This window comes from Porcincola intestinalis (assembly GCF_009696445.1).
GTDB classification, from domain to species: Bacteria; Bacillota; Clostridia; order Lachnospirales; family Lachnospiraceae; genus Porcincola; species Porcincola intestinalis.
The window spans coordinates 1-57,671 of sequence record NZ_VULZ01000003.1; the positions used below are offsets into that span (position 1 = coordinate 1).

Consider the following 57,671-nt stretch of genomic DNA (forward strand, 5'->3'; position numbering starts at 1 on the left):
CTCTTCTGCCAGTAGCCGTTCAATGATCTTTACTTTTTCTATCGGATCAATTTTGCTTTTCCTAGACATAGAAATACCCCCAAGTAGGTTTTATATTTCATTGTCCTACTTGGGGGTAGCATATCACATATAGCGGTGCTCCGGTTTTTTATGGCATTTTCCTCTGCTTCCCGATTATGCTTTATTTCTGCGGTGTTTCATCCCTAACAGAATGAGTAATGCTGCCATGGATAACGCACTCAGTAGTCCATACAGCTCAAGCGCCGAGTTGTCCCCAGTCTTAGCCGATCCAGAACTGTTCGTGTTTGAACCGTTTGCCGCCGTACCTGCACCGCCGGACGTTTTTATACTGCTTTCCGTTGGATCTGTCTCGCTGGACGGCGTTGTAGTAGCTGTCTCTTTTTGTGTATTTGTCGGGTTTGTTTCGATGGTCGGTGTTGTGCCGGGCTGTACATTTTGCGTATTCGTCGGGTTTGTCTCGCTGGTTGACGTCGTATTACTCTTCACCTTGTGTGTATTTGTCAACGTTCCGCCATCTGCTACCATTTCTGCATCCGCCGTATACCCGCTCACACTGTCTTCCTTCACGCTGTAGGCAATCGCTGTGCCGCCAGCGTACTTCGGAAGACCGCTGTAGACGACTGTCCAGCTGTTGTCCCCGTTGTCCGTCACCGTCGGCTTGACATCCTTCACTTCCGTACTGCCGTTCATCAGATGAAGCTTTGATGCATAATCCGTTGTAGCCGGACGGAGCCCGTCCTGGTTATTATGATCCTCCCACTTCTTTTTGAAGGTGAGGTCTGTGTACTCATCCGTACGGGTGAGCGTAGCCGACACCGAAAGTTCATTCGTCTTGATCACAGCGCCAACCATGTTCTGGTAGCCCTTTCCGTCTGATGCGGAGCCGTTCTCCACTGGCTCATATACCTTCAGGTCCCCGTCCATCCACGGAACCTTTGCTGAAAGAGAAATCGTCGAACTCGATGCAGGGGAGGCGGAAACCAGTGAGAACTCTTCCCCGACCGTGACCTGTGTTCGGCCACTTTCTTCCGATACTCCGTCCGGAAGGGAGAGCGTAAACGGTGTAAGATATCCAGCCGGAGCCGACAGCTTCAGCGGGTCCGTGTGCCATTTCCCGTCCTCAGAACTATATCGGAAAGTGGTACCGCCCGACACAGTAAGGTCGCCAGAAGACGGCGCCTGCTTCAGAATCTTGTCATTTTCAGCGGTTTCCAGCAGCTTGGTAGTCAGAGCATCCTGCGCGACTTCCGTATTGTTCGGCACGCTGTTATTGAACATCAACGTCCAGATGGCGTTCGATGTGCTTTTGTACGCCTGTGATTCCGTGACATAGGAACCTCTGATATAAAGCTTTGAATATTCATCGATCGGCGAATCCGTGTTCACCATGCAGAACGCAGCTCTATAGAAGGGACGTGCTGTCAGCTGAGAATAAGGCACCCCAGAAGATGTGCTGCCGTTTGGATACAACTTCATTGACTCCTGAAAGAACTTCGCGAGAAGCGCCCTCTTTGACGCGTCATTGCGGTCAGCGTAGGTAAACGTATTGTTGCCAACGCTGTCCGGGAAGTCTGTGCGCAGATACGCCGGCGGATCCAGGAACTGGTTAAACTCACCTTCTGTCAGCGAGACAGCCTGACCTACGACCTGATAGAGTCCATAGCCATTGTACGGATATCCCGCGTAGAGAACATTCTCCACATTCTGAGCCAATGTTTCATTGTTCGGAATTTTGTTCGCCTTACAGAACTCCTCGATCGTGGTTTTCTTGTAATTCGGCACATTCGGAGTGTCCGGCGTCGAGTGCGGCCAATGAAGATCATTGTTCATGCAGAACAGAATGATCTTCGAATTGTCAGGCCCGGTCACTGAATGAATGGTGCCATCATAACCAATCTTCACTTCACTTTCTGCCTGTCTCCGGACCACAATCGCATGAATGGAGAATACATCCGATGTGATCGTTGCCGTTCCGGAATCGCTTTCCGCCGTCACTGTCTCACTTTCCGCGGTTTCATCCGACTCGCTGTCCAGATGCCAGGCACTGACCGTGTCCCCGGATTCAAGCTCCGGAAGCCCGATCTGAACCGCGATCTCCTTCTTCGGCTCGATCTGCTGTGTTCCGTCGTCAAGCCAGAAGTCGAAATCATAGGCGGCAACATCTTCTGCGGCCAGCTCAGGATCGTCCGCCGCCGTCCGAAGCGCATCCAGGATTTGATCCGGTTCGACTGCCTTCACGGTAACGTGGATTCCTTCCGGAAATGCTCCTTCCGGCGCGTCAATCTTTATGGAGGTTCCGTCATCTGCCACTGTTTCCAGCACCACAGCCGGATAGCTGCTCTCTGAAGAAGAAGTGCTGTCGTCTGCCTCGGAAGACGACTCATCCGTCCCGGATTCTGTCAAAGACTCGGTGTTCTTTCCTACGTTCCCAGACGCCTCTGTTCCTGGCTGGACGTTTTCCTCCGTGTTTTCCTTCGTGCTGTCCTCTGACGTATCCGTCACTGCCTGTACAGTTTCATCTGTGCTGTTCGTCGACGCATCAACTCCTGACTGTGTGTTTTCACCTGCACCGCTCGTCGATGCATCAGCTCCCGGCTGAACAGTTTCCTCTCCGCTGCTTCCTGTGCCACCTTCCTGACCTGAGGATGATCCAGCCTCCACGCCGGTTCCACCGTCTCACCGGGAGCAGAAGAACTGGCGTCAGACGCCTCCTGAACCGCTGGCGGCGTCATTTCCGCTGCCATCGCTCCCTGTGGTGCCAGGCTGAGCATCATCGCCATCGCCAGCGTCCATCCGGTCCAACATTTTCTCTTTTCAAACATACACTTTCTCCTCGTGGCGCCGGGTATTCCCGGCATTGCCCCTGAAGCCTGCGTGCTGTCCCACTTTCGTCCGGGAGCATGCAACATTCGGCCGGTGTTTTGTATCTTTATGTGTTTTAGACCGTATTATAGCGAAACTCAGAGGGTAAAACAATATTCAACCTTGCATCTGCAATTTTTATTTGTTGCTGAAAAAATATAAAATGCCGCTTACCAGTATTACATGATAAGCGGCATTCTGCGGATGTTCTGATATTCGGTGTTAATCCTTATCGTTTAATCGTGAAAACGACTGCTTTTCTTCTTTCCAAAATGAATCAAGCTTGTCACACATACACCGAAGGAGGCGATCATTGAAAGGAACCACAAGTAGAGATTGCTTGTGTCCCCTGTTGCGGGACTTTCGGGCATCTTGCTCTCTGTGACGACATTCTCCGGCTGATTCACCTTTTTGTGGGTAGTTGAGCGCTTCTTGACACTCGGTGTACTCGGTGTGTCCGGGGTGCTTGGCGTAGTCAGAGTGCTTACTGTATCCGAGGTACTTGACGTGCTCGGCGTGCTTGGCGCATTCGGGGTGTCCGGGGTGCTCGGCGTATCCGGGGTAGTTGGCGTATCCGGAGTGCTCGGTGTATCCGGGGTTTCCGGTTGATTCTTTGGCGTGGTTTCAGTAAACTGTGCGGTCAGCATTACATGATCGTCAGTTGCATTGACATCCTTACCGTCTGCATCCTGCATGGCACCCCATACGTAAGAGACATTGCCCTTGACGCGGTTATGCCCGACGTTGGCCTTCATGTAGCCGACTAACGTGCCGTCGATGGAGCCCTGCGTAGTGGTTGTCGTCTCCTTGTCGTTTTCTGTAGTCTTGCTGTTGCCCGTTGCAGAGTGGAACAGCACATCCTTGAGCACGAGGCTAATCTTCTTAGCTGAGGACGTGATGAGCTGCTTGAAATTGCCGAAGGTACTGGTGTCGTATGTGCTGCCGTATTCATCGTCGGTGTGGTTGAAGTTCTCCTTGACTCCATTCTCACCGTAAAGTACTTTGCTGGAGCCATCATAGGTCGTATTAAGCTCTTTCATGTGCGTCAGGTCGAGATCCATGAGAATTTTGACCTCATCCTTGGTGAATGTGGAGGTAGAGTAGTTGATCCGGAAAATCATCGGAGAACCATCAGCGGAAGACAGAATATAGTGCGCCTGGGCATCCTCCAAAGAGACAGGCACGTAGAACTCGCCGTTCAGGCCGTTTCCAAACTTGAAAGTCGAACGAAGACCTGTCTCTAAAAAATTCACATATACAGCCTTAGCTGCGTTTTCACCGCCATATGTATCACTCAACATACTTGCAGACTTTTCGATCGCCGTATGGATCGCCGATACGTCCAGGTCAGCCTTAACATCATGCTTCGAATCCTTCTCCACGTCGTGCGCAGCATCCTTGGCAGTGTCTCCCTCAATGGACATGTCTCCCTTCACGACGAGATCACCAGCCTTGACTTCTCCAAACTTGGTACCCTTAAAATCTTTAGACACATCACCAAGCGTCTTGACACTATTGGCATCTTCCGGTTTGATCGTGGCAGTACTGTCAGCGACAGGGAATTCCATCCCCCAGATGGTAGCATTAGCCTTATAAGAAATATCCGACCCCTGCTTGTCATCGTCTGAAACTTCTGTATTGACATTGTTCGGGGCAGTCGTTTTTGAATCTACTGCAGGTTCCTCAATACCATTTTGCGCTTCCTGCTGTGGAGCTTTCTGATCCTCCCCGGTATTATTCCCTGCCTCTTTTGACTGCTCACTGGAAAGCGTATCTTTTTCAGCAGGTTCAGAAGAATTACTGGCATCACTGGAATTACCGGAATTGCTGCTATCCACATCGGAGCTTGTTTTCGCACTTGATTCCGTATCGTTTGCGTCCGCATTTCCTGTGGAAAGATCTACCGCCTGCTGATTGGAAACGGGTTCACTTACAGGAGCTGTAGGTTGTTCACTGGAAGCAGGAGCTACAGGCTGCTCACTGGAAGCAGAAGCTGCAGGCTGTTCATTGGTAACAGGAGCTGCAGGCTGTTCCGCTGCCGCAGTGTCCACTTCAGCACTGATTTCGACTTGACTTGTCTCCGGTGCTGTTGTTTCTGCTGCCATCGCGATTGATGGGGCAGATAAGCTGGACGCAAGAATGACAGAGAGTGCTACTACCCCCCCCTTTTGCTTTTTTCTCATAAAAATCTCCCTTCCGCCGCCTTTAACAGGCGCCACAAAATAGTTTTCAAATACTAAAATGTATCCTTCATTTGAAATATTAATTATTATTAATTAATAGATTTGTCAAACGATTTTTATTTTATCATATGCTTATATTTCCTTCAAGTACTCTTCACTTTATTTATCCTTTTTATCCAACTTTACTGCACATAAAAAGACCGCTTATCCCGTATTGTGAACAGGATAAGCGGTCTTTCTATTCGATATGATGATGCGTATCAGGCTCTCAGATCAATATCAAGCATGAATTTCAGTTTTCTGAGGATCTTGTTCACCCAGCTGTCTACCATCTTGTCGGTCAGCTCCTCATCCGTCGGGCGGAAGGTGATCGTGAAAGCCATGCTCTTCTTGTCTGCCGCAATCTGCGCGCCTTCATAGACGTCGAACAGCTTCACATCCGCGATGTTCTTCACGGAGCCTTTGATGCAGTCCTCCACCTCGGCGCAGGTCACCTTCTTGTCCATGACGAGCGCAAGGTCACGCTTCTCATCCGGGAACTTCGAAAGCGGCGTAAACTTCGGTTTTCTTCCATAGTACTGCTCGAGCGACTGGAGATCCATTTCCAGGATGTAGGCCTTCTTCTGGAAGTTCAGCTCGCCGGCGACCTCGTAGCTGACGGTCCCGAGGTATCCGACCGTCTCCTCGCCAAGGCGGATGTCCGCGCACTGGTACGGATGAAGGAACGGCTTTTTGCCGGGCGCATAGTCAAAATGAAGCTGCAGGTTTTCCGCGACAACGTCTGCGATGCCCTTGATCGTGAAGAAGGACTCGCTGTCGCCCCAGACGCAGGCGCAGAGGGTGTCGCGCTCATCCGGATAATCTGCAAGCGGCAGGCTCTTCGGGATAAAGCGTTTTGCGACCTCGAATAGTCTCCCTTCTGTGTTTCCTGCCTTCTGGTTACGTGAGACGGCGCGCAGCATGGATGCCGCAAGCGTGGTCCGCATGATCGAGAGATCCTCGTTGATCGGATTCAGGATCGGGATCGCCTGCCGCCACGGATCATCCGCAGGCAGTCTCAGCAGATCGAGATCGGCCGGTGAGAAGAACGAGTAGTGCATCACCTCGTACATGCCCTCAGCGCAGAGTCTTCTCTTGAGGGAAAGCTCGGTCTTCTGCTTCACCGTCAGCCCGCCTGCCGTGACCTTTGCCGATGAAAGCAAGGTCGGCTTGATGTGGTCATAGCCGTACATCCGGATCATTTCCTCGGAAATGTCCGGGTAGTTCTCTATATCTGTACGGTATGCCGGAACCTGGAGCTTCAGGCTGTCACCGTCAATTTCCGGGGCAAAGTCGAGATTCTTCATGATCTGGAGAATCTCCTCATCTGGCACCCGGATGCCCAGGACGCCGTTCACCTTCTGGATGGAGACGGTCATCTCATGCGGTGTGACTGGATTGCCGGTATTGACATCCAGATGCGTGGATGATACCTTGCCGCAGCCAAGCTCCTCCACCAGATGGAGTGCCCTGTGCATCGCCATTTCCGTCGTATATTCATCGACGCCCTTCTCGTACTTCGCAGAAGCGTCCGTGCGCTTTCCGAGTGCTCTGGAGGTCTTGCGGATGTTGTCGCGCATGAACTTCGCCGACTCGAACACTACGCCCTTCGTCGTGTCGCGGATCTCGGAATTCAGCCCGCCCATGACACCTGCCAGGGCGACCGGACCCTCTCCATCGCAGATGCAAAGGTTGTTCTCGTTCATCTCGTAGTCCTGCTCATCGAGCGTCACGATGTGCTCACCCGCATGCGCACGGCGGACGACAATCTCGTTTCCGCGAAGGAAATCCTCGTCGAAGGCATGCATCGGCTGCCCCATTTCCAGAAGGACATAGTTCGTGATGTCCACGATATTGGAAATGGCGTTCATCCCGCACAGTGCCAGCCTGCGGCGCATCCAGGCCGGGGACGGACCGATCTTCACATCGTAGATGTAGTGCGACACATATCTCGGGCACAGATCCGGTGCCTCGACCGTGACCTTGAAGCCGTCCTTCTTCACATCTGTCTCATGGTAGTCGATGGCAGGCTTTTTCAGCGGCTTGTTCAGGACCGCCGCGACCTCACGGGCGATCCCGAAGATGCTCTGGCAGTCCGGGCGGTTCGCGGTGATCGAGATATCGAAGATCCAGTCGTCCAGACCGAGGATCGGCTTCACATCCGCGCCCGGCTCTGCATCGTCCGGCAGAACCAGCAGCCCGTTGTAGCCCGCGCCCGGATAGAAGTCTTCCCCGATGCCAAGCTCGGTTCCGGAGCAGAGCATTCCGTCAGACTCATAGCCGCGCAGCTTCCCCTTCTTGATGGTCGCCGTTCCCTTGATCGTCACATGATCCTTCTCGGTCTCATAGACCGTCGCGCCGACAAGCGCCAGCGGAAACTTTTTTCCTGCCTCAACGTTGTCCGCGCCGCAGCAGACCTGGAAGGTTCCCTTCTCACCTGCATTGACCGTCGTCAAATGAAGGTGCGTGCCCTCGATCGGCTCGCAGGTCTCAACCAGGCCGACCACAATGCCGGATATATCCTTCCCGACCTGATAAAGCTCCTCCACCTCAAACCCGCAGGAGAACAGCTTCTTCTGGAGCTCCTCGGGCGTCACATCGATCTCTACATATTCTTTCAGCCAGCTAAGTGGTGCAAGCATAATTCTGAATCTCCTTCTATCATTCCCAGTCTCATCCTTCGGCTGGTTTGCTGCTCTTGTTGGAATCCCACGTATGTTCAGTTATCATCGATCTGGCTGAGCACCCTGATGTCGGACTCGAACAGCTGCTTGATATTGTTGATGCCGTACTTCAGCATGGCTGTCCGCTCGATGCCGATTCCAAATGCAAGACCCGAGTACACATCCGGGTCAATGCCGCAGTTCTCAAGGACCTTCCGGTTGACAATTCCGGCGCCCAGCACCTCGATCCAGCCGGTGTGCTTGCAGAAATTGCAGCCCTTGCCGCCGCATTCAAAGCAGCTCACATCGACCTCCACGGACGGTTCCGTGAATGGGAAGTAAGAAGGTCTCAGACGCGTGCGGGTGTCATCCCCATAGATCTTTTTGACGAAGACATCCAGCATCCCCTGAAGATCGCCCAGCGTGATGCCCTTGTCGACGACAAGGCCCTCCATCTGGGAGAACATCGGAGAATGCGTCGCGTCATCGTCCGAGCGGAACACCTTACCGGGAGACAGAATCTTGATCGGCGGCTTCTGCTTCTCCATGACATGAATCTGTCCGGAGGACGTCTGTGTCCGGAGCAGGAATTCCGGAGACAGATAGAAGGTATCCTGCATGTCTCTCGCCGGATGATCCTTCGGTGTGTTCAGCGCCGTGAAGTTGTAATAATCATTCTCGATCTCGGAACCCTCGTAGATCGTGAAGCCCATCCCCGAGAAAACATCGATCAGCTGGTTCCGGACCTGCGTGACCGGATGCAGGCAGCCGACCTGTCTGTGCGTGGAAGGCAGCGTGATGTCAATCTTCTCGCTCTCATAGCGGGACTGAAGTTCCTTCTGCTTTATCTTCTCATCGAGCGAGTCGAAGTAATCGACGGCCCAGCTCTTGAGCTCGTTGACCTTCTTGCCGAAATCGGCCTTCTGCGCCGGCTCGATCTCCTTCATGTACTTCATGAGCTGGCCGATTCTGCCCGACTTCTCAAGAAATGACTTTCTCGTCTCATAGACAGCCCTTCTGTCCTGAAGGCCGTCTGCGCTGTTTTTGATCGCATCCCTGACCTCGGCAATCTTGCCGAGAAGCTGATTTAAATCTGCCATAACCTCTCTCTTTCTGTCCTTTTCACGGCGGCTGGGACTTATCTGCAAAAAGAAACCCGTCCCAGATTCTACTCTGGGACGGGTTAATCTCTAATCCGCGGTACCACCCATCTTCAGAAGACCGGATGTCCGGGTCCTCTGCACTCGAACCGCCTGTATGCCGGCGGATGCATCCGCTTATCCTGCATCTGCAGCACGTGCAAATGTCTGATCGTCCATGCTGCCTGCCGTTTTCGCGGAAGACTCCGATGCTGAAATTCACTCTGCCGGTCAACACCGCCCTCTCAGCAAACAGGCGGCTCTCTTTGGATGGTCCTGCACAGCTACTTACACACCTTCACAGTCATGCTGATTCTACTGCCAAGGCTCTAAATGTGTCAAGCCTGCCTTTTTAGTTGTGGTTCTTTTTCTGGCGTCTGCGTTCCTCCATGGCTACGAAGCCCAGGCACATCGCTGCCAGAAGCATTGCCGTCCAGCCATTCAGCGGTGTGGTATCACCGGTCTTGACGGACTTCCCGGCTGCCGGGGCTGTGTATGTATTCCGGATGGTCAGACTGCTGTCCCCGTCATACTTCACAGACTCAACAGTAAGCGCATTGGTATTCTCGTCCTTGACGACGGTCACCTCCACCTTGTGCTTTGCAGTGTCGTACGTCACATTGTCTACACCGGTATTTTCCTCGGTGATGATGTATCTGTACGTCCCGGCCTTGTCGAATGCGATCTCGCCGAACGCTACTGTTGTGTTCTTCTTTGTTGCTTCCGCAACATCACCATTCTGACTCTCCGGCATCGGAGCATTGCCCTTTGCCTTCAGATCAAATCTGAAGCTGGACGCCTTGCTCCAGTCGTTGAAGTCCTTGGTGACCTTGAGAACGGCTGTTGCTGCAGTGAAGGTATTTCTGATCGTAAGTCCCGTGCTGTCATCCTTTGCTTCCTCCACTCCGTCGTAAAGAACTGCAGCGCTCAGAGCATTGGTCGCATCGTCTGCCTTTGTTACCTGAATGACCACCTTATGAGCATTCGTATCATAGGCAATTCCATCGATTCCATCATTAACCTCCGAAATCTCATACTCATAAGTGCCCTTGCCAACTTCCCAGAATTCAATGTTCCTGAATTCAGCTGTCTTTTCCGCTTCCGTTGCTGTCGCGGTCAGGTTCACCGGCATCGGCGCCCCTTCTGTGAGTGCCTTGATGTTGAAGGTGAAGCTGTCTGCATTACTCCAGTCGTTGAAACTCTTGGTTACATGAAGCGGCGGATCAACCGGTGTGAAGGTATTTTTGATTTCAAGCTGATCCTTGCCATCATAGGAAATGGCTGCGGATAGCGCATTGGTTGCATCATCTGCCTTCGTTACGGTTACGACCACCTTATGAACGGTCGGCTTGCCGGTACCATCGGTATCGTAATCCACACCGTCCACTCCGCCATTTACTTCCTGGATGGTGTACTCGTAGGTGCCAGCCTTGACATACGTCATCTCACGGAAGTCAGGCGCCGGATTCTTCTTCGTCGCGGTTACGACTGCCTCTTTGTCTGAGCCCTCCGGCATCGGTGCATCCTTGGTTACCGGCTTCAGAACGAGATCGAAGGTCACATCATCGAAGAAGTTTCCGTACTTCTTGGAATCTGTCCATCCGTTGAAGTTCTTGGAAAGATCATCCGCCGCGATGCTGACCGGGGTAAATGTGTTCTTTATGGTAAGAGAACTCTTATCCTCCGGCACGATGTCGCTGTCATTCGCCGCCTCGTAGGTAACGACGGCTGAAAGCGCATTGACTGCGTCGTCTGACTTGGTAACAGTGACGGTTACGGTGTGAGGATTCACATCGTAGCTTACACCATCACGATGATCGTTCCGCTCTGTAATCGTGTACGTATAGACTCCTGCGTACTTGAATGTCATGTCATCAAAGACAGCTGTCAGCTGATCCTGATCGACGCTCTGGCTGGTTACCTCCTTTCCATCCGGATTCTTCGGCATCGGATTTTTTACTTCATTTCCGTCAATATCCTTCGCTGTGTTTCCTGCTGCCGCGATGTCAAATGTAAAGCTGTCTGCCTTACTCCAGTCGTTGAAGTCTTTGGTCACCTCCACATGTGCAGTTGCAGGTGTATACGTGTTCCGCACGGTCAGGCTGTCAACCGATGCAACAGAAAGTTCATTGGTGTCTTTGTCCTTTGCGATCGTGACTTTGACTTCATGCTGCGTCGGCTTCTTGCTGCCGTCCGTGTCGTAATCCACGCCGTCCGCTCCGCCGTTTTCCTCGGTGATTGTGTATACGTAGGTTCCGGCCCGGTCAAACTCAATCTGACCAAATGCGGCGGACGGATACCCTGTGGTCTTGTCTGCGGTGCTGTCTTTCCTGACGGATACTGTCGCTCCCTTCTGGTCATTTGGCATCGGAGCTTGATCCTTTGCGGACAGATTAAAGGTGAAACTGTGCGCCTTCGTCCAGTCATTGAAATTCTTGGAGACGCTCAGGCTCTGATGCACCGGCGTGAAGGTATTCGTTATAGTAAGAGAAGTCTTGCCGTCGTACTTCACAACCGCGCTCAGTGCATTTGTGGCATCCGTCGACTTCGATACAGAAACCAGTACGTTATGTGCTGTTGTATCGTAGGAAACACCATCCAGATGGTCATTTGTCTCCGTGATCTGATACTCGTAGGTTCCTGCCTTCGTGTAGGTAATCTCACCAAAGACTGCCTCCGGTGATTCCTTTGAAACCGTTGCCTTACCGCTGTTTTCTCCTGACGGCATCGGTGCACCCGCTGTCTCCGGTGTCAGCGTGAATGTAAACTTGTCATCATCGAAAAGATTCCAGTCGTTCCATCCGTTGAAGGCTTTCGTCACCTGCAGCGTCTGTTTCAGAGGCGTGTAGGTGTTGCTGATGGTAAGAGACGTCTTAGCATCCTGCGGTACCGTTCCCTTATCATTCTTTGTTACATCATAGTAAATGTTTGCAGTCAGCGCATTGTTGTTCGAATCTTTCGAGACAACTGCCGCCACCGTGTATGGAGCAGCGTCATAGCTGACCCCGTCAACCTGTCCGTTGCGCTCCGTCACTGTATAGTAATACGTTCCGGCCTTGCAGAAGGCGATATTGCCAAAGCTTACAGTCGGCTGATCCTTCGTTGCCGTGACTGCAGTAACCTCCGGCATCGGATTCTTCGCAACGCCTGCCGTATTCGAATCCGCCTTCAGATCGAACGTGAAGCTCGTATCGACCGGCCAGTTCTCCTTCGTATCCTTATTCAGGAACTGTTTGGTAAGGCCGATGGAAGCCTTTACCGCTGTGAAGGTATTGCTGATCGTCAGGCTGTCCTGGTTTCCGTCATACTTCACGGATGCGGACAGCTTGTTCGTGCGATCCGAAGCCTTTGAGACTGTAACGGTAACCGTATGCTCCCTTGCATCGTAGCTGACACCATCCCTGCCATCATTGGTTTCAGTGATGGTGTAGTGATACGTGCCGGCTTTCTTGTACGTGATGGCGCCAAAATCTACGTTCGGAGCAGCAGAGGTTGCTTTTCCGGAGACAGCTCCGTCTTTTGCGCCTTCCGGCATCGGAACCGTCACTTTATCACTTGGCTCCGTTTCACCGGGTTTGCAATAATTATCTGCCTTCAGTGTAAACGTAAATTCGCTCGCTGACTTGTTCCAGTCATTGAAGTCTTTCTTTGCCTGGATATGCGCCGTTTCCGAAGCAACGGTGTTGGTGATCGTCAGGCTCGTCTGGCCATCGTAGGTAACTTCAGCTGTCAGGGCATTCGTCGCAGAATCTTTCTCTACCTTAACCTGGACCTGATGCTCCTTTGCCTTTGTCGAATCACCGTCCGCCGTGTCATAAGTGATTCCGTCTTCCTCACCGTTTGCCTCCGTGAGGATGTAATGATAAATACCTGCCTTTCTGTAAGTGATCTTTCCGAAGACAGCGGTTGCCTTTTCATCACTTACAGCATCTACTGTCATGCTCGTTCCATTCGTTCCAGCCGGCATCGGGGTGGCAATGGCCTTTCCGTCCTCGCCATTCCCTGCCGTGTTACTTCCGGCCGTCAGCGTAAAGGTAAAGCCTTTTTCTGTCCTGGTCCAGTCGCTGAAGTTCTTGGTTACCTGAATCGGATCCGCAGTCACAGCCGGTGTATAGGTGTTGGTGATCGTCAGACTGTTATGCGTATCGTCATTCGTCGCACTGTTATTCGTATCGTCGTATTTGATGGACGAAACAGTAAGCTTATTATCGTTGTCCTTCGATACGACAATCGTCACCGTATGCGTGTTTCCATCGTAGAGAATGCCGTCCTTGTGATCGTTATCCTCCTTTATGTTATAAGTGTACGTACCTTCCTTCACAAAGGTAATGGGTTTGAAGGTCGCTGTCGGTACCGTTTTGCCAGCCTCTGCAGTGAGAACATTCTTTCCGTTTTCTTCTGGAAGCGGAGCGCCTGCCGTCACTGCCGAGATGTTGAACGTAAACTTCGTATTGGCAAAGTAATCGCCATACGCTTTGTCTGTCCAGCCATTGAATTCCTTTGTGACCGCGACATTCGACTGAACCGGAGTAAACGTATTGGTAATAACCAGCGGATCTGTCAGCTTGTCTGCCTTCTTCCCATCATAGGTAATTTCAGTGACGGAAAGCTTGTTTGCTGTACCTTTCTCGACCTTTACAACTGCCGTGTGCTCCTGCGTGTCATACTGAACACCGGACGCTGTACCCTTTTCCTCTCTAATATGATAGGTATAGGTGCCTGCCTTCTCGAAGGTCATGCTGCCAAAGCCTGCTGCGGAACCATCGTTTACGGTTACAGACTTCTTCCCAGCCTTTGCATCTGCCGGCATCGGTGCATTTTCTACCGGTGTCAGGTCAAATGTAAAGCTGCCTGCCTTTGACCAGTCGTTGAACTCTTTTCGAACCTTCAGTTCACCGCTGACTGGTGTAAACGTATTGGTCACGGTAAGGCCGTCGGTTAATTCCTTCCCGTCCTTACCGTAATACTTCACCGCCGCTCTGAGCTTATTGGAGGCATCCGCAGCTTTCGTTATAACAACCTCTACTTTGTAGGGTGTTGTATCATAGGTGATGCCGTCCTCATCGCCTGCGGTTTCCTGAACCGTATAGGTGTATGTACCGGTCTTCTCGTAGCGGATGCTGCCGAAATCAACCGTATGCTGAGACGCTGTTGCCGTCTTTGACACTACTCCACCGGCGGCACCCTCCGGCATCGGTGTAGTAACTCCTGCCGTGTTTGTTTTTGCAGTCAGTGTAAAGGTAAATCCATTTGGAGCTTTCTTCGCCCAGTCATTCTGCCCAAAGTCCTTGGTCACGCTGATGGAAGCTGACGTACCATAGAAGGCATTCTTCACAGTGAGACTGTCTTTTCCATCATATTCCACAGAATCCGCCAGTGTATTATCGCTCTTCCTGCTTACTATCACTGTGACGTTGTGCGTCCGCTGTTTATTGTTACTGTCGTCCCAGTCGTAGGCAACGCCGTCCACACCGCCGTTGTTCTCGGTCAGTGTGTAATGATATTCGCCGATGTGGTCATAACTGATTGCCGCAAACGCCGCCGTCAGATCTTTCGTATCTTTGTTGATGGTAACGGTTGCGGTATTGCCATTTGTTCCAGCAGGCATCGGCGTCGTCACCTTTTGAGTGTCATTACTGCCGCGCGTCAGGGAAAAGCTGAAACCCTTTGGAGCCTTCTTCGTCCAGTCATTCTGCCCGAAGTCCTTGGTCACGCTGACGGAAGCTGTTACCGGGGTCAGCCTGTTCGTGATGGTCGTCCCGCTTACAGACTTCGTGTAGCCGCTTGGAACGTTCACTTCATCTACCGTATATGTATAGTTTCTCCCCTGAGCATCCTGTCTCGGAAGGTTCTGGAACGTATAAGCAGACGTTTCAGCAGTCGTACCACTCGTCTTCAGTTCAATCAGCGCTTTTCCCTGGTACAGAACATCATCCTTTATTGCAGTTCCGTTCTGATACAGCTGAACCTCAATGCTCTGGCGCTGTCCGTTGAAGTTGTTGTCATCCATCCACTTCTTCGTTACCGTAACTGAAGTCGTGTTGAGGGTGTTTTCAAGAGACACGGTAGAGTTCTTGACAGCACCTTTTTCATCTGTTCCGGTAACAGCGGAAGTAGCTTTTGTCCCATCATTGTTGTAATCGGTAACCTTGCTCTCCAGCACACGGTATTGCAGAGCCACCCGCTGGCCACCTACGCGTGCATAGACCGGAAGGTTATGCCAGGTCGCATCAGCCGCATTGACAGATCCATTCGCGTCTACTTTCAGCGTCTTTGCAGCCACATCGGTCGAATAGCCGGCTGTCACATCTGTCGCGTAGGCTGTCGCGTAGTCCTTGTCTGTAACGTTTGTTTCTGGATTCTTAACCGTGTTCCATCTGCTTCCGTCCGTGCTGTACTGCAGTGTTACCGTGATCTTGTCTGGGCGTTCATTGTAGAAGTTGTAAAAGTCATTCCACGTCTTATTCAGCGTCAGATCAAATACGGAGATGTCATGCTGATTCGTGACTGCTGCTGTATCGGCTTCCTGGGCATCCACGGTATCCGTGTGAAGCAGTACCGTTACTTCCGTATCTGCCGACTTTGACAGAACATCCGTCTCCTGATATTGCCCCTGGTTATTCCCGCTGAATGTTTCTGTAATCTTGTAGTCCAGCTTCTTACCATCACGGTCATACTGATCAACGATAAAGCTGTACGTGTACAGATCCGTCGTCGAGCTAACAGTTTTTGTCGAAGCTGTCGCTGTAACATTACCTGTCCGGGTATGCTTGTTCGCATCCTCATTGTCTGATACACAAGCGATCGTCAGGCTGGCCGGTCTGTAAACCTCACGGTTTGCACCGTCCCGGAACGTCTTGGTTACATTGACGGTGGTACGTTTGATGTTCGTAACCGTCTCAGTCGTTCCATTCTCTCCGACTTCAAGCGTGTATACGGAACGGAACATGCCTGTACCAAGATCAAAATCCCGGACTCCATCTGCTCCATCCTTTGACGAAATGGTTGTTCCGTTATCCGTGAAGTTGACGGTATTTCCATTCTTGTCCAGCTCAACGGCTCTGTAATAACGGTCGGACCCATCCTTGCCGCGCTTCGGGAGATTGGTGAGCGATGCTTTCCATGTGTTAGCTTCGTTCAGTGTCAGCGTCACACCTTTGAATGCGGTCCAACTACTGCCGGTTGTCTTGTCCTGATACTGGATCTGGAACGTTACCGGGGTCTTGCCATCTTCCGATGCCCACTTCTTCTCTACAGTCAGAGAAGTTGTATCCAGCGTATTGGTTATATCTGTCTTTGTTGCATTTAAACCCGTATCAGTTGTTTTCTCACTGCCGGTATAAGAAATATTTCCATTCTGAGCGGTGACTGTAACATCGTTGACACTGTATACATCGTTGACACTGTCGTCATTCTCCGTTCCAGCAGCTCCTTCCGCCTTTTCTGTAAAACGGTAGGTATACGTATTGGACTGGGTATCTTCTTTAGGAAGCGTATCCTGTTCTGCATATGACCAGTTATTCGCAGACGAGATGACAACGGTATACAGAGAGTTGTCCGACGAGTGTCTTACGTATTCCCAATTTCCTTTTCCTACCTTTCTCTGCAGATATAAGGTCAGGCTTTCAGGCCGTGCAAGAAACTTGTCAGAATCGTCCGCCCATGTCTTTGTAACAGTCACTGACGCGGGAAGCAGCTTGTTGCGTAGCGTGGATATGAAAACATTGCTTCCTTCGTTAAAAGTATTTGTCGAGTTGATGCACTGATAAGAAGCAGCAACATTATCATCAATAGCGTCTCCGCCAATGGCCGTTTCAACAGCCCTGTACTGATACTGCTTCCCATTCTCATACAGTGGCAGGTTCCGGAATGTGAGACAGTTTGTCCACGCACGATTCTCATCCTTAACCTTCTCTTTCAGCTGATAGGTGACGCCATTTAAATCCACCCCATCTGAAAGCGATCCTCTGTTTATATCACAGCTCACATCATAAGAATTTCTGTGCAGAAAATCAGCGTTTACATCCGTCCAGTTGCTGCCGTCTGTGCTGTACTGTAGCTTGACTGTGATGCTTCTCGGACGCATATCGTTCTTGTTCGAGTTATCATCCCACTGCTTGGTTACAACCAGAGAAGTGCGGCCATAAACATTCTCAATCGTACCGAGATTTAAAGGATTGGATTGAGATGAAGAAGTATCAGTTGACCATTTCTGGGCAAAATGACCATCAGTAGCACAATTGAAATTCTGCAGCTTGCCCCCGGCTTTCCAGACATCCGTTGTGGTGTCTTCCGTAATACGGTACACGTAAGCCTCACCAAGCGAGGTGTAGCGGCGAAGTTCCAGCGGACTATTACCATCCTTGTCCATAATGGTAAACGCGCTGTCACCCTGCGCATTATCCCACTTGACTGAAAAATCTTTTCCCTGAGCATACTTTACGTTGCCAGCATGATTGCTTTCATTATTAACAAGTCCGTCCAGGCTGAAAGTAAGATCACTGTTATTAACATCACTTAAAGAAGAGAGGATTCCTTCTGGACTCCATTTCTTGTTTGCGCTGATTGTGATGAGGTTATCTTTCTGATAGTCATTCTTAAAGGAAACCTCATCGTAGATTTTACTCCCGTCATCGCTCTGCATGGCAGCTGTATCAGTCTGGTTCCAGTCCCCTTTATTCACTGAGCAGGACACAGTATAACCGTTAATTGGTTTTTCAACCACATAGTAAGCAAAACGCTGCCCACTCGGTGTCAGATCATAGAGGTTGTTAAAGGCAAACGTTACATTACCATTATTGTTTTTGAAGTCAGTCCCCGGTATTGTTTTTGTCTGCAACTTCTGACTGCTGTCGTTTTCATTGAAAGTGGCACCAGGCTTCACCCGATAAAGTGTGAACTCGACATCCGGGTATCTCCCTTCCTTGATCTCATCATCCGTCCAGCCACTTGTTTCAAACTCCTTGGTAACCGTAATGCTTCGTCGTCCTGCTATGTATCTGTTCGTTACCTCAAGGTCTCTGGAAACATGCGTCAACTGAAAAACCTGATTAAACGCAACGGCTTTATCATCCGAAAAAGACTCTGTTACACTGTAGATATATGGATTCCCATTATCATCATATTTCGGAATCTTCAGTGTATGGCCCTGATCATCCTTAAATGCAAAGGTGTAGGAACCATTCTTTACGACCAGTTTGGCCGTCGCTGGCTTACCATTTACCGTGTACGTCGAACCATTTCCAGTGTCCTTCTCACTTTTCTGAGTCAGTGTAAATATGATGGAGCCGTCTTGCGGCATGACAAGCGGGTCGCTTTCCATGTCATACGGGACATTGCTGAAAACCTTTGTACCACTGGCCTCCATTGTACCGAACATGGTATTTGTGAAAATAGAACCATTGGCAAGATATGTCTTGTCCCCGGATTGGATAGCAGTTGTTCCCTCAGCCGGCGTGTCCTTCTCCTTATAACGCTCCGCACCGTCGCCGGTCATCGTCTCGGAAGCATAATAGGTAACCTCGGCGCCGATATCATCATCAGTCAGCGCATCGTTCGAGGCATTGACCAGATCCTTCGTGACATACTTCGGCATACTCTGTGCAAAGGTATATCTATAAGTATTCTCTTGTCCGGATACGGCTTCCATGTAGGTATCGCCGGAAATCGGGATCAGGTCAAGCTTCTCCTCATCTCCGCCTGCTGCCTCAATCTGACTTGCGCTCTTCACCCGTGCCGCCAGGTTCAGCGTGACATCCGGGCGAATGTTTTCGCTGTTGTTGTGATCCTCCCAGATCTTTGTGTAGGAAATCTTCTCAGACTGGTCCACGCGGCGGTTTCTGAAGCTAGTCGTAATCTTCAGGTTCTCATTATTTTCACCGTCTGCGCCAGTTGTTGTCCTCGGGAATCCGGGATCAAGCTGGCTGTTATTGATGTAACCGCTGCCTTCAGGCAGACTTTCCGTGCAGGCATACCCATATCTTGTCCCAGCATCCTCGTTATACAGCGGGAAATTATTGAAGGTAAGCGTATAGTCATTGAGACTGTCGCCCTGCCCCAGCGCAAAGGTATAATCTTTCCCTTCTACGGCATCCTTCCCGTCGATGGTGACCTTCGTCGAGACCTTGCCATCATCGCCTGCAGTCACCACGCAGATCGCATATGGATCTCCGTCTCGGGTAATGTTGAAGGTTACATCCGGGCGCCCCTTCAGGTAGTGACCGTCATACCATTTCGAATTGATCTCGTAGACAACACTGCCCTGCTTGACGTTCTTCACTTCGCTGTCGTTGTTGCCGGTATAGGTAACCTTATATTTCTGTGTGACCTTAATGTCGTTTCCAGCGCTCAGCGTGGTGGTATAGCTGTCATAGCTGCAGCTGTCGCCTGCAGGAACATCCGTATCTCCGACCTTCACCTCGCGGTAAACGATATTATTCTTGAGAAGGTTGTCAAATGTGCGTGTGTTCCCATTTTCGTCAGTAAGAGTCCTTACTCCATTCTTTTCGCTGCCGAAATAGGTTGTTAGCTGCTCTCCACTAAAACCAAACAGGTTGGTGACATGCCATCCATTATCTGCGGACAGTGTGTATACGCCAATGCCCTGGTCGTCCCACTCTGTTGGACGATCCACCTTTCCCCCTTGATCGACTCGGAAAACCTTGATCACTACCGGACGGCGCGTGGAAGTATCGCCGCCGTCGACCCATGTTTTGTAGAGGTCAACGTCCATGTTCTGACCATCGCCGTCACCGTTGACATTGTTGTTTGTTATCGCAACGGATTCAACGAGGTCTGCCCTGCCGGTATCATCCTGGGTAAGAGTATAGTCAAAGTAATGGCGGGAGTTATCATTCACCTCGTCGACGAAGTAGGTATAACGGGACGAATTCTCGTCATACAGCGGCAGAACAATGTCCGTATACGTGCTGCCCCAGTCTGTCTTGTCTGCAGCGCCCGTCAGCTCACCCGTATAAGTCTCTTTTGCGTCTGCCAGGGCAACCCACTTTCCTTCATGATCCAGAACCTCTTCTTTCCCATACGGATCCACACGATGGATTGCATACTGAACCGAAGTTTTTCCCGGTTTAGCAAGCCATTTTTTGCTCAGCACAAACCGGATCGTGCCGCCCAGCGTATTCGTGATCTCCGCGACTCTGGTTTTTTTCGTTGGTGATTCGCAATTAGCGGGAGTAACCTCCGTGACACGGTAGGTGTCGATTTCACCGCTGGCATCCCGAATGGTAAAAGCATCGTTTACATCCAGCGTACCATCCTCATCTCCCGCTGAGATATAGTTTTGCTCTGGCATCTCATACGGAACATAGGTATAGAATTCACCCTTTTCGTCGATCATCGGCAGATCACTGAAGGTCGTTCCCGCCGTCAGATCATTATAGTCAGCAAATCCGTCGATCTTCTGTACAAGCGGTTTTCCGGTATTATCCTTGACGATTACTGCCTGATCAGGGTCTTTTGTGTATCGTTTCAGGCCGACGTGTACTGTATAACCTGCGACCTTTAAGGTTGTACCCTTGGCAACCCAGTGCTTCTGTACCGAGATACTGGTTGTATTTTTTACATTTTTGTTTAGAACAGTTCCGCCATTCGGACAGCCGAGCGTCGTTTCGTTCCCCGAAGCATCCTTATAGATCGCCTCGTAATTTCCATCATCCGAAGCAGGAATGACTTCCTTTAGGACGTAATGATACTGACGACCGTTATTGTCATAGGCATCCAGATCCTTGTAGCTGAGCAGGTCAGTTTCTGGCCTCACCCCCTTATCTGGTGTCTCCCTAACAGACACCAGCTCCATGTTCTGAGGGTTTGTTGTATACCGGTACAGCTCAAGCATCGTCTTCGGACGAAGAGACGGGAAAACATCCTCCCACACCTTTTTTTCCGAGAAGTCGATCGTCTTGGAGATGGTAAAGGTGATCGTAGCGCCATTCCAGGCATCTTCACTGTTCTCGTGCACGCCGGATTTGTTGGATATCAGCGTTGTGTAATGAAGATTCTTACCGTCGGCAGCCGTTTTATCTGGAATATCAAACTTCTTAATATAGTAAGTATTCGGGTTGTCCATGGTGCCGGCATAGGATGGAAGACCATGAATGGTGATGGTATATGTTCCATCTTTTTGATCAGTAACCTGGATGTTCCCCTGATCGACGGATACCAGCTGATCACTTTCTCCATTATAAATCTGGATCAGCTTCTTAATGCTGTCCGGCGACAATTCATCTGTGTTGGGTCTTGCCCCTTCTGAATTATCAGAATCCTGCCACCTGATTGTGGCATTCAGCGTGTACTCTTTCGTATTGACAAGGTTCTGTCCATCGCTTTCCTTGCTGTAGCCGGATGGAACTTCCTTCTCCTCAAGGCGGTAAGAAATCTTCTTCTGCGTATAGGAGGTACCATCGCTATTCTTTACTGCCATATATTCCGGCAGTCCCGAGTAGCTGAGCGTATAGATGCTCTTATTGCTATTTGCTTTGGATGTCTGCGTAATTGATCCTGACGGAACAAGCAAATCCGATTCACTGACATCCTTCCATTCGCCGTCATCACCGGCAACCTGATATTGAAGCGTCACCAGGCTCGGAGTCTTCTCATGGGTTTCTGTGTCCGTCCCATCGTCCAGCCACGTCTTGGTGAAGCTGGATTCCTCATCCGATGCTTTCTTCACCCAGACAAAATCATATGTCAGAGCACTGTTCAGCGTTGTGTTTTGTACAGAGCCGGCACTGGTATTGTTGTCCGTACGTTTAATTGAAGCAGTAGAAAGCGTAGACAGAATATACCCGTCCCGTGAAGCATTGACAGTGAATGCTGCCCCCTGAGGCAATGTCAGTTTGTCAGTCCCCCGGAAGGAAATATTACTGCCGTACGTGTGGCCCTGTTTATCCGCAATTGACCAGGATCCGTTGTAAGACGTCGTTCCTGTATCTCCAATGACAACGTCACGAATCTGTACATCATCCTTAGCAATGCTCAGCTCAAGGGGTGTGTCCACCTGTCCCTTGCCATCCTTCAGCGTGGCATCGGATTCCGTCGATTCAAAGCTATAGCTACTGATTGATGGATTCGGAATACACTTCACCTTCACTTTATCTGTAGCATCAAGCTGAATACCGGTGATCGTGAAGTTGTAATCGAAGTCAACGCTGGCATGGCAGTCCTCGCTGGAGCGCGAAGTTGTGTAGAGTTCAGTTTTTCCGTTCTCCTTTTTAACGGTTACAGTGAACTGGAAGAAATCTGTATCGTTCACCGCAGAAAAAAGGATATCATTTGCAAGCGCATCTTGTCCTTTTATTGTACCGATGATCGGTGTTGAAGCCTCATTCGTTTTTACTGCCGGGGCTCTTCTCGCGCCTGCAAGTTTCGCGGATGCTGCTGCAGGAGCAGAAGTATCTGCTACGGATTCATCCGTCTCGGTTCCTTCTGTCTGAGGTTCTTCTGTCTCCGTCTCAGCCGGCGATTCAGACGCTTCCGGTTCTGTAATCGCCGCTGCCTGACTGTTCAGGGATGTCAGCGCCTCGTAAGCGGCTGCTACTTTTGCATCTGCCTTCTGCTCATCCGAGAACTGATTGTAGATGTTGAGGAGACTGTCCAGATCTGCCTGTGACTGCTTATGCGCATAATCCGCATCGTTGAAAGCTTTCTCAAACGCTTCCTTCTTCGCCTCATCCTCATTGGCATCCAGCGCAGCTTTTGCGTTGACCGCCGCCTGGCTGATTCTGAGAACCTCGGCAGAATCCAGCGCGTTCACCTTGTCCGTGAAATAACTCTTCTCATAATTGCTCAGATTCGTGACAACAGTTTCCAGCTTCTGATCCGCCTCTTTCACGGACTGATCTGCCTGATCTTCCCTGGATAATGCTGAATATGCACGCTGAAGCGCCGCCAGGCTGTCACGGGACTGTTTCATAGCCTGGTCTGCGTTCGACGCCGCATTCTTCAGTGCAGCATCCTCAGGATGATGTACTGAAGAAGCGTCCGCCTCAAACTGCGTTTTGCGCAGCGCCTTGATGCTGTCCCAGTTCAGGGTGGAGACATCTGATACGAACTTTTTTGCCGCTTTTGAAACTTCGTAAGCCGTCTCACGCTCTTCAGTCTCTTTCTCAGCCTTCGGAGCCGTCTCACTGCTGCCCGGTGCTGCGGCCTGCTCTTCCTTCTGCGAAGCGGCCTGTGATGCGGGCTGAGCGGCTTCCGGCTGCGCCGCAGGCTGCGTCTCCGGCTGAGCTGCAGGCTGGGTCTCCGTCTTCGCTGCAGCCTGGGTCTCCTCTTGATCCGCTGGCTGGGTCTCCGGCTGAGCTGTGGGCTGAGCCGCCGGCTGCGTCTCCGTCTGAACTGCAGGCTGGGTTTCCTGCGAAACCGGAGCTTCGGTTGCTGCTTCTGCGTATACAGCAGTCGGCATCGACAGCTGAACTGTGCTCATCAGCATGGCTGCTGAGCATATCATCGAAACAATGCGGTTAACATTCTTTCGCACATGTCCACTTCGTTGGATCTTTTCCATACAAACTACTCCCTTCTTACAAACCTTCTTACAAGAAAGTTCGCTTTTTTCGGTCACAGTATACTTCATAATCAATTAATAAGCAATGTTACAGATTGCATTTACAATATTAAACAAGCTATTGCATTGTGTATAAAGCTATTGCACTGTTATTATAGCATTTGCATGTATAATATAGCATTTGCGCGTATAATAGAGCAATTGCATTCGAATATGTCCTTTGATGCCTGATTTAACTCATCTTTTCGTTTTCGGCTGATTTTGCTATAATCATATTTGTGGCAAAACAGTATGGTTTTCTTGAGGTCTTTGCTTTATGCGTATTGGAATTGTAGATGATCAGGCAGAAGACAGAAGACTTCTACGTACAGAAATGAGCCGATGTCTTGAGAATGACGGTCTGGAGCCCGCCGAGTATTGTGACTATAATAGTGGAGAATCGCTTACCGCCGAGTATCAGGAAGGCATGTTTGATCTGCTTTTTCTTGATATCTGTATGGATGGCAGCTCCGGAATTGAGACAGCTCTAGCTATCAGAAAAATTGATGCACGCGTCAGAATCATATTCGTTACCACAAGCAATGACTATGCGGCAGAGAGCTATCAGGCGAAGGCTTCCTATTACCTTTTAAAGCCGCATACCTTCGCCCAGTTTCATGATATGTTTATGGACCTGATCAATCCGGTTACGGCCCCGGCTGCTGAAAACAGCCTGACGCTTTCAGATGGAAGCCGGATTGCTTATAATGACATTACCTTCACAGAGTATTATAACCATTATATCTACTTTCACCTGCGCAGCACGCAGGAAGTGCGTAGGATCTACATGTCCCAGCGGGAAATCGAAGATCTGCTTTGCTCCCGCCTGGAATTCGCATCCTGCTCCAGAGGGATCATCGTTAACTTCGACAGAATCAGCCGTTTTTCAGACACGGTTCTGTATCTTCAGGATGGCAGCAGCGTTCCCATCAGCCGAAGGAGGCTGCATTCCATAAAGGATGCCTACGCTCAATATATGTATCTTTCATGAGGAAAACCGTATGCCATTTTCAAGATGGGAGTGCCTACTATACTCAATTGTCTCCATCGTTCCATTCATCATTCTGTTCTACTATACATTCAAGGACCGATTCCGCTTCAGCATATCACGGACATTTCTCATCCTGGTTCCCTTTACACTTGTTCAGATCATCATCCAATTCGCCGCTCTCTACGGATATCTGCGGTGGATCGGATTTGCTGACATTCTGTCGCCGGCATTATTTGTCCTTTTGCTGCTGATCGTCGTCCGCGATCATATCGGACGAGTTTTGTTTGCACTTCTTGTTGTCTGCAACTTCAGCAATCTTGCCGTCTCGGCAGCCAAATACGTGGAAGGATTGTTTTCGGAAGCCGATGCACTGAAACGATACCACTGGACATTTTCTTTCTGGCTGCTCATCTTTGAATGCGCCATCCTGTTGTTTCTCTGGAAGGTCATGTTCAAGGCGTTTCGAATCACCGATCTGCCGGACAGCTTCACTGACACAGAAAATCTCTACGATTCAAACAGCCAGCATTACCTTCCTGAGGGCCGTTTTCTGTGGAGATATCTCTGGTTTGTGCCTGCTACATTTTATCTGATCTGGATGTATATGTTCTATCAGGGCAATGAGCCGGCGGTCAGAAAGCTCATGCAGCTGCATTATCTTCTTGTAGTGATTGCGGTTGACTTCGGTTCTCTTTTCATATACGGACTGATCATTCAGCTCATCCGCGATCAGGAGGAAAAGCTGGAGCTTCGCAGTGAAAACTATCAGCTCAGCCTGCAGACCCTCCAATATCAGTATATCAATGACCGAATCGAGCAAACCCGCCGCATGCGGCATGATCTGCGTCACTTTCTCTCAACCACAGAAATGCTGGCTAATGCTGGAGAATGGGAGCGGCTTCACCGCTTCATCTCCGAGACCATGGAAAGCTCCGATCTCGGTGAACCTCTTTTTTTCTGCAGAAATACCGCTGTCAACGCGGTACTCTCCTACTATTACCCGAAGATGAAGTCCTGCGGCATTGTCCCCGACATTCATGTTGACATCCCAGAAGAATCGGGTGTTACATCCTCTGATTTATCGCTCCTGTTATCCAATCTGACAGAGAACGCTGTTGAAGCCTGTTCTCATCAGGCTGCGACAGAGCGCAGCCTCTCCATTCACGCAGCCATGCGGGGCGAAAATGTGCTGATGCTCACGGTTTCCAATAGCTATGAGATCGAGCCGCAGAAAAATGCATACGGCGTGTTTCTTTCAAGCAAACGTCAGGGATTGGGAATCGGCCTCGAGTCAGTCCGAGCGATTGTCGAAAAATACAAAGGACGCTGCAGTATTGAGGCGAAAGATAAGAAATTCACCGTCCGGATCATGCTGCTGACAAGCTGATCTAGCTTCTAACGATCATGCCTCATACAAGACCCATACAAAAGGAGGGGCCCCCGTTTCCGGGGGTCCCTCCTTCTTATGCTGTGGTCGCAACTTTCTGAGTTATCTGGTTCGGCGCTTTCTGAGTTTCATAAAGCCTGCCATCGCGACTGCCGCAAAAAGAGCCAGCCATCCATAGAACTGGATCATGCTTATTTACGGCGTTCCTCCTTCTTCTTTCTAGACAGGATCATAATTCCGGCTGCCGCCACAAGAAGCATTGCAAGGTAGGCGCCTGTCTGAGTGGGATCTCCCGTCGGAACTGCAGTAGAAGTCGTCACCACTTCGTTTGACTTCGGAAGCACCGGATCCGATGTCCTCCCGGGAACCACGATAAGCTTTGTTGTACCAGGCGTCTTTCCTTTTCCTGTCGCTTTGTTGACAACCTTTCCGGCGCTCTGGTCTTTTTCTGTCACCGTGTACTTAGTTTCAAATGTCTGTTTCTCACCCGGCACCAGTTTTTCTACCTTCCAGGTTTCTCCGGTCAGCGGATCAGTCACTTCCACATCTGTCAGCGTCAGATTTCCATCGTTGAAAGCTTCGATCTGGTAGCGGATGGTCTCTCCCACTGCGTAGCCGGAGTGATTCTTCGGGCTGCTAACGGTTTTCTTTGTCACCGTCAGATGAGCATTTTCAGGAACTGTCTTGTTCTCCTTTTCTCCCGGAGTGACATCCGTCTTGTCTCCATTCGGATCCTTGCCGTCCGCCAGGGCTACATTCTTCACACTTCCTGCCAGGATATCCTTCTCCGTTACCACATATTCTGTGTGGAAGGTCTTGTCTTCTCCTGGCTTCAGCGTCCCGGCATTCCAGCTGTCACCAGTCATTTCATCCGTTACAACGATGTCAGAAACAGTCGTATTGCCGTTATTCACCAAATGAATGGTGTAATGAATGGTCTCGCCCAGGTCCACTGCCTTATCCTTGTCGGATGTCTTTTCCAGATACAGACTCGGCTTTGCCTTCTGCACCGCAACCCTCACCGAAGCCGGCTGCGGCTCGACAAAGTTTCCGTTGGCATCCTGCGCGTTTCCAACCGCCTGGTTGGTCACGAATCCGTTTTCTGCGTCAGGATCTGTCACCTTGTAGGATGTATCAAAGGTCAGCTGCCCGCCTGGAGCAAGTTTCTCAATACCATTCCACTTGTCTCCGGTCAGAATGTCTGCGACATTCAGGTTGTACAGCGCTGTGGTTCCGTCATTCGTCAGCGTAATCCGATAGCGAATCGTCTCTCCATTCATATAGGCGGTTCCATCGGCCGGGGCATTTGTCACTTCCTTCTCTAAGGTAAGGTGCGCAAACTGATTCTCATCGTCCGTTCCCTCCCAGGTCTTTTTAACCTCCTTAAAGTCAGCCTTTACCGTATTGGTGTAGGTTCCATTTTTCAGGTCATCTTCATTTACCACATGGAAGGCACTTGTTGTCACGGTCTGTCCGGGCTCCACGTTGGTAAAGGTGTACGGTCCGGTAAAGACCACGCCATCCTGCTCGATCAGCGTGATGGTCTGCGCGGTGTCGTAAATGTTCGTCACGCGAATTTCAAATACAATCTGCTCGCCCAGCTGGTACGCTTTTCCTTCGTGTGTTTTAGACACAACCTGCTCCGGTTTCACGTCATCCGTTACCGTCAGTGTGCCATACACAACTGTGATGATATAATTGCCTTTCTTTACGCTGTCCTGTGAGGCCGCCCGGAGACTCTTTTTGGGAGCCGGCATTACTTCCGAAACCGGAATTTCGTTGCCCTCTTTATCCTTTATAAGGTAGGTAAAGGTGTTGGGGCTGGAGCCTACATAGGTCTGCGACCCGGTGAACGTATACTCTATGATATGCGTATCCGCCAGTCCGACCGTTCCGCTGACTGTGACTTCTTCCTTTTCCAGCGGGCTGCCGTCATAAGGTTTCGTGGCATCAGCGCTGGTCAGCGTGATTTCTCTTGCCGTGATGGTCAGCGTTCCGGCCTTCGTAGTGACATTTGTGAACCAGTCTTTGACGTCCTTTCCCTCTTTATCCAGAATCTTGTACGAAGAAACCGGGTTGTTTCCTTCGACGGTCTGCGAGACATTGGTAATGCTTCCCCCTGCTTCGGCCTGTGCCGTAAATCCATCAGGAAGTCCTGTCACATCCACACCAGGTTCCGTAAGCGGCGTCCCGTCGTACGTCTTTGATGCGTTTTTCGCCGTAAGGATAATCTCTGCCTTGGTATTCTTTGTGACGGCAAGTAATCCCTCCTCCTTACTAATTATGTAGTTCTCCGGAATGAAATCCTCCGATGTTTCGTAGGTGATGGTGTTCGGAACCGGATCGGTCGTCACACCGATGACACTTCCGGTCGCTCGGATGTTGGAAATCTGCGCCTTGCCATTCGTTGTGATGATGCTTCCTTCAGTCTTCACGTTCGGCCGTTCCAGAGGCGTTCCGTCATACTCCTTTGTGTAGGATTCCGACGTCAGCGTGAGATTCACCGGACTGATCTGCAGCTCACCGTCCTCCAGAATCATGTCGTCTGTGTCGAACTGACCCGTTACGTCCTCCCAGAGAAGACCGTTCTGCTTCTTCACGGTTACTGAAGTTATTTTATTTGCCACCTGTTTTTCCGTTACATTCGTCACAGAGCCTTCGACAACGGCCTCCACCTTGAAAGCGCCGTACGTCTCCTGATAGTTCTCCGGAACGGTTACTGTGTAACCGCTGTCCGAATGCGCTTTCCCGTCATAGGGCCAGGTATGGCTGTTCGCCGTAATAAGGAATGCGATCTCCGCCTTGCTGATGGAAAGAGTTCCTTCCTCCTTTCGGATTTCGTAATTGTTTTCATCAAAACCTCCAAAGGGAGCCGGACTATAGGTAATGCTGTTCGTTACCGATCCGACCTCTGTAATCGTTCCGGTCGCCTTGATGCTTCCATCTGCGATTTCTCCGTCCACAAAGCCGTCCCCGGTAACCGTCACTATCGGCAGTTCCAGTGCGGTGCCATCATAGGGCTTTGAGCCGCTGGCGGATAACAGCACTACTTTCCGCGGCGTCACCTGAAGAGTTCCGTTTTTCGTCGTGATCTTACCCATATCAAAATTGGAGGTTACATCTTTGCCAGTGCTTTTCTCCGTAATTTTGATACTATCCTTATCAATCACATTGGCAACGGTTCCGTCCCTGACATCCTTCACCGAGCCGGACACCGTTGCGGTAACCGTATACTTCGCCGCGTCATCCCCGGAAGGCCATGTTGCTGTCACCTTATTTTCAGTACTGTGCACTGTTCCATCGTACTTCCAGGATCCGGAAGGAGCCGTTACGACCAGCTCTGTTCCTTTGGGATAGACGGTCAGTGTCCCGATAATCTCTTCAATTTCGTAGTTTTTCTCCTTAAATTTGTCCTTTACCGTGTTGTAGGCGATCGGGTTTTCCGAGGTACCTTTCTCTAATTGGCTTCCAGTCGCCTTGATGCTTCCCTCTTCGATCTCTCCGTCCACAAAGCCGTCCCCAGTGACCGTCACCTTATCATTGGTCAGCGGTGTTCCGTCGTATATCTTGCTGTCCGTTGCGGATGTCAGCGTCACCTGTCTGGGATTGACCTTCAGGGTTCCGTTTTCTTTTATAACATTTGTAAAGTTTCCGGTAACGTCAGTTCCGGACAGATCCTTAATCGTGTAGGAATCAACGGTATTATCCGCAGTTCCGGCATCCGTAATGGTTCCGCTGACAACCGCCGTTACCTCGAATTTCTCGAATCCCTGCGGTTTGGTTACGGTATAACGGCTTTCTGTAAGCGCCGTCCCGTCATAGGTCTTTTCCGCGTTATTCGCCTTGATAGTAAAGGCGGCGGAAGATTTCGTCACCGTCAGCGTGCCGTACTCATATTTAATATCATAGTTGCTGTCTTTATAATTTGTTCCCTTTACAATTTCTATCGGTTTATTATCCGAGGTTCCTACCGCTGTCTGCGTCCCTTTCGCCGCAACGGATGTTACCTCTCCCTTTATAAAGCCGAGGCTTCCGATTGTCACATCCTGCGCCGTGAGGGTGGTTCCGTCATAAGCCATGGTTGCGCTGGCGGACTTCAGGGTGACGGTTCTTGGCTGAATTGTCAGCCCTCCGTCTGTCACCTGTATGGTAACGCTGTACTTCTCCAGATCGGTTCCGGTAATGGAGAAATCCCCCTGTACCAGCCCGATGTAGTATGTATCCGCATCCGTCCCGGTGGCCGTCTTGCCTATTGCCTTTGATTCATCCAGCTGCAGATTCCCCGGAAGAACAGTGGCTGTCGCCCCGTCCACCTTGATGGCAGTGGTATAACCTTTGACAGAATGTTCCTTTCCGTCATAAGGAACGATGACATTCTTTCCTGTCACCGTCAGGACAACCGCCTTCTTTTTCTCCCACTGTGCATAGAGTTTATTCGTTCCATCCGCATCTACCAGGATGTCCGCGCCTGCCGCCACGGAGGTTCCGCTGCCGTTCGCCGCGGTATTCCATCCCTTAAAATAATAGCCGTCCGGAACTGTAAAACCCGCGTCCGCAACCGTAAGCGCCTTAAAAGAGGCGTTATTCTGCAGCGTCTCCGACCCGTTTACAGACTGCAGCTTTTCCGTATCCGTCTGACCGGAGCCCGCCGGATAGTTGCTTCTGTAGGTAAGGCTGGTGGTCTGGGCGGGATCGCCGTAAACTGCATACAGCGTTGCCTTATCGTTTACCAGAAGCTTATCGCCCGGATAGTAGGAAACTCCTTTTCCTTCCTTATCTGTATTCCAATACAGGAAAGCCTTTCCCTCCGGCGCAGTGACGCTATCTCCAGACTGGATATCCGCGTAAGAGCCGCTGGCATATTCCTTGCCGTCTGTGACGGTTCCGCTTCCGCCGTTCACATCGTATGTCACCGTATATTTGGTTTTGCTCACATAATACGGGTACAGCGTGATATCATCGAAAATCTGTGTTGCAAATTGGAAGGCAGTGTACTGCGTGCCGTTCTTTGTCGCCCAGCCGATCCAGTCCACGTCTTTGGGAAGCTTCACCGTATTCTCGTCTTTTCCCTGGAACACGGTATTGCCGTCCGCATCCACCACAGTAGGCATATCCGCCTCACTGATGGTCGCGCCGTAACCGATGGTAAGCCCGGTGGTTTCTCCGGTTCCGTCGATAGTCAGATGCACCGTCCCATTGTAAGTCGGCTCCGCCCACTTCGCGTATAGCGTGATACCGCCCGCAGGCATAGTCTGACTGAAATCAAATTTCTGTGTAAGTTCCGGTTCCTTGTACCAGCCCTCGAATTGAAAATCTTCCGAAAGCTCTGAAGGTCTGTCCGGTACATAGTTTGCATAGGAGCTCAGCAAGGCCTCGTAAAGCACCTGCTCCTTTCTCGACACTTCGTTATAATTATAGAAAGAAAGCGTGTAGTCGTTTCTTGTATAACGGATGTACAGGTTCGATCTATACGGTGTGCTATCTCCGACAGATGCAGACTTCCATTGGTACCCATTTGTAGAATAGGTGTCTAAAGTGAAGCCATTATACTTATTGCTAAAATAGAAAGTTCCACCATTTGTCTTGGTAGAGTTCGTCGGAGTGCTGCTGTAACTTCCGTCCAGATTCTGCTTATAATGATTGATGGTGATATCGCCACTGCTATTGTCTCTGTACAAGCTAATCTTGGTTGTATCTCCATACTCGTCAAGCGTGTCAAAGATAAAAGCATCCAAAAACGTCAGATGATTTCTTCCCCTACTATTGTACCAGTTGTATTCCGATGGCCAGGTATATCCGTTCTGCGCCAGCGTCTGCCCGTAGAGGCCGGTAAATGTCTTATCAAGGCTCCATTTACTGCCAAACAAACCCGATGGTTTATAAAAATCGATCGTCAGCGTATTCCTGTCGTAGTAGACATTCAGGATGGTGGTGCCGTCTCCGTTGATGGTTACAGGGACCGATTTAGACGAATTATAATGAAATCCCGTATAATTTTGATTCTGGTCAAGGTACACAGGAGAAGCCGTCTGCCCGCTGGTTCCGGTTCTGGTATCGGATTCCTCGTAGTCGTAGGTCTTCTCACTGCCTTTAGCATCCTTCTTGTCGTTGACCGACTGCTTCCAGTAAATTACCGTGTAATTCGTATTTGTGTTTGCTTCCCATACCGCGTAGACCGTTGTGTTCTGGTTGAGCTTTCCGCCGAATATATAATCCGCCTTGGCAGAATCCGGGACAGAGGCCCAGCCTTTGAACGTGTAGCCGCTTCTGGTCGGATCTGCCGGTTTCGCTGTTGCGGCATTTGCAGAGACAAATTGCGGGGCTACATAGGAAGCGCCATCCCCGGAGGAGAAGAACAGATAATGACCTGACTCCACCTTCGGATAAAGGGTGACGTCGGAATTTTCCAGCGTGACCTCTGCGACTGCCTCACCTGTCAGAGAGCTGTCGGTATACCAGCCGGTGACGGATTCCTCCGAACCCAGCGGAAGGGTGACATCAGAGGTGGAAATTTTATCTCCTTTCTTTCCTTCCTTTGTCTCCCATACCCGCTTGTAGTTATCCATAAAGAATACATACAGCTTCTGGCTGAACACCGGGTACAGATTAATCGTCTGTGTAGTAGATACGTCCGCCGTCCTGATCGTAAAGGCGGTTACATCTACCGCGCCGGACTTTGCTCTTTCCACAGAATATGCCCATCCTTGGAAGATATAGCCGTCCTTCTCTGGCGTCTTTGGAGATACGATCGTCTCTTCGTTTTTCACGCTCTGTGTGGAGAGAATGGTAGAATTGTCTGCTCCGTAGAAATTCCATGTTTCTACCGCCGGATCTTGGGCTGTAGTTCCGATTCCGGTAATAACATAAATCGAGAACTCGCCCGCCTCAAAGCTCGCGCCGTCCGCAGAAGCGTCTGTGACCTGGCTTGCGTTGCCGCTGTCATCGATGTGCAGTACCTGATGTCTGTCGCCACTTACGTCCCTTGATGTGGCCATGTTGACAGAAATCGTTCCGGCAGGCTCGATCTCCTTACCGTCCTTGTCCTGGAAAGTGATGTCAACCGCGATGGCATCGACAACTTCCTTGTCCTCACCGACCGCGTCCTGCACGCTGTCATTATTAAGAATGCTGGCCTTGGATACCGGTGCCAGATGCATGGTCGTGCCTTCCGGGAATCTGCCTTCATCTGCATGAACGCGCACGCTGACGCCTGACACAGATCCTTCAAAATCCTGTGCCGGCATGGTATCGGTTTTCTTAAAGTTGGCGGTGTAAACTGTCTTCTCCGGCATATCTGCTGAGAGGGCAGGAACAAAGAACGCATTGCTGCTGACAATGGAATCATCCGACGCGGTCCAGTCTACGAACTGATAACCCTCCTGGGCTGTCGCAGTGGAACCAAGCAGCGCCGCGTCTGCGGAAAGGACATCAACCGTCTCGGAATCCCGGTCCACCGTTCCGCCATTGCCTGCGACATACTCCACTGTGACCATCCTTGTGGCAGGGGCTTCCGCTGCTTTTTCAAAATGCGCAGTATACGTATAGCTTCCGCCGTTCGTTACGGACGAGATCTGCGGAGCAAAGAATGCGCTGGTGCTGACAACGGTTCCATCTGGCGCTGTCCAGTTCTTGAACACAAAGCCTTCTGCTGCCTTCGCTTCAGAACCCACAGTCTGACCTGAAGAGGCCTGGACGACTTCCGATGCGGAAGAGACACTACCGCCTTCAGCCGCTGCATAATAGACGGTAACTGTCTCGGCCTTTCCAGCCGTCTGTCCTTCTTTCTCCGTCAGCTTGCTGTTCGATGCGCTCTGCTGAGTATCCGCGGCGGAGCTCTCTGCCGACTGACTTTCAGCCGGTGCTGCGCTCTCCTGCTGCGGAGCCGCCGGCGTTTCTGCTGCTGCCGGTTCCGGCGTGCTGACGCTCTCTGCCGGTGCTGCTGCGGCTGGCTCTTCCGCCGGAGCGGGTGCGGGTTGTGCTGGCTCAGCTGCCGGAGCAGGCGCGGGTTGTGCCGCCTCAGCTGCTGGAGCAGGCGCGGGTTGTGCCGCCTCAGCTGCAGCAGGTGCTGGCTGTGCTTCTGATGAAGCTGATTCTGCCTGCGCCATCTCTGTCTGCACGCTTTCTTCCGCTGCAAGTACATTGCTCTGCGGAAGGATTCCTGCAAGGTTTGACAGCGTCAATGTTGCCGAAAGCAATACAGCAGCGAGACGCTTCCTCTGTGTTTTCATGTGTTTCCCCTCCTTTTTCTGTAATCCCATTCCCAGGTCAAATTCCAGTCTTATCCATCCCAAGTCCATCCCCGGTATGACATTTACATAAATTTAGTATATAAAAACAGCATTTATTAATCTACAAACATTACCCAAACGGTGTTTTTTTTACTTATTTGGATGCTGAATCCCATCTCTGTAGTGAAAAAAACGGATTATGTTGTAAATTCCATATACAACGTTGGTAAAGAGGAACATACTGAAAGCAGGACAGAAAAGTAAAAGAAAGCAGCCACTGCTCTATCTGGAGCAATGGCTGCTTTCTATGCGCGTGATGTGTATTATCTGTTGGCCGTTTATGCGATAATCCTGGTTCCGGTCTTTCCGGAGATGCCGTCTCTTGCTTTCTCAAGCAGCGTAATCAGCGCGGCTCTGCCTGGCTTTGAGGCTGCAAACTTCATGCAGGCCTGTACCTTCGGCAGCATGGAACCCGGCGCAAACTCGCCCTCTTCGCAGTAGCGCTGCGCTTCCCCGACGGTAAGGCTGTCCAGGTTCCTCTGATCCGGCTTCCCGAAATGAACCGCGACCTTCTCGACCGCTGTGAGGATGATCAGTGTGTCGGCGTCGACTTCCTCGGCGAGCCGCTCTGCCGCAAAGTCCTTGTCGATGACGGCTGCGGCGCCCTTCAGGTGATGGCCCTCCGTCCGGAAGACCGGAATGCCGCCGCCTCCGCAGGCAATGACAACGTGGTTCGTGTCGACAAGCGAGCGGATGGTGCCGATCTCGATGATCGACCTTGGCGCCGGGGACGCGACCACACGGCGGTAGCCTCTTCCGGCGTCTTCAACGATATCATAGTGGCGCTCGAGGATCAGCCTGTCCGCCTCCTCCTTCGTCAGAAACGGCCCGATCGGCTTGGTCGGATGCTGAAATGCCGGATCGGACGGATCGACCTCAATCTGTGTCAGCACCGTCGCAACCCCAAGATCAATACCTCTGTCAAGCATTTCCTCACGCATTGCGTTCTGAAGATCATAGCCGATGTACCCCTGACTCATCGCGACACAGACGGAAAGCGGTACCGTGATATAGCGCTCCGGATCCGTCCTGACCAGTGCATTCATCGCGTTCTGGATCATCCCGACCTGCGGGCCGTTACCGTGGGCGATGACGACCTCGCAGCCCTCCTCGATCAAATCGCAGATAGCTTTGGCCGTCCGGTGACTTGCCACCATCTGTTCGGGAAGGTTCTTCCCGAGAGCATTTCCGCCAAGAGCAATGACCACTCTTCTCTTTTTCTTCTCTGCCATACCTTCTCCCTTCTCTCAGAGCCAGGCCGTCACGAAATACGGGCATCCGACTCTTTTGAGTGCTTCGTCTTCTGCCCGCTGCGCAGCGGATTGCTGAAAAAGGATTCTCCCGCCCTTTCCACCGGGAAAAGACGGGAGAATGATGCGCTGCCCAGGGCAGTCTGCTTCCTGATCAGCAGAAGAATCTCGGCATATTTCTTGCTGCAAGCTTCTCCAGCGCCGCCTGCGGATTCTTCTCCTTTGCGAGGAAGATCATCGCCGCGATGATATACGGCTTATAGGAGGCTTCCTTGTACAAGGTATCAAGCGCCGCGTTGAAGACCGGTGCCTCAACCTCGCCTCTCTCGCAGGAGACACCCTCGATATCCGCCGGCAGGCAGTGCAGATACAGGGCCTTGCCGTTGTTGGTGGTCTTCATGAGCTTCTCGGTGCAGCACCAGTCCATGTATTCCTTGTTGTGCTCAAGCATCTGCTTCTCAAGCCTGTCGATGCCCTCGAAGTCGCCCTCTCCGTACAGGTTCGTGCGGGTCTCCATCATTGCAAACGGCGCCCAGCTCTTCGGGTAGACGATGTCCGCCCCCTCGAACGCCTCCGCCATGTTGTTGGTCTTGGTGAAAGATCCGCCGCTCTTTGCCGCGTTCTTGCGCGCGATCTCCTCCGTCTCCGGCATCACGTCATATCCGTCCGGATGCGCCAGCACGACATCCATCCCGAAACGGGTCATCAGGCCGATGACACCCTGCGGAACGGAGAGCGGCTTGCCGTAGCTTGGTGAGTAAGCCCAGCTCATGACGAGCTTCTTGCCCTTCAGGTTCTCAACTCCGCCAAAGTAGTGGATGACCTCCTCCATGTCCGCCATGCACTGCGTCGGATGGTCGACATCGCACTGCAGGTTAACGAGCGTCGGCTTCTGCTCGAGGATCCCGTCTCTGTATCCCTTCTCGACAGCGTCCGCAACCGTCTTCTGATAGGTGTGGCCCTTGCCGATGTACATGTCGTCACGGATTCCGATGACGTCCGCCATGAAGGAAACCATGTTGGCGGTCTCACGGACCGTCTCACCGTGTGCGATCTGACTCTTCTTCTCGTCCAGATCCTGCGGGGTCAGTCCCAGCAGGTTGCAGGCGGATGCAAATGAGAATCTGGTTCTGGTCGAGTTGTCGCGGAAGATCGAGATCCCGAGACCGGAATCAAAGATTCTGGTGGAAATGTTGTTTTCTCTCAGGTGTCGCAGTGCGTCCGCTACTGTAAATACAGCGGCAAGCTCATCGTCCGTCTTGTCCCAGGTCCAGAAGAAGTTGTCGTTGTACATCTTTTTGAAATCCAGTGTGTCCAGTTTCCCGATAAACTGCTTCAGCTCAGCGTCCATAGCTATGATCTCCTCTCGTCTTCTTAAAGGCCGGCTGCCTGTCGAATATCCGGCAGCCGGCCAGTTGTTCCATTACAGAATGCATTACAGAATGTTGTTGTTCGTCTTTCCGCCTCTGTACTCCTCGATATCGGAGGTCTTCTCTTCGGTCGGATACAGCGGGATTGCCGCCGCGTACAGCGCAGCCGCCCTCACCAGATCATCCTTCCAGGTGATCTCATTCGGTGCATGCGCCTGGCTCTCTGCGCCCGGCCCGAAGCCGACACACGGAATGCCGTAGCGGCCCATGATCGAGACACCGTTCGTGGAGAACGTCCACTTGTCTGTCAGCGGGCGGTCACGGAGCGCCTCCTGTCCCTTCGGCGCAATTCTCTTGTCGCCGAACAGTGCCTTGTGGGCATCCGTGAGGGCCTTGACATGTGCCGCGCTCTCCTTGCTGATCCAGGTCGGGAAGTATGCTTCTGTCTCGTAGACCTCGCCGGTCCATGCCGGGCGGGCGTACATGTACATCGAGACCTTCACATCATCCCCATACTTCTTCACAGCAGGCAGGTTGCGGATTTCCTCCAGACAGGTCTCGTAGGTCTCGCCTGCCGTCATGCGGCGGTCGATCGAGATCGCGCAGCTGTCCGCGACAGCGCAGCGGCTCGGAGACGTGTAGAAAATCTGGGAAACCGTGCAGGTTCCTCTTCCAAGGAATCTTGCATCCTCATAATTCTCAGGGTTGTACTTCGGATCGAGCATCTTGGACAGACCGCGGATCACAGTGCTGTCTGTGCAGTCGTTGTTGTTCAGAGCCCGGACGTCGCTTATGATGTCCGCCATCTTGTAAATAGCGTTGTCGCCGCGCTCCGGCGCGGAGCCATGGCAGGAAACCCCCTTGACATCGACACGGATTTCCATGCGACCGCGCTGGCCTCTGTAGACGCCGCCGTCTGTCGGTTCCGTGGATATGACAAACTCCGGTCTGATCTTGTCCTTGTTGACGATGTACTGCCAGCACAGCCCGTCGCAGTCCTCCTCCATGACGGAGCCGACAACCATGATCTTGTATCCCTCCGGGATCAGATCCAGGTCTTTCATGATCTTCGTGCCGTAGAGCGCGGAGGCCATGCCGCCTTCCTGATCGGAAGCGCCTCTTCCATAGATGATGTCGTCTGTCTCATATCCCTCGTACGGATCGTTCGTCCAGTTGTCCCGGTTGCCGATGCCGACGGTGTCGATATGGCTATCGATTGCGATGATCTTCTTGTCATCGCCGATGTCTCCGTGTCTGCCCATCCAGCCGATGATGTTGCCAAGTCCGTCGATCTCAACCTTATCGAACCCGACCTTCTCCATCTCTGCCTTGATGCAGGCGACGACTTCCTTCTCCTCCGTGCTCTCGCTCGGGTGGGAAATCATCGCTCTGAGAAACCGCGTAAGGTCGCTGCGGTATCCTTCTGCTGCCTTTTTGATCTGTTCGTAATCGAGACTCATGTACATACCCTCCATAAGACGATCTGCGTGCATCTCCTGAATCTTCAACTCACTCTACCACACTTCTGCCTGTCAGGACAGCCGTCCGTGGCCGACAAACTGTTTTTCACCTGGCTCGATGCCGTAGGCACCATCCCAGACGACCCTTCTGAAATAATCCGGATCGGTATTTCCTTCTGTCGAGAAGATCAGAACCTGTGAATCGCTTCCAAGCTCCAGCTCATCCCGCAGCGGCTTTAAGCGGTCGTCCATCATGATCTGTGCCACGGCCCCCATGCCGACAGCGCCGGACTCACCGGAAATAACGACCGGGTCTCCGTGGAGCGGTACAGCAAGCATTCGCATGCCCTTAGCGGCCACCCAGTCGACCGCTGAGATGAAGCAGTCCGCATGGTTTCTGAGGATGTCCCAGCCGATGATGTTCGGCTCGCCGCAGGCCAGTCCCGCCATGATCGTCTTCAGGTCGCCCTTCACAACGGCTGGCTCTCCGGTTCCCTTCACGGCCCCCTTGTACAGGCAGGCCGCCGCGCTGGCCTCCACGATAATGAACTTGGGCGGGTTGTGCGGATACAGATTCGTGAAATATCCGACGACAGAGGAAGCAAGGGAGCCGACGCCGGCCTGTACGAATACGTGGGTCGGCCGGTTGACCTCTACTTCCTTCAGCTGTTCAGCCGCCTCGCTGGAGATGGTGCCATAGCCCTGCATGATCCAGGACGGGATGTCCGTATATCCTTCCCACGCGGTATCCTGCACGATAACACCGTGCTTTGTCTCGGAGGCCTCCTTCGCGGCGATTCGGACGCAGTCATCGTAATTGACGTCCTCGATCGTGACGGTTGCGCCTTCCTTTGCGATGTTGTCGTAGCGGCTCTTTGAGGAGCCCTTCGGCATGTGGACGACCGCCTTCTGGTGCAGCCTGTGCGCTGCCCAGGCGACGCCGCGCCCATGGTTTCCGTCTGTCGCGGTGAAGAAGGTCGCGTGTCCGAAGTCCTTCTCCAGCTCCGGGCTTGTCAGGAAGTCGTAATTGACCTCCGAGATATCCTTGCCGATCTCCTGTGCGATGAAGCGTCCCATCGCATAGGAAGCCCCGAGCACCTTGAAGGCGTTCAGTCCGAATCTCCATCGCTCGTCCTTGACATAGAGTCCGCCAAGTCCGAGGTACTTTGCCATGTGCGAAAGATCCGCTAGTGCTGTCACATCGTACTGGGGAAAACTTCTGTGAAAAGCCCTCGCCTTCGCCACGTTCTCCAGAGACATTATCTGAAGATTCTTGTCGTCACTGGGCGGCATGTGATTCATCGCCCAGCGCATTTCCAGTTCATCCATCTCCGTCTCCATCTTCCTTCTTCCCGCCCCGGCCTGAAGCTGCCGCGGTATATAACAATATGTTTTTTAAACAAACTTTTTGTTTGGCACTATCACTATAGCATATCTTAACCGCTTGTCAATGCCTTCCGATCTCATTCCGGAACCCTTTCGATGGCCCTTTTGAAGCCTTCAGTGTCCCTTCTGCTTACTTCTGTTTCTTCCGGTAGTAGGTATCCTCCAGCGGAAGCTTCGTCCGGAGCTTTCCGTCCAGCTCGTAGTACGCGCCTGCGATGGCCGGCGCTGCCGGAATAGCCGTGATTTCCCCGATTCCCTTCGCGCCGAAAGCCGTCTCAATCTCTCCCTCCTTCGGCTCATGGTGTACCATGATCGCGTGGATCTCCGGAATCTGGGTGGCCCGAAGCAGTCCGAGCGTGCCGAACCGAGCCTTCGGAACACAGTCCTTCAGCGGAAAGTCCTCCGTCACGCCGTAGCCCATCGACATCAGGACGCCGCCCTCAATCTGTCCTTCGATCGAGAGAGGGTTGATGACCCGGCCTGCGTCGTAGGCGGCATAGATGTCTGTGACGCGCCCCTCGTCGTCAAGGACGGCGACATTTGTCGCGTAGGCGTAGGCAATGTGGCTCTTGGGGTTCGGCTTCGCCGCCCCGAGCTTGTCGGTCGGTTCAAAGTAGACATATGAAAACGCCTGACCCTCGAGCCTTGACAGCTTGCCGTCTGCCGCGTCCAGGGCCTCCCTCAGCTTCCGGCCGGCTCCCCTGACGGCTTCGCCGGTCAGAAGCGTCTGTCTCGATCCGGAGGTTGTGCCGGAGTCCGGGGCATTCTCGGTGTTGCTGACCGCATTGCGGATACGCGACATCGGAAGGCCGGTGATCTCTGCAACATCCTGACAGAAAACGGTCAGGCAGCCCTGCCCGATATCGGAGGCCGCCGAGTAGATGACGACATCCCCCTTCTCCACCTGCAGCCTTGCCCGGCCCTTGTCCGGCAGGCCGACACCGACACCCGCATTCTTCATCGCGCAGGCGATCCCGGCATGTCCAGGGTTCTTTTCAAAAACGTCCCGCACCGCCAGAAGGGTCTCCTTGAGCGCTGTCGAACCGTCTGCGATCTGTCCGTTCGGCAGGACAAGTCCCGGCTCAATCGCATTCCGGAAACGGATCTCCCACGGGGAGATGCCGGCCTTCTTCGCCAGCAGATCGATCACGCACTCGAGCGCGAACTCACTCTGTGTGACCCCGAAGCCGCGGAATGCGCCTGCCGGCGGATTATTCGTATAATACCCGTACCCGCGAATGTCCGTATTCTGGTAGGTGTACGGTCCGACCGCGTGCGTACAGGCACGCTCCAGAACCGGCCCGCAGAGGGAGGCATAGGCCCCTGTATCAAAGAAGATTTCGCAGTCAAGACCAGTAAACTTCCCGTGTTCATCACAGCCGAGCGTGAAGGTGGCCTTCATGGCGTGGCGCTTCGGATGGAAATTGATAGACTCCTGCCTGGAAAAATGAACCTTCACGGCTCTCTTGTAGGTCCAGGCCGCGAGTGCCGCGATGTGCTGCGCGGAGACATCCTCCTTTCCGCCGAAGCCCCCGCCGATGAGCTGATTCTCGACAACAACACGCTTCGGATCCCAGCCGAACATGATCGCAACCTCGCGCCTTGTGTCGTAGGCACCCTGGTCGGTTGAAAGAATCTTGACACCATCTTTATACGGAAATGCCACCGCGCACTCCGGCTCCAGAAAAGCATGCTCCGTAAACGGCGTCTCGAAGGTTTCCGTCACAGTGTATTTCGAAGCCTGAAGCGCCCGTCTGGCATCCCCTCTCGTCACGTGGCGGCTCTGGCAGAGATTGCCCGCCTCATGAATCTTCGGGGCGTCCGGCCGCCTTGCCTCGTCGATGTTCCGCACCGGCTCGAGCACCTCATAGTCGACGTGCACAAGCTTCTTCGCTTCTTCCAGCGCATCCCGGTTTTCCGCAACCACCAGGCAGATCGCGTCTCCAACCATCCTCGTCGTGTCACCCTCGGCGATCATGACGTCCCAGTCCTGCTGGATGTGGCCGACCTTGTTGTGCGGAACATCCGCCGCCGTCAGGATGCCGATCACGCCCGGAACCTGCCCGGCCTCCGACAGATCAATCCTTCTGACAACCGCTCTCGGGTATGCCGCCCGCACGCAGGAGGCATAGGCCATTGAGGACGCATCAAAGCCATAGACATCGCTTCGGTTTTCCGCGCTGCCGTCGTAGATGCTGCTGTCCCGGCGCGCCAGAGCTTCCCGCACCAGGCTGCCGGCCTTCCCCGATTCCTCCGGCAGACTGAGCTCCCTGCTTCTCCTGCGGTAGGGGACATCCTCCTCGAGCCCGTAGGCTCGATTGAGATTCTGCCAGACGTCCTCGATCTCGATATCATCCGGGTACTTGCCGGTTCCCAGCACCTTCTTTCGCACGTCAACGCGGAAGGTTCTGGTCCCGACGCGCCCGTAATCCTCCTGTTCCGGCTCGTAATCGATCTTTTTCTCGCCCCGAAGCACCTGTCCCGCAAGGCGGATGCCCTCGATGATCTTCCGGTATCCGGTACAGCGGCAGAGGTTGCCGCGGATCGCCGTCTTGATTTCCTCATCCGTCGGATCCGGATTCTGCCTGAGCAGCCCGGCTGCGCTGATGACCATTCCCGGTGTGCAGAAGCCGCACTGGACGGAGCCGCTGACCCCGAACGCGTAGACAAATGCCTCCTTCTCGAGGTCTGTCAGTCCTTCCACCGTGACGATTTCTTTTCCGACCGCTCTCTGCGTCTTCAGGACACAGGCTCTCGTCGGTTTTCCGTCCACCAGGATCATGCAGGCGCCGCAGGCGCCCTCACTGCACCCGTCCTTGACAGAATGAAGATGAAGTTCGTCCCGAAGAAAACGAAGCATCGACGTCTGCTTCGATGTCGATACGCGTTTTCCATTAACCGTGAATGTATACTGCTCAGCCATGGCGGCTCCTTCTTGCCAATTGGTCAGCCCACTGTGCTTCTTTTCTCGTGCCCGGCAGAAAACCGGACACGGCATGACCGGTCGCTCAGGAAAGAGCGGAGCCGGTCATGATCCTGCGATTTTCAGTTACAATTCAGCATGTTCTCCGGCGCCCGGAGCAAGCAGATAGCTGTGATGCTGGATGACTTCCAGTATGAACTTTCTCAGCGGTTCATACAAGTCGGACTTTTCAGCCACATCGACCTCCTGCACCGTTCCGGCAAAGCGAAGACGCACATTTGTCCCCTTCAGCACCAAAAAGCCCTGGTTCTCGCTGCTATCCATGTCCTCCTTTGACCAGAACAGCGTCAGCTTGTCCTTGTACGGCCTGCCACTGTACGGGCAGAAGACCGCACAGTTGCCGCACTCGTTGCACATCCCGTCCATGTGAAGAATCTGGTCCATCTTCAGCCCCGGAACCTTGATCGCGATGTTCGCGCGATTCGGACAGACATCCGTGCAGACCTCGCAGACGGTTGCGCAGCCCAGGCATCTCGGATCGGGCTGCTGCGAGAGCTCGGCAGTCAGCTGCCCCTTCTTTCTTAGAAGCGTCGCCTCGTCCCCGGCGGCATTCTCCTCCTCGTACCGGTCAAAATGCGCGCCTGCAATGGCCTGTGCGCACCGGGCGGCATCCGCGATGGCCTTGACGACCGTTGCCGGACCTCTCCTGCCGTCGCCGACCGCATAGATGTGGGGCCTTGAGGTCTGAAGCTGCTCATCGACCACCGGACGTCCCTTTTCATCGAGCTTGACGGACAGTTTCTCATACAGGGCAGCATCGATTCTTTCCCCGACGGCTGTGATCACCGTATCCGCCGGAAGCAGTTTTTTCTCTCCGGTATCAACCGGTCTCCTTCTCCCGCTCTCGTCCGGCTCGCCGAGCTTCATGACCGAGCAGACAAGCGTTCCATCCTTCAGGCTGACTGGTGCCAGCAGTTCCTCGAAGATCACGCCATCCTCGAGTGCCATCCTCAGCTCTTCCTCATCTGCCGGCATATAACGCTTCGTTCTACGGTAGACGAGGCGGACGGTGCGGACACCTCTCTGGCGGACCGCTGCCCTGGCCACATCCATCGCAGTGTTGCCGCCGCCGATGACGACCACGTCCTTTCCAAGGTTCAGCGAATCCTGCCCGTACTTGACGGCTGTCAGGAAGTCGAGCGCATCCATGGACTTACCTTCCTTCAGCACCGGAGCGGATCCCTTCCAGGCGCCTGTCGCGAGGACAAAGTCCGTGAAGCCGTCCTTTTTCAGCTGTTCAAGGTCTGTGATTTCCTTGCCGGTGATAATCCGGGCTCCGAAACGCTGGCAGAGCTTGACGTCTTTCTCAATCTTCCGGTCTTCGATCCGGAAATGAGGGATCGCGTATTTCACAATTCCGCCGGCTTCCGGCCTCTTCTCGAACACGACCGTCTCGACGCCGGCTCTCGAGAGGAAGAAGGCTGACGCAAGTCCGGCAGGCCCCGCGCCGATCACGGCTGCCTTCTTGCCGGAAGCCTTCGGTGCCGGGCGCTTCGGCTCGCTCATGTAGGTGTCGTAGGCGCTCTCCGCCGCCTGCAGCTTCACCTCGCGGATGTGCAGCCCCTCCTCGTAGTGATTCCGCATGCACCGGTCCGCGCAGGTATGCGGACAGAGCGTTCCTGTGATGAACGGAAGAGCATTCTTCTCGACAATGATCCGGAAGGCATCGTACGGGCGGCCTTCCTCCATCGCCTGCAGGTATGCCGGAATATCCTGGTGAATCGGGCAGGACGTCGTGCAGGGCGCAAGGAAGCAGTTCATCAGCGGAAGGCTGTCCTCCACCTTCATCGACGGCAGCGGCTTCACGGGCTTGCTGTAACGCCCGCTCTCAAGCGCCCTCTTCTCCAGCTTCGTGACAGCAGAGACATCGACCTTCGTGAACGCCTTACCCGGAATATCCGAGAGCACCTCGTAGAACTGTGACAGCCGCTCATACCCGCCCGGCTTGAGGATCGTGGAGGCCACAGTCACCGGCCAGACGCCCGCTGAGACAAGGTCATGGATGTTGAAATAATCCGCTCCGCCGCAGTATGAGATTCGGAGCTTTCCGTTAAACTGCTCCGAAAGCCGGCGGACCAGCTCAATCGTCAGCGGGAACAGGGCACGCCCCGACATGTACATCTCCTCGCTCGGAAGCTCGTGCGCCTTCACGTCAACCGGGAAGGTGTTCGTCAGCTTCACGCCGAAGGACAGGCCGAGCTCATCTGCCTCGCCCTGCAGACGCTCCAGCATCGGAACAGCATCCTTCCACTGCAGGTCTGTCGTGAAGTGATGATCATCGAACGCGATATAGTCAAAACCGAGCCCGTCCAGCGTTCTGCGCGCATACTCGTAGCCCAGAAGCGTCGGATTGCACTTGACGAACGTGTTCAGCTTTTTCGTCTTCAGCATGTAGGAGGCGATGGCCTCGATCTCTGCAGGCGGACAGCCGTGCAGGGTCGACTCCGTCACGGAATCCGAGATTCTTGACGGGATCCGGCGGATATCGCGGATGGTCACATGATGAAGCCTCTTACTCCGGACTGCCTCCAGCGAAGTTTCCACACAGTCCTGGAAAACCTCATCCTTCGACGCGTCGATCATGGTATCGATAAAGTGGTTGACCTTCGGCTGCCGGATGCCGTCGAGGTCGTATCCGACCGACATGTTGAAAACGATGCCGTCCGGATCGCCCAGGTCGAATTCCTTCGCAATGATGTGAATGATGAACCAGGCCTTGATGTACTCGTGCAGCGCCTCCTCCACGGTCAGCTCTGTCGACCACTCGCAATTGTAGCCCTCATCCCGCATCTCGATGCAGGGCTTCGGAACGCACTTCGCAAGCTCGCGGCCATCCATCTTCTGGACCGTCTTAAGTTCAAACCAGGATGAGCCGCCCGCATAGGCGGCAATCAGGTTCTGCGCCAGCTGCGTGTTCGGCCCTGCCGCCGGCCCATAGACTGTCTCGATTGTCTGCCCGAAGATCGGGAACCGTTTCTCCTCGTCCCGCTGTACAACCTTGCGGACACCGAAGATGCTTCTGTTCTTCTTGTACTCTGTCAGCACCCAGTCCAGAAGATCCCTGAACGGGATCGGACGCATAATATCGCTCATAATCTGAACCCTCCTGTTTCTGTTTTTCTGTTACAGATAATCCTTCGGATTGTACGAAGTCTCATTCAAGGAGCCCCAGAGCCTGCATGCCTGCTCCATCGAGAACGCGTTGATCTTCTCTTCGTCGATCCCGACAAATGCGCGGTCCTTGTAGAGCACCTTCCCGTTGATGATGGTCGTACGACAGTTGTGACCGTTCATGCCGAACAGCAGATGGCCATCGATGTTCTCATTTGAGATCGGGGTAAATGGATCATAGTCCATGACAATGACGTCTGCGGCTGCTCCTGCCTTCAGAATGCCGACCGGCTTCTTGAAATACCTGCCTGCAATCTCCCGGTTGTTCTCAAAGAGCATCTTCATGTCCTCGCCCCAGGCAACATTCGGCATCTCCGCGTTGTGCCGCTGGATGATCAGGAAAACCTTCAGGGACTCGAGCATATCGTGCGTGTAAGCGTCTGTCCCCATACCCACAAGGATGCCCTTCTTCATCATCTGAAGAACCGGCGCGCAGCCGACTGCGTTGCCCATGTTTGATTCCGGATTGTTGACGACCATCGTCCCGGTCTCCCGGATGATGTCCATCTCGCTGCCGCTCAGGTGGATGCAGTGTCCAAGCAGCGTCTTTTTTCCGAGGATATTGTTGTTCAGAAGCCGCTCAACCGGCCTCGTGCCGTAGTTCTGGAGGCTGTCCCAGACATCGTTCATGCCCTCCGCCACATGGATGTGGAAACCGGTCCGGCCGTCGTTGGCCTCCACCATCTTTTCAAACGTCTTATCAGATATGGTAAACAGCGCGTGGCCGCCGAACATTGCCTTGATCATGTCACTGTTTTCCTTCTCACACCATGTGAGGAAGTCGGCGTTTTCCTGGATGCTCTGAAGGCACTTTTCCTCCCCATCTCGCTCCGAAACCTCATAGCAGAGGCAGGCGCGCATGCCGAGCTTCTTTGCGACATCCTTGATCGCAAACAAAGAACCCGGAATTTCACAGAAGGATGCATGGTGATCGAAGATCGTCGTCACACCGTCCCGGATGCACTCGAGGATCGTCACATAGGCGCTCGCCCTTGTCAGATCAAGATCCAGCTTCCGGTCAATCGCCCACCACATGCCATCGAGGATCTCATAGAAGTTCGTCGGATTGTAGCCCTTGACTGACAGCCCTCTTGCAAGCCCCGAGTAGATATGGGTATGGGCATTGATAAAGCCCGGCATGATGAGACCGCCCTTTGCATCGATGGTCTCCGCCTTCGGATACTTTTTCTCCAGATCCTGGCAGGCTCCGACTTCCAGAATCTGCTCCCCGTCTATCACGACCGCACCGTCCTTATAGTACGGATGCGCTGCGTCCCTGGTAATCACACGGCCATTCTTGACAATCAGCATCGTCCCTTCCTCCTTTTCATCTTCAAATTCGGTGTGCTGCTGCAACGATTTCATCTATGATTGAAAAAACATTCTGTCTGCCTTACAATAAATCCGATCTTGTTTATTGAATTTGAGCCTGCAACCGCCGCCCGTATTCGGCGGCAGAATGGAGCTTATATGAGTCAGTCTTACAATTTTGACAACTGGAAACGCCTCGTCAAAGCGCTTGCCATGCAGTACGGATCCATGTGTGAGGTCGTTCTGCACGACCTGACCGGCGGCGACCCCAGCCACACCATCATCGCTATCGAGAACGGCCAGATCTCCGGACGCAAGGTCGGTGACGGCTCCTCCCTGATTGCAGCGGAGGCGATGGAAGAACTAAACAAAGTACACGAGGACCGTCTCTCCTATCTGACCAGAACCCACGATGGAAAGATTCTGAAATCGACCAGCCTCTTCATCCGTGATGACGGCGGCCGCATCGTCGGAATTCTCGGTCTCAATACCGACCTGTCCCTCTCTCTTGCTGCAGAGAACGCGCTCCATTCCTTTAACACCAGCGCTGACCGGGAGTCAGAGCCTCAGCAAATCACCACGAATGTCTCTGATCTGCTTGACACGCTGATCCAGGAAAGTATCCGGATTGCCGGCAAACCGGCTGCCCTTATGGACAAGACGGATAAGATCCGTGCCATCCGCTTCCTCAACGACAGCGGCGCTTTTCTGGTTACCAAGTCCGGTCCGAAGATCTGCCAGGTCTTCAACATCTCCAAATACACGCTGTACAGTTACCTCGACGAAGCCAAACAGCAGACCGACTGACTTTTGTTGATATTGCTGACTTGATTATACATCTTTCGGCACATGATTGGTATAGCCAGCGTGCAAAATCTGAAATATTTTTTGGGTGCATTCCGATTTGTCTGCTCTCCGTCATCTCGTGCTCCGCACTCACTGATGAGCGGTCGCCTTCAAAAAAGGAGCTGTGCAGCATCAATCCGCTGCACAGCCCCTTTGCTATGTTTCTTCACGCACCTTCCGTACTCAGAAAATACTGATACCGCATATCTTCCGGTTTCAGCTTTTCCAGCACCTCAAGGTATTCCGCCGCATCCTTTCTGCAGGCCTGAAGATCATGGTCCAGATAATTCCCGCACTCCTCAATCTTTGCCCCAGGTATCTCTCCCTCAAAATCCCGCATGAAGCGGAAGGAGTTCACGATACAGTCCAGTACCTCCGCGTCCGTCAGTCCTCTCGTCAGAAAGTACATCCCGGTCCGGCAGCCCATCGGTCCGACATAGATCACACCGTCCTTGTACTTGCTGTTGCGCGCATAGGTTGCAAACAGGTGCTCCATCGTGTGGATGGAACCGTTCGACAGATAGCTGCCGTGGTTGGGCTCCTTCATCCGCACGTCCCAGGTTCTGACATCGCCGTCTTCCCTGGAGAGATAGACCCCCCTCTTCAGTTTTGTATGATCCACACAGAAGCTCTGAATCTGCTTCATTCCTTCTCCTCCTTGAGGCCTTTCTCCGCAGCCCTTCTTTTGCCGGCAGTCGTCCTGCGTCCCGGTCTCGCTCCCGCAGCCTTTGCCTGCGGCTTTTTTTCTGTCTTCGGTTCTGCCGCCTTCGCCTCTTCAGCCTGCGGTTTTTGTTCTGCCTTTGGTTCTTCCGCCTTTGCCTCTTCAGCCTGCGGCTTTGGTTTTTGTTCTGCCTTCGGTTCTGCAGTTTTTTCCTCGGCGGCCTTCTTCGCTGTCCGTCTCTTCCTCACGGCTGCCTTCGCCTGCTCGTTTCCGGAAGCTTTCTTCTCCACCTTCGTACAGGAGAAGATACTGATTCCCATCGGGGGCACCAGCACACGGATGGAATCCGGCAGCTCATCGCACTCTTCCTCCTTCGAGCTCTTCGCCCGCGGATTAACATTGCCGTCCCCTCCGAATGCGATGTCATCGGAATTGAAAATTTCCTTGTACTTTCCGGCAAACGGAACGCCGATCTTATGGTCTTCGTATGCGAGTGCTGAGAAGTTCACCACGCAGAGAAGCGTCTCCTCCTCTTTCTCCGACTTGCGCAGAAAGACCAGCATATTCTCATTCGCGGAGATGTTGTTGATCCACTCAAAGCCCTCCGGACTGTAATCCAAACTGTAGAGTGCCGGATGGCTACGGTACAGATCAAGGAGCGCTGCTATATAGCCCTGGAACTGAACGTTCTCCTCATGGTCAAGGGCACTCCAGTCTACCCCCGTCTTTTCAGACAGTGGCATCTTCTGGCCAATATCGTTTCCCATCGCCAGAAGCTTCTTTCCCGGATGCAGGAACATATATCCGTAGCAGGCTCTGAGATTCGCAAACTTTGAGCGCTTGCGCCCCGGCACCTTCGAGTACATGGAACCATACTTCTCGTTCACATCCTCGTAGGACAGTGCCAGCATGAACTGCTCCGAGTAATTGTAAACCATACTGAAGATCAGCTGCTGATGGTGAGGTCCTCTGAAAATCGGATCGAGCTGAATATACTCAATCAAGGCATCTCTGAAGCCGCGGTTCCACTTATAGTCCAGTCCAAGCCCGCCCTCGGAAACTGTTCCGGTCTCCTGCGGCCAGTCGGATGCATCCTCAGCCACGAGAATCGTCCCCGGACATTCTTTCTTCGTCACCGTGCTCAGCGTGCGGAGAAATGACACAGCCTCCAGGTTCTCATTCCCTCCATATATGTTCGGCACCCACTCACCGTATGTCTTTCCATAGTCCAGGTACAGCAGTTTGGACAGATCCGCCAGCTGCAGACCGTCAATGTGGTATTCCTTCAGCCAGAAAACAGCACTGGCGATCAGGAAATTGCGAACCTGCGGACTTTTGAGATTGAAGTACAAGCTCCCATCCGGCTTGTAGAGCGACTGCCTCGGATCGTCCGACTCATAGAGCCCCGTGCCGTCGAACCCGCTCAGTCCGTTCAGGTCTCTGCTGAAATGAGAGGGGTCCCAGTCGAGAATCACGCCGATCCCCTTCTGATGAAGTGTATCGATAAAGTACCGGAAGTCCTCGCTGCTCCCATAACGGGAGGTCGGTGCAAAGAACGCTTCCGGCCTCGTACCCATCGTCTCATCCTCGGAATATTCAAGAAGCGGGAACAGCTCAACGGTTGTGTACCCCATCTTTGCGACATAAGTGGACAGATCCTCTGCAAGCTCCCTGTATCCAGGAACATGACCTTCCCCGTCCGGGACCCGGAAGGTTGCCAGGCTGACCTGATAGACCGAGACCGGCTGCGCTTTTGAATCCGAACCCGTTCTCGCCTCCATCCACGCATGGTCTCCCCACTCGTAAGCAGAAAGATCCTTTACAATCGAAGCTGTATTCGGACGAAGCTCAGACTGGAAGCTGAACGGATCGCTCTTCAGATACGTCAGGCCATGCTTTGCCTTGATCTCATATTTGTACAGTGCTCCGGATGTCAGACCCGGAACAAACAATTCAAAAATGCCATAGTCCTTCAGCCGTCTCATCGGGAGCCGTCTTCCGTCCCATAGATTGAAATCCCCGACAACGGAGACGCGGACAGCGTGAGGCGCCCAGACTGCAAAATACACACCGTCTGTCCCGTTCACGGTCATAGGATGCGCGCCGAGATACCGGTACAGCTCCCAGCAGTTGCCAGCTGCGAACTTTTTCAGAACGGATTCCGGAATCTGGGGCTCGAAATTATAGGGATCCGCGAAGGAATGCGTGCTCCCGTCTGTAAACTCTACCTCAAGTGTATAATCCGGTATTCTCTTCCCTGGCAGAAGAACGGCGAAAAATCCCGACTCGTCCTCCATGTCCATCGGATAGCTGCTGTCTGTGGAAGCCACATGAACCGTCACAGACTTCGCTGTCGGACAATACGTCTGAACCAGAATGCCCTCTTCCGTCTTCGTCGCGCCGAGAAAACTGTGGGGATCATCCTCCTCGGAATAGACAAGTCCTTCGATCCGGGCCCAGTCCATCTCATCGTAGAGCTTTTCATTCATCATGAGTTCTCCTCCCAAATCTGAATTGCCAACAAAGACATTCTATCATTCATGGTCGGTTCCGACAAGTATGACAGCAGATTTGGCATCTTCATCAGACATTCTGACGAATTACCAGACTGTCGGTCTCCGCAAAGAAGTTCTGTAAATTCTATTATTCAACCGCGCTTCGAATCTATGCCCTCCCGGCTGCGGCATACTGAGCCGGGAATCTATCCGTGTCAGCGTATGACTCTGACTCGGATGACGCCGTCGATGGCCGACAGCTGCCGCCCGGTCTCCTCCTCAAGGTCCGCATCGATGTCAACCAGCGTGTAGGCATATTCGCCACGGCTGGTATTGGACATGCCTGCCACGTTCGTGAAGGACAGCACCTGTGTGATCTGGCTGATCATCTGCGGAATATTCTTATGATAGATGGCAATCCTGTGCTTTGCCTTGCAGACGCCCATGCTGCAGGCCGGATAGTTGACAGAATGCGTGATATTGCCATTCTCAAGGAAATCTGTCAGCTCGACAACTGCCATCTTCGCGCAGTTCTCCTCCGCTTCCTCCGTGGAGGCGCCCAGATGCGGCGTTGCGATGACACCCTCTTTCCCGGCTGTCTTCTGATTCGGGAAGTCTGTGACATAGCGGAACACCTTTCCCTCCCCGACGGCCCTGAGCATCGCATCCTCATCGACAAGAAGGTCCCTTGCAAAATTCAGGAAGACAACTCCCTCCTTCATCTTCGAAATTGCATCCGCGTTGACCATTTCCCGTGTAGAATCCAGAAGCGGCACATGAATCGTGATGAAATCGCAGTTCTCGTAGATCTCATCGACATTCTTCGTGTTCCGGACCTGCCTGCTGATGTTCCAGGCAGCCGTCGTGGAAAGATACGGGTCATACCCGTACACATCCATGCCGAGCTCCACCGCTGCATTTGCCACCATACATCCGATGGCGCCCAGACCGATGACGCCGAGCTTCTTCCCAAAGAGCTCGTGGCCGACGAACGCTTTCTTGGCCTTCTCCATATCCTTGGAGATGTTCGCGTCAGATTCATTATCGAGTACCCATCGAATGCCCTGGCTCATGTTGCGTGCGGCGTTCAGCATGCCCGCCAGCACCAGCTCCTTGACACTGTTGGCATTGGCACCCGGTGTATTGAAGACTACGACGCCCTGCTTTGCATATTTCTCGAGCGGGATATTGTTGACACCTGCCCCGGCACGGGCGACAGCCAGCGTCCTGTCTGAAAGCTCGATCTCCGCCATCTTCGCACTGCGGACCAGGATCGCGTCCGCTTCCTGAAGATCCTCCGTCCGCTGATAGTCATCTGAAAACTGGTCTGTCCCCTTCGGGCTGATCGCATTCAGGCAGGCATACTTGTACATGATTTCATTTCCCCCTCTTTTTGTTTCCTAAGCCGGTTGATCGCGGTACTGTACCGCAAGTCTTGCTTCTGGTTGCTCTATGACAAGCCGCGCCGACCTTCAACGGCCAGCGCGGCTTTGATTCGCTACTGGATCTTGTCCTTCTTCATGTCATCCTGGTCAAAGACCTCCGAGATCGCCTTCCCGGCGGGAACCATCGGATAGACATTATCATTCTCCTCGATCACGCAGTCGATGACGCAGGGCTTCCCGGATCTGACTGCCTCAAGAAATGCAGGTGCAAACTCCTCCCGCTTTGTGACCCTGAAGCCCAGACAGCCGAGTGCCTCCGCAACCTTCACATAGTCCACGCTGTCGCGCAGAATGGTCTGCGAATAATGCTCCTTGTAGAAAAGCTGCTGCCACTGATGCACCATGCCCAGCACGTGATTGTTCATGATGACCTCGATGACCGGAATATTCGCCCGCGATGCGGTCGCCAGCTCATTCAGATTCATGCGGAAGCAGCCATCCCCGGCGACATTGACCACCGTCTTGTCCGGCATCGCGCACTTGACGCCGAGGGACGCTCCCAGTCCGTATCCCATCGTGCCGAGTCCGCCAGAGGTGAAGAGCTGATGCGGCTCCTTGTAATGGAAGTACTGCGCCGCCCACATCTGATTCTGTCCGACCTCCGTGACAATGCGAGCGTCGTCCTCCGTCAGCTTCTCAATCTGCTGCATGATGAACGGACCGGTCAGGCGATCCTCATCGTAATGGAGCGGAAATTTCGCCGCAAGCTCCTCACAGTGGCGGATCCATTCCTTATGATCCGCCTTTTGGATCAGCGGGTTGAGCCGGATCAGAATCTCCCGCACATCTCCGATCACACAGGCATCGACTTTGATGTTCTTGTTAACCTCCGCCGGATCGATATCAAGCTGGACGATCTTCGCATTCTTTGCAAACAGCTTCGGATTGCCGATAACGCGGTCCGAGAACCGGGTTCCGATCGCGAGCAGAAGGTCGCAGTCGGAGACCGCCATGTTTGAAGCCTTCGTCCCGTGCATGCCAAGCATGCCAAGATAGAGCGGGTCGTTGCCGTTGAAGGCGCCCTTCCCCATCAGCGTATCGGCGACGGGTGCCTGGAGCCTGCACACAAGTTCCTTCAGCTCCTTCTGCGCATCGGAAATGACAGCGCCGCCGCCGACGAAGATCACGGGCTTTTTGGCAGCGTTAATCAGATCTGCTGCGGCCTTCAGATCTTCCTCATGGATTGTACTGATCCTTGGGACGACCGGCTGGCTTTTCTTCGGCGTAAATTCACACTCCTCTGCTGTCGCGTTCTTCGTGATATCCACCAGAACCGGACCCGGACGGCCATCCTTCGCGATAAAGAAGGCCCTCCGGATTGTCTTCGCCAGATCTCGCACATCCTTCACGATGAAATTGTGCTTTGTGATCGGCATCGTGATGCCCTGGATATCGATCTCCTGGAAGGAATCCTTGCCAAGGAGATTGATGCCGACATTGCAGGTGATCGCAACGACAGGGACAGAATCCATGTAGGCTGTCGCAATGCCCGTGACAAGATTTGTGGCGCCGGGTCCTGATGTCGCAAAGCAGACACCAACCTTCCCGCTCGCCCTCGCATATCCGTCCGCCGCGTGAGCGGCTCCCTGCTCATGCGAGGTCAGGATATGGCGGATCTCGTCTGTATGCCGGTAAAGTTCGTCGTAGACATTCAGAATCGCTCCGCCGGGATACCCGAAAACGGTATCCACGCCCTGCTCCTTCAGGCATTCAATCAGGATCTGGGAACCGTTCAGTTTCATACGTCGTCCTCCGCTCCGGGCGTCTTCAGGATCGCGCCCTTGTTTCCGGACGTGACCATCGCCGCGTAGCGGACCAGGTATCCGTCCGTGATCTTCGGCTTTCTTGGCTTCCAGGCCTTTCTGCGCGCTGCAAGCTCCTCATCCGAGACCTTCAGCTCAAGCTTGTGGTTCGGGATATCGATGAAGATCCGGTCTCCCTCATGCACCAGCGCTATCGGGCCGCCGACAGCCGCCTCCGGCGATACATGGCCGATGGAAGCCCCTCTGGACGCACCGGAGAAACGCCCGTCCGTGATCAGCGCGACACTCGATCCCAGTCCCATGCCCGCGATGGCAGAGGTCGGATTCAGCATTTCTCTCATGCCGGGGCCGCCCTTCGGTCCTTCATAGCGGATAACCACGACATCTCCCTCGTGGATCTGTCCGCCCAGGATTGCATGGATCGCGTCCTCTTCACAGTCAAAGACGCGGGCAGGTCCCTCGTGCACCATCATCTCCGGGACGACAGCGGAGCGCTTGACGATGCCCGAATCCGGCGCCAGGTTGCCCTTGAGCGCTGCAAGGCCGCCCGTCTCGGAATACGGATGGTCGATCGGACGGATGACCTCCGGATTCAGATTCTTAGCATCGGCAATGTTCTCGCCGACCGTCTTTCCGGTGCAGGTCAGGCAGTCGAGATTCAGCAGATTTTTCTTCGTCAGCTCCTTCATGACCGCGTAGACACCGCCCGCCTCGTTCAGATCCTCCATGTAGGTCGGACCTGCCGGCGCCAGGTGGCACAGATTCGGCGTATGCTCCGAGACCTCATTGGCGATATCGACATTCAGCTCCACGCCGGCTTCATGTGCAATGGCCGGAAGATGAAGCATCGTGTTTGTCGAGCAGCCGAGCGCCATATCGACCGTCAGGGCGTTCATGAAGGCTTCCTTTGTCATGATATCGCGCGGACGGATATTTTTCTTCAGCAGCTCCATGACCTGCATACCGGCATGCTTTGCAAGGCGCAGGCGGTCGGACATGACAGCCGGGATCGTCCCGTTGCCGCGAAGTCCCATCCCGATGACCTCTGTCAGGCAGTTCATGCTGTTGGCGGTGTACATGCCGGAGCAGCTGCCGCAGGTCGGGCAGACCTTGCGCTCATATTCCTTCAGCTGCTCTGCCGTGATCCGGCCGGCACTGTACTCTCCGACTGCCTCGAACATCGAGGACAGCGAGCGCTTTCTCCCGCCGACATGGCCCGCAAGCATCGGCCCCCCGGAAACGAAGACGGTCGGGACATTGACTCTTGCCGCAGCCATTAAAAGTCCCGGCACATTCTTGTCGCAGTTAGGCACCATGACAAGTGCATCGAACTGATGCGCCTTCGCCATGCACTCGGTCGAATCCGCGATCAGGTCACGGGTGACAAGGGAGTACTTCATGCCCTCGTGTCCCATCGCGATTCCGTCGCAGACAGCGATCGCCGGGAAGACGCGCGGCACACCGCCCGCCATCAGGACGCCCTCCTTGACAGCCTCCACGATCTTGTCAAGGTTCATGTGTCCCGGAACAATCTCATTGTAGGAGCTGACAATCCCGACGAGCGGACGTTCCATTTCCTCCTCTGTAAAGCCAAGTGCGTTGAAAAGAGATCTATGTGGTGCCTGCTGAAGGCCTTTCTTGACTGCGTCACTCTTCATGATGATTCTTCTCCTTCTATATTTTTATATCTCTATATTTCGTAAATGACTCTGTTATCTCAGACTCGCTCTGCGACCAGGCTTCCCATCCTGGCGGTACCGACCTTCCGGGTCCCTTCTGTGTAGATATCGCCGGTGCGGTAGCCGTCCTTCAGAACCTTTCGGACGGCATTCTCGACTGCGTCTGCCGCCTCATCCTCACTGAGAGAATAGCGCAGCATCATCGCTGCCGACAGAATCGTTGCCAGCGGGTTCGCGATGTCCTTCCCTGCAATGTCCGGCGCGGAGCCGTGGCTTGGTTCGTAGAGGCCGAATGATGTTTCGTTCAGCGATGCACTCGGAAGCATTCCAATTGAGCCCGTGATCATCGACGCTTCATCCGAGAGAATGTCGCCGAACATATTCTCCGTGAGCACAACGTCGAACTGGGACGGATCGCGCACAAGCTGCATCGCGCAGTTGTCCACCAGCATATTCTCCAGTGAGACATCCGGATACTTCTCGGCAACCTCCGCCGTCACCTTCCGCCAGAGTCTGGAGGAATCCAGGACGTTTGCCTTGTCAACCAGCGTGACCTTCTTTCTTCTCTTTCCGGCGACCTCGAAAGCCTTGACCGCGATCCTTCTGATCTCCGGCTCAGAGTATGTCAGAGTATCGGTGGCGACAAGGACACCGTCCTTCTCCACCGTCTCCCGCTTTCCGAAATAGAGCCCGCCCGTCAGCTCTCTCATGATCAGAAGGTCAAAGCCTCTGTCGGCAGCCTCCTCCTTCAGCGGGCAGGCTCCCTTCAGCTCATCGTACAGCCACGCCGGTCTGAGGTTTGCAAACAGTCCGAGCGCCTTGCGGATGCCGAGCAGCCCTGCCTCCGGACGCCTGGAAGGCTCCAGCCTGTACCAGGGAGACGTCTTCGCATCCCCGCCGATCGATCCCATCAGAACGGCATCAGACTTCTTCGCGATCTCAATTGTCTCCTGGGTCAGCGGGACGCCGTAACGGTCAATCGAAGCGCCGCCAAGCAGGACAGGTGTCAGATTCAGATGAAAACCATATTTTTTTCCTGCAGCCTCCAGGACGGACACCGCCTCCCGGACAATTTCCGGGCCGATTCCGTCCCCTTCAATCACTGCGATGCTGTATTCCCTCATGTCTGGTATCAGTTCCTTTCTATCTGCAGTCCATGTCAGCCACGTCATCCGCTGAATTTCAGCCTTCTTTCGCACGGAAAACACGATTCGCGGCGACATTTTCCCAATAGTAAAATATTTTTTTATGTTTTTCAACCACACCTGAAAATAATATGTTATAATATCGTAAGAATTCCAAAATTCTATGGAAGATACGAAAGAATTTAAGGAAGAGGTACACGTATGGACAATTTGGATTATCAGATTCTGACTGAACTCAAACAAAATGCACGGCAGACAGCGTCCGATATCAGTAAAAGCATCCATCTCTCAGTCTCAACCGTCATCGAGCGTATCAAGAAGATGGAGAAGTCCGGCCTAATCGAATCCTATACGGTGATCACGGACGACTCCAAGCTTGGCAACGACATCACGGTTCTCATGGAAGTCGGGATGGAACACCCCAGATACAACGATGAGTTCATCGACCACATCAACAAGGATCCGAACATCATCGCCTGCTACTATCTGACCGGCGAGTTTGACTTCATGCTGAAGATCTGCTGCAAGAGCTCTGATCATCTCGAGCAGATCCACAACCGGATCAAGGACTAT

General features: G+C 53.0%; 24 protein-coding genes (1 of these 24 running past the window's edge). 4 read left to right on the plus strand and 20 right to left on the minus strand.

Going from position 1 to position 57,671, the window contains the following annotated elements:
- Window positions 1-174 precede the first annotated feature (174 nt).
- The 6 genes from FYJ35_RS14955 to FYJ35_RS03785 all read right to left on the minus strand — a co-directional run bounded on the left by FYJ35_RS14955 (window position 175) and on the right by FYJ35_RS03785 (window position 23,347).
- Entirely contained in the window at window positions 175-2,523 is a 2,349-nt protein-coding gene (locus FYJ35_RS14955; RefSeq protein WP_154523400.1) for a Cna B-type domain-containing protein, read from the minus strand.
- Complete coding sequence (locus FYJ35_RS03765) at window positions 2,520-2,843, minus strand: hypothetical protein (RefSeq protein ID WP_154523403.1); 324 nt, start codon at window positions 2,841-2,843, stop codon at window positions 2,520-2,522. Before FYJ35_RS03765 ends, FYJ35_RS14955 begins: the two co-directional genes overlap by 4 nt.
- A 276-nt stretch (window positions 2,844-3,119) precedes the next feature.
- Complete coding sequence (locus FYJ35_RS14375) at window positions 3,120-5,066, minus strand: ribonuclease E domain-containing protein (RefSeq protein ID WP_205839699.1); 1,947 nt, start codon at window positions 5,064-5,066, stop codon at window positions 3,120-3,122.
- A 260-nt stretch (window positions 5,067-5,326) separates the two neighbouring features.
- On the minus strand, window positions 5,327-7,747 hold the full coding sequence (pheT, locus tag FYJ35_RS03775) for a phenylalanine--tRNA ligase subunit beta (protein ID WP_154523406.1): 2,421 nt from the start codon (window positions 7,745-7,747) through the stop codon (window positions 5,327-5,329).
- 77 nt (window positions 7,748-7,824) lie between these two features.
- The gene (gene pheS / locus FYJ35_RS03780; protein WP_154523409.1) at window positions 7,825-8,868 is read right to left on the minus strand and encodes a phenylalanine--tRNA ligase subunit alpha; all 1,044 of its coding nucleotides are present in this window, start codon (window positions 8,866-8,868) and stop codon (window positions 7,825-7,827) included.
- Between the two features lie 391 nt (window positions 8,869-9,259).
- Complete coding sequence (locus tag FYJ35_RS03785) at window positions 9,260-23,347, minus strand: Spy0128 family protein (RefSeq protein ID WP_205839700.1); 14,088 nt, start codon at window positions 23,345-23,347, stop codon at window positions 9,260-9,262.
- A 397-nt stretch (window positions 23,348-23,744) separates the two neighbouring features.
- Here FYJ35_RS03785 and FYJ35_RS03790 point away from each other — a divergent pair, with 397 nt between their 5' ends.
- Window positions 23,745-24,458: a LytR/AlgR family response regulator transcription factor gene (locus FYJ35_RS03790; protein ID WP_154523416.1), complete on the plus strand. Its 714-nt coding sequence runs from the start codon at window positions 23,745-23,747 to the stop codon at window positions 24,456-24,458.
- Window positions 24,459-24,468: 10 nt separating this feature from the next.
- The gene (locus FYJ35_RS03795) at window positions 24,469-25,845 is read left to right on the plus strand and encodes an ATP-binding protein (protein ID WP_205839701.1); all 1,377 of its coding nucleotides are present in this window, start codon (window positions 24,469-24,471) and stop codon (window positions 25,843-25,845) included.
- 191 nt (window positions 25,846-26,036) lie between these two features.
- Here the strand turns inward: FYJ35_RS03795 and FYJ35_RS03800 are convergent, their stop codons facing one another.
- From FYJ35_RS03800 to ssnA, 8 genes are all read right to left on the minus strand, one after another.
- Window positions 26,037-34,073, minus strand: coding sequence for a DUF7507 domain-containing protein (locus FYJ35_RS03800; RefSeq protein ID WP_154523422.1), 8,037 nt, complete (start codon window positions 34,071-34,073; stop codon window positions 26,037-26,039).
- Between the two features lie 338 nt (window positions 34,074-34,411).
- Window positions 34,412-35,365: a carbamate kinase gene (arcC, locus tag FYJ35_RS03805; protein ID WP_154523425.1), complete on the minus strand. Its 954-nt coding sequence runs from the start codon at window positions 35,363-35,365 to the stop codon at window positions 34,412-34,414.
- 172 nt (window positions 35,366-35,537) lie between these two features.
- Window positions 35,538-36,734, minus strand: coding sequence for a knotted carbamoyltransferase YgeW (ygeW, locus tag FYJ35_RS03810; protein ID WP_154523428.1), 1,197 nt, complete (start codon window positions 36,732-36,734; stop codon window positions 35,538-35,540).
- An 84-nt stretch (window positions 36,735-36,818) separates the two neighbouring features.
- The gene (locus FYJ35_RS03815; RefSeq protein ID WP_154523431.1) at window positions 36,819-38,213 is read right to left on the minus strand and encodes a YgeY family selenium metabolism-linked hydrolase; all 1,395 of its coding nucleotides are present in this window, start codon (window positions 38,211-38,213) and stop codon (window positions 36,819-36,821) included.
- Window positions 38,214-38,285: 72 nt separating this feature from the next.
- A complete protein-coding gene (gene dpaL / locus FYJ35_RS03820) occupies window positions 38,286-39,542 on the minus strand; it encodes a diaminopropionate ammonia-lyase (RefSeq protein WP_154523434.1) in 1,257 nt (418 codons plus the stop codon).
- A 187-nt stretch (window positions 39,543-39,729) separates the two neighbouring features.
- Window positions 39,730-42,522, minus strand: coding sequence for a selenium-dependent xanthine dehydrogenase (gene xdh, locus FYJ35_RS03825; RefSeq protein WP_235906351.1), 2,793 nt, complete (start codon window positions 42,520-42,522; stop codon window positions 39,730-39,732).
- A 126-nt stretch (window positions 42,523-42,648) separates the two neighbouring features.
- Window positions 42,649-45,675, minus strand: coding sequence for a putative selenate reductase subunit YgfK (gene ygfK, locus FYJ35_RS03830; RefSeq protein ID WP_154523438.1), 3,027 nt, complete (start codon window positions 45,673-45,675; stop codon window positions 42,649-42,651).
- A 30-nt stretch (window positions 45,676-45,705) separates the two neighbouring features.
- On the minus strand, window positions 45,706-47,064 hold the full coding sequence (gene ssnA / locus FYJ35_RS03835) for a putative aminohydrolase SsnA (protein ID WP_154523441.1): 1,359 nt from the start codon (window positions 47,062-47,064) through the stop codon (window positions 45,706-45,708).
- A 159-nt stretch (window positions 47,065-47,223) separates the two neighbouring features.
- Here ssnA and FYJ35_RS03840 point away from each other — a divergent pair, with 159 nt between their 5' ends.
- Window positions 47,224-47,871, plus strand: a complete 648-nt coding sequence (locus FYJ35_RS03840; RefSeq protein ID WP_154523444.1) for a helix-turn-helix transcriptional regulator — start codon at window positions 47,224-47,226, stop codon at window positions 47,869-47,871.
- Between the two features lie 205 nt (window positions 47,872-48,076).
- On the opposite strand, the gene FYJ35_RS03845 is transcribed toward FYJ35_RS03840, so the two are convergent.
- From FYJ35_RS03845 to leuB, 6 genes are all read right to left on the minus strand, one after another.
- Window positions 48,077-48,556, minus strand: coding sequence for an S-ribosylhomocysteine lyase (locus FYJ35_RS03845; protein WP_154523447.1), 480 nt, complete (start codon window positions 48,554-48,556; stop codon window positions 48,077-48,079).
- Window positions 48,553-51,063: a 1,4-alpha-glucan branching protein GlgB gene (gene glgB / locus FYJ35_RS03850; protein ID WP_235906352.1), complete on the minus strand. Its 2,511-nt coding sequence runs from the start codon at window positions 51,061-51,063 to the stop codon at window positions 48,553-48,555. The genes FYJ35_RS03845 and glgB overlap by 4 nt, the downstream gene beginning before the upstream one ends.
- Before the next feature lie 218 nt (window positions 51,064-51,281).
- Window positions 51,282-52,439, minus strand: coding sequence for a phosphoglycerate dehydrogenase (locus FYJ35_RS03855; RefSeq protein WP_154523450.1), 1,158 nt, complete (start codon window positions 52,437-52,439; stop codon window positions 51,282-51,284).
- A gap of 125 nt (window positions 52,440-52,564) precedes the next feature.
- On the minus strand, window positions 52,565-54,253 hold the full coding sequence (ilvB, locus tag FYJ35_RS03860) for a biosynthetic-type acetolactate synthase large subunit (RefSeq protein ID WP_154523453.1): 1,689 nt from the start codon (window positions 54,251-54,253) through the stop codon (window positions 52,565-52,567).
- On the minus strand, window positions 54,250-55,932 hold the full coding sequence (ilvD, locus tag FYJ35_RS03865; RefSeq protein WP_154523456.1) for a dihydroxy-acid dehydratase: 1,683 nt from the start codon (window positions 55,930-55,932) through the stop codon (window positions 54,250-54,252). The genes ilvB and ilvD overlap by 4 nt, the downstream gene beginning before the upstream one ends.
- Window positions 55,933-55,991: 59 nt before the next feature.
- Entirely contained in the window at window positions 55,992-57,125 is a 1,134-nt protein-coding gene (gene leuB, locus FYJ35_RS03870) for a 3-isopropylmalate dehydrogenase (protein WP_331469122.1), read from the minus strand.
- Window positions 57,126-57,299: 174 nt separating this feature from the next.
- On the opposite strand from leuB, the gene FYJ35_RS03875 reads away from it, so the two are divergent.
- Window positions 57,300-57,671, plus strand: the 5' portion of a protein-coding gene (locus FYJ35_RS03875) for an Lrp/AsnC family transcriptional regulator (protein WP_154523459.1). 99 nt of this gene lie beyond the right edge of the window; 372 of the gene's 471 nt are visible here — the first part of the coding sequence; its start codon is at window positions 57,300-57,302; the stop codon falls past the right edge of the window.

Coding starts and splice junctions, on each gene's coding strand:
- FYJ35_RS03765 (WP_154523403.1), bottom strand. CDS start 2,843: ATGTTTGAAAAGAGAAAATGTTGGACCGGATGGACGCTGGCGATGGCG.
- FYJ35_RS14375 (WP_205839699.1), bottom strand. CDS start 5,066: ATGAGAAAAAAGCAAAAGGGGGGGGTAGTAGCACTCTCTGTCATTCTT.
- pheT (WP_154523406.1), bottom strand. CDS start 7,747: ATGCTTGCACCACTTAGCTGGCTGAAAGAATATGTAGAGATCGATGTG.
- pheS (WP_154523409.1), bottom strand. CDS start 8,868: ATGGCAGATTTAAATCAGCTTCTCGGCAAGATTGCCGAGGTCAGGGAT.
- FYJ35_RS03785 (WP_205839700.1), bottom strand. CDS start 23,347: ATGAGCACAGTTCAGCTGTCGATGCCGACTGCTGTATACGCAGAAGCA.
- FYJ35_RS03790 (WP_154523416.1), top strand. CDS start 23,745: ATGCGTATTGGAATTGTAGATGATCAGGCAGAAGACAGAAGACTTCTA.
- FYJ35_RS03795 (WP_205839701.1), top strand. CDS start 24,469: ATGCCATTTTCAAGATGGGAGTGCCTACTATACTCAATTGTCTCCATC.
- FYJ35_RS03800 (WP_154523422.1), bottom strand. CDS start 34,073: ATGAAAACACAGAGGAAGCGTCTCGCTGCTGTATTGCTTTCGGCAACA.
- arcC (WP_154523425.1), bottom strand. CDS start 35,365: ATGGCAGAGAAGAAAAAGAGAAGAGTGGTCATTGCTCTTGGCGGAAAT.
- ygeW (WP_154523428.1), bottom strand. CDS start 36,734: ATGGACGCTGAGCTGAAGCAGTTTATCGGGAAACTGGACACACTGGAT.
- FYJ35_RS03815 (WP_154523431.1), bottom strand. CDS start 38,213: ATGAGTCTCGATTACGAACAGATCAAAAAGGCAGCAGAAGGATACCGC.
- dpaL (WP_154523434.1), bottom strand. CDS start 39,542: ATGGATGAACTGGAAATGCGCTGGGCGATGAATCACATGCCGCCCAGT.
- xdh (WP_235906351.1), bottom strand. CDS start 42,522: ATGGCTGAGCAGTATACATTCACGGTTAATGGAAAACGCGTATCGACA.
- ygfK (WP_154523438.1), bottom strand. CDS start 45,675: ATGAGCGATATTATGCGTCCGATCCCGTTCAGGGATCTTCTGGACTGG.
- ssnA (WP_154523441.1), bottom strand. CDS start 47,064: ATGCTGATTGTCAAGAATGGCCGTGTGATTACCAGGGACGCAGCGCAT.
- FYJ35_RS03840 (WP_154523444.1), top strand. CDS start 47,224: ATGAGTCAGTCTTACAATTTTGACAACTGGAAACGCCTCGTCAAAGCG.
- FYJ35_RS03845 (WP_154523447.1), bottom strand. CDS start 48,556: ATGAAGCAGATTCAGAGCTTCTGTGTGGATCATACAAAACTGAAGAGG.
- glgB (WP_235906352.1), bottom strand. CDS start 51,063: ATGATGAATGAAAAGCTCTACGATGAGATGGACTGGGCCCGGATCGAA.
- FYJ35_RS03855 (WP_154523450.1), bottom strand. CDS start 52,439: ATGTACAAGTATGCCTGCCTGAATGCGATCAGCCCGAAGGGGACAGAC.
- ilvB (WP_154523453.1), bottom strand. CDS start 54,253: ATGAAACTGAACGGTTCCCAGATCCTGATTGAATGCCTGAAGGAGCAG.
- ilvD (WP_154523456.1), bottom strand. CDS start 55,932: ATGAAGAGTGACGCAGTCAAGAAAGGCCTTCAGCAGGCACCACATAGA.
- leuB (WP_331469122.1), bottom strand. CDS start 57,125: ATGACGTGGCTGACATGGACTGCAGATAGAAAGGAACTGATACCAGAC.